The 57,671-nt window shown below is 32.5% G+C and carries 50 protein-coding genes, 1 tRNA gene and 1 other RNA gene (2 of these 52 cut by a window edge); 46 read left to right on the top strand and 6 right to left on the bottom strand.

The features are described 5' to 3' along the window. From BN2746_RS01640 to BN2746_RS01675, 8 genes are all read left to right on the top strand, one after another. A protein-coding gene (locus BN2746_RS01640; RefSeq protein WP_055078129.1) for a hypothetical protein crosses the window boundary here: on the top strand, positions 1–604 show its 3' portion. 173 nt of this gene lie to the left of the window's left edge; 604 of the gene's 777 nt are visible here — the last part of the coding sequence; the start codon falls outside the window, past its left edge; the stop codon is at positions 602–604. A 121-nt stretch (positions 605–725) separates the two neighbouring features. Further along, complete coding sequence (mreB, locus tag BN2746_RS01645; protein WP_055078130.1) at positions 726–1,781, top strand: rod shape-determining protein; 1,056 nt, start codon at positions 726–728, stop codon at positions 1,779–1,781. Positions 1,782–1,968: 187 nt separating this feature from the next. Further along, positions 1,969–2,514: a rubrerythrin family protein gene (locus BN2746_RS01650; RefSeq protein WP_055078131.1), complete on the top strand. Its 546-nt coding sequence runs from the start codon at positions 1,969–1,971 to the stop codon at positions 2,512–2,514. A 52-nt stretch (positions 2,515–2,566) separates the two neighbouring features. Beyond that, a complete protein-coding gene (locus BN2746_RS01655; RefSeq protein ID WP_055078132.1) occupies positions 2,567–2,821 on the top strand; it encodes an HPr family phosphocarrier protein in 255 nt (84 codons plus the stop codon). Positions 2,822–2,944: 123 nt separating this feature from the next. Further along, a complete protein-coding gene (locus tag BN2746_RS01660) occupies positions 2,945–3,568 on the top strand; it encodes a DUF2812 domain-containing protein (protein ID WP_055078133.1) in 624 nt (207 codons plus the stop codon). An 83-nt stretch (positions 3,569–3,651) separates the two neighbouring features. Then, positions 3,652–4,227: an O-acetyl-ADP-ribose deacetylase gene (locus BN2746_RS01665; RefSeq protein WP_082420165.1), complete on the top strand. Its 576-nt coding sequence runs from the start codon at positions 3,652–3,654 to the stop codon at positions 4,225–4,227. 3 nt (positions 4,228–4,230) lie between these two features. Then, positions 4,231–5,709 carry a hypothetical protein gene (locus BN2746_RS08760; RefSeq protein WP_082420166.1) on the top strand — a complete coding sequence of 493 codons (1,479 nt, stop codon included), beginning with the start codon at positions 4,231–4,233 and terminating at the stop codon, positions 5,707–5,709. Between the two features lie 228 nt (positions 5,710–5,937). Continuing rightward, a complete protein-coding gene (locus tag BN2746_RS01675) occupies positions 5,938–7,446 on the top strand; it encodes an LTA synthase family protein (RefSeq protein WP_055078134.1) in 1,509 nt (502 codons plus the stop codon). Positions 7,447–7,492: 46 nt separating this feature from the next. Here BN2746_RS01675 and BN2746_RS01680 read toward each other — a convergent pair whose 3' ends face one another. Further along, positions 7,493–8,881, bottom strand: coding sequence for an aspartate ammonia-lyase (locus BN2746_RS01680; protein ID WP_055078135.1), 1,389 nt, complete (start codon positions 8,879–8,881; stop codon positions 7,493–7,495). Between the two features lie 114 nt (positions 8,882–8,995). Between BN2746_RS01680 and BN2746_RS01685 the strand changes: the two genes are divergently transcribed. The 20 genes from BN2746_RS01685 (at position 8,996) to BN2746_RS01780 (ending at position 33,583) form a co-directional block, all read left to right on the top strand. Continuing rightward, positions 8,996–9,937: a LysR family transcriptional regulator gene (locus BN2746_RS01685; RefSeq protein ID WP_055078136.1), complete on the top strand. Its 942-nt coding sequence runs from the start codon at positions 8,996–8,998 to the stop codon at positions 9,935–9,937. Beyond that, positions 9,934–10,638, top strand: a complete 705-nt coding sequence (gene fdhD, locus BN2746_RS01690; RefSeq protein ID WP_055078137.1) for a formate dehydrogenase accessory sulfurtransferase FdhD — start codon at positions 9,934–9,936, stop codon at positions 10,636–10,638. The genes BN2746_RS01685 and fdhD overlap by 4 nt, the downstream gene beginning before the upstream one ends. Before the next feature lie 58 nt (positions 10,639–10,696). Beyond that, positions 10,697–12,460: an ABC transporter ATP-binding protein gene (locus tag BN2746_RS01695; protein ID WP_055078138.1), complete on the top strand. Its 1,764-nt coding sequence runs from the start codon at positions 10,697–10,699 to the stop codon at positions 12,458–12,460. Then, positions 12,450–14,240 (top strand): ABC transporter ATP-binding protein, encoded by a 1,791-nt coding sequence (locus tag BN2746_RS01700; protein ID WP_055078469.1) that lies wholly within the window; start codon positions 12,450–12,452, stop codon positions 14,238–14,240. The genes BN2746_RS01695 and BN2746_RS01700 overlap by 11 nt, the downstream gene beginning before the upstream one ends. Before the next feature lie 63 nt (positions 14,241–14,303). After that, complete coding sequence (locus tag BN2746_RS01705; RefSeq protein ID WP_055078139.1) at positions 14,304–15,953, top strand: MBL fold metallo-hydrolase RNA specificity domain-containing protein; 1,650 nt, start codon at positions 14,304–14,306, stop codon at positions 15,951–15,953. A 135-nt stretch (positions 15,954–16,088) separates the two neighbouring features. After that, complete coding sequence (glgB, locus tag BN2746_RS01710) at positions 16,089–17,966, top strand: 1,4-alpha-glucan branching protein GlgB (RefSeq protein WP_055078140.1); 1,878 nt, start codon at positions 16,089–16,091, stop codon at positions 17,964–17,966. 10 nt (positions 17,967–17,976) lie between these two features. Further along, entirely contained in the window at positions 17,977–19,116 is a 1,140-nt protein-coding gene (locus BN2746_RS01715; protein WP_055078141.1) for a glucose-1-phosphate adenylyltransferase, read from the top strand. Positions 19,117–19,125: 9 nt separating this feature from the next. Continuing rightward, positions 19,126–20,244, top strand: coding sequence for a glucose-1-phosphate adenylyltransferase subunit GlgD (glgD, locus tag BN2746_RS01720; RefSeq protein ID WP_055078142.1), 1,119 nt, complete (start codon positions 19,126–19,128; stop codon positions 20,242–20,244). Position 20,245: 1 nt separating this feature from the next. Continuing rightward, a complete protein-coding gene (gene glgA / locus BN2746_RS01725) occupies positions 20,246–21,685 on the top strand; it encodes a glycogen synthase GlgA (RefSeq protein ID WP_055078143.1) in 1,440 nt (479 codons plus the stop codon). Next, positions 21,678–23,924, top strand: coding sequence for a glycogen/starch/alpha-glucan phosphorylase (locus tag BN2746_RS01730; RefSeq protein WP_055078144.1), 2,247 nt, complete (start codon positions 21,678–21,680; stop codon positions 23,922–23,924). Before glgA ends, BN2746_RS01730 begins: the two co-directional genes overlap by 8 nt. Then, a complete protein-coding gene (pulA, locus tag BN2746_RS01735) occupies positions 23,914–25,836 on the top strand; it encodes a type I pullulanase (RefSeq protein ID WP_231718302.1) in 1,923 nt (640 codons plus the stop codon). The genes BN2746_RS01730 and pulA overlap by 11 nt, the downstream gene beginning before the upstream one ends. 1 nt (position 25,837) lies before the next feature. Beyond that, complete coding sequence (locus BN2746_RS01740; RefSeq protein WP_055078146.1) at positions 25,838–26,023, top strand: hypothetical protein; 186 nt, start codon at positions 25,838–25,840, stop codon at positions 26,021–26,023. Next, positions 25,993–26,532, top strand: coding sequence for a helix-turn-helix domain containing protein (locus tag BN2746_RS01745; RefSeq protein ID WP_055078147.1), 540 nt, complete (start codon positions 25,993–25,995; stop codon positions 26,530–26,532). The genes BN2746_RS01740 and BN2746_RS01745 overlap by 31 nt, the downstream gene beginning before the upstream one ends. Then, positions 26,466–27,392 (top strand): IS3 family transposase, encoded by a 927-nt coding sequence (locus BN2746_RS01750; protein ID WP_148445315.1) that lies wholly within the window; start codon positions 26,466–26,468, stop codon positions 27,390–27,392. Before BN2746_RS01745 ends, BN2746_RS01750 begins: the two co-directional genes overlap by 67 nt. A 58-nt stretch (positions 27,393–27,450) precedes the next feature. Next, a complete protein-coding gene (locus BN2746_RS01755; protein ID WP_055078149.1) occupies positions 27,451–27,882 on the top strand; it encodes a hypothetical protein in 432 nt (143 codons plus the stop codon). 9 nt (positions 27,883–27,891) lie between these two features. Beyond that, a complete protein-coding gene (locus BN2746_RS01760; protein ID WP_055078150.1) occupies positions 27,892–29,583 on the top strand; it encodes a phospho-sugar mutase in 1,692 nt (563 codons plus the stop codon). Between the two features lie 78 nt (positions 29,584–29,661). Continuing rightward, positions 29,662–30,246, top strand: a complete 585-nt coding sequence (locus BN2746_RS01765; protein WP_055078151.1) for a xanthine phosphoribosyltransferase — start codon at positions 29,662–29,664, stop codon at positions 30,244–30,246. Between the two features lie 82 nt (positions 30,247–30,328). Continuing rightward, a complete protein-coding gene (locus BN2746_RS01770) occupies positions 30,329–30,838 on the top strand; it encodes an FHA domain-containing protein (protein WP_055078152.1) in 510 nt (169 codons plus the stop codon). Further along, complete coding sequence (locus tag BN2746_RS01775) at positions 30,828–32,168, top strand: FtsW/RodA/SpoVE family cell cycle protein (RefSeq protein ID WP_187364065.1); 1,341 nt, start codon at positions 30,828–30,830, stop codon at positions 32,166–32,168. Before BN2746_RS01770 ends, BN2746_RS01775 begins: the two co-directional genes overlap by 11 nt. Next, positions 32,156–33,583, top strand: coding sequence for a peptidoglycan D,D-transpeptidase FtsI family protein (locus BN2746_RS01780; RefSeq protein WP_055078153.1), 1,428 nt, complete (start codon positions 32,156–32,158; stop codon positions 33,581–33,583). Before BN2746_RS01775 ends, BN2746_RS01780 begins: the two co-directional genes overlap by 13 nt. A 46-nt stretch (positions 33,584–33,629) precedes the next feature. Here the strand turns inward: BN2746_RS01780 and BN2746_RS01785 are convergent, their stop codons facing one another. Beyond that, positions 33,630–34,412, bottom strand: coding sequence for an NAD(+)/NADH kinase (locus BN2746_RS01785; protein ID WP_055078471.1), 783 nt, complete (start codon positions 34,410–34,412; stop codon positions 33,630–33,632). A gap of 374 nt (positions 34,413–34,786) precedes the next feature. Here BN2746_RS01785 and BN2746_RS01790 point away from each other — a divergent pair, with 374 nt between their 5' ends. The 9 genes from BN2746_RS01790 to BN2746_RS01830 all read left to right on the top strand — a co-directional run bounded on the left by BN2746_RS01790 (position 34,787) and on the right by BN2746_RS01830 (position 44,376). Next, on the top strand, positions 34,787–35,353 hold the full coding sequence (locus tag BN2746_RS01790; protein ID WP_055078154.1) for a YtxH domain-containing protein: 567 nt from the start codon (positions 34,787–34,789) through the stop codon (positions 35,351–35,353). 27 nt (positions 35,354–35,380) lie between these two features. Further along, the gene (locus BN2746_RS01795) at positions 35,381–35,821 is read left to right on the top strand and encodes a hypothetical protein (RefSeq protein WP_055078155.1); all 441 of its coding nucleotides are present in this window, start codon (positions 35,381–35,383) and stop codon (positions 35,819–35,821) included. Between the two features lie 91 nt (positions 35,822–35,912). Further along, positions 35,913–36,812 (top strand): diacylglycerol/lipid kinase family protein, encoded by a 900-nt coding sequence (locus tag BN2746_RS01800; protein WP_077064917.1) that lies wholly within the window; start codon positions 35,913–35,915, stop codon positions 36,810–36,812. 5 nt (positions 36,813–36,817) lie between these two features. Next, positions 36,818–37,825, top strand: a complete 1,008-nt coding sequence (locus BN2746_RS01805) for a LacI family DNA-binding transcriptional regulator (RefSeq protein ID WP_055078157.1) — start codon at positions 36,818–36,820, stop codon at positions 37,823–37,825. A 65-nt stretch (positions 37,826–37,890) separates the two neighbouring features. Further along, the gene (locus tag BN2746_RS01810; protein ID WP_055078158.1) at positions 37,891–38,151 is read left to right on the top strand and encodes an HPr family phosphocarrier protein; all 261 of its coding nucleotides are present in this window, start codon (positions 37,891–37,893) and stop codon (positions 38,149–38,151) included. Between the two features lie 111 nt (positions 38,152–38,262). Next, entirely contained in the window at positions 38,263–39,969 is a 1,707-nt protein-coding gene (gene ptsP / locus BN2746_RS01815) for a phosphoenolpyruvate--protein phosphotransferase (protein WP_055078159.1), read from the top strand. 274 nt (positions 39,970–40,243) lie between these two features. Then, complete coding sequence (locus tag BN2746_RS01820) at positions 40,244–41,599, top strand: radical SAM protein (protein ID WP_055078160.1); 1,356 nt, start codon at positions 40,244–40,246, stop codon at positions 41,597–41,599. A gap of 106 nt (positions 41,600–41,705) precedes the next feature. Further along, on the top strand, positions 41,706–42,560 hold the full coding sequence (locus BN2746_RS01825) for a hypothetical protein (RefSeq protein WP_055078161.1): 855 nt from the start codon (positions 41,706–41,708) through the stop codon (positions 42,558–42,560). Positions 42,561–42,657: 97 nt separating this feature from the next. Then, complete coding sequence (locus BN2746_RS01830) at positions 42,658–44,376, top strand: catalase (RefSeq protein WP_269431378.1); 1,719 nt, start codon at positions 42,658–42,660, stop codon at positions 44,374–44,376. 119 nt (positions 44,377–44,495) lie between these two features. Here BN2746_RS01830 and ssrA read toward each other — a convergent pair. Beyond that, positions 44,496–44,844, bottom strand: a transfer-messenger RNA (tmRNA) gene (ssrA, locus tag BN2746_RS08765). A gap of 98 nt (positions 44,845–44,942) precedes the next feature. On the opposite strand from ssrA, the gene polA reads away from it, so the two are divergent. From polA to BN2746_RS01855, 5 genes are all read left to right on the top strand, one after another. After that, on the top strand, positions 44,943–47,591 hold the full coding sequence (gene polA / locus BN2746_RS01835) for a DNA polymerase I (RefSeq protein ID WP_055078162.1): 2,649 nt from the start codon (positions 44,943–44,945) through the stop codon (positions 47,589–47,591). Next, positions 47,578–48,186, top strand: a complete 609-nt coding sequence (gene coaE, locus BN2746_RS01840) for a dephospho-CoA kinase (protein ID WP_055078163.1) — start codon at positions 47,578–47,580, stop codon at positions 48,184–48,186. Before polA ends, coaE begins: the two co-directional genes overlap by 14 nt. Then, positions 48,183–48,827, top strand: coding sequence for a lytic transglycosylase domain-containing protein (locus tag BN2746_RS01845; protein ID WP_055078164.1), 645 nt, complete (start codon positions 48,183–48,185; stop codon positions 48,825–48,827). The genes coaE and BN2746_RS01845 overlap by 4 nt, the downstream gene beginning before the upstream one ends. Before the next feature lie 5 nt (positions 48,828–48,832). Continuing rightward, positions 48,833–48,919, top strand: a tRNA-Leu gene (locus tag BN2746_RS01850). Between the two features lie 124 nt (positions 48,920–49,043). Then, positions 49,044–49,634, top strand: coding sequence for an MjaI family restriction endonuclease (locus tag BN2746_RS01855; RefSeq protein WP_055078165.1), 591 nt, complete (start codon positions 49,044–49,046; stop codon positions 49,632–49,634). A 67-nt stretch (positions 49,635–49,701) separates the two neighbouring features. Here BN2746_RS01855 and BN2746_RS01860 read toward each other — a convergent pair whose 3' ends face one another. Beyond that, positions 49,702–50,751 (bottom strand): DNA-methyltransferase, encoded by a 1,050-nt coding sequence (locus BN2746_RS01860; RefSeq protein ID WP_055078166.1) that lies wholly within the window; start codon positions 50,749–50,751, stop codon positions 49,702–49,704. A 213-nt stretch (positions 50,752–50,964) separates the two neighbouring features. Further along, the gene (locus BN2746_RS01865; protein ID WP_055078167.1) at positions 50,965–51,177 is read right to left on the bottom strand and encodes a YozE family protein; all 213 of its coding nucleotides are present in this window, start codon (positions 51,175–51,177) and stop codon (positions 50,965–50,967) included. Between the two features lie 149 nt (positions 51,178–51,326). Between BN2746_RS01865 and BN2746_RS01870 the strand changes: the two genes are divergently transcribed. Continuing rightward, complete coding sequence (locus tag BN2746_RS01870) at positions 51,327–52,790, top strand: C69 family dipeptidase (protein ID WP_055078168.1); 1,464 nt, start codon at positions 51,327–51,329, stop codon at positions 52,788–52,790. A gap of 34 nt (positions 52,791–52,824) precedes the next feature. Here BN2746_RS01870 and BN2746_RS01875 read toward each other — a convergent pair whose 3' ends face one another. Then, a complete protein-coding gene (locus BN2746_RS01875) occupies positions 52,825–53,463 on the bottom strand; it encodes a DUF4352 domain-containing protein (protein ID WP_055078169.1) in 639 nt (212 codons plus the stop codon). A 148-nt stretch (positions 53,464–53,611) separates the two neighbouring features. On the opposite strand from BN2746_RS01875, the gene BN2746_RS01880 reads away from it, so the two are divergent. From BN2746_RS01880 to fusA, 3 genes are all read left to right on the top strand, one after another. Beyond that, positions 53,612–54,787 carry an NAD(P)-dependent malic enzyme gene (locus BN2746_RS01880; protein WP_055078170.1) on the top strand — a complete coding sequence of 392 codons (1,176 nt, stop codon included), beginning with the start codon at positions 53,612–53,614 and terminating at the stop codon, positions 54,785–54,787. Continuing rightward, entirely contained in the window at positions 54,787–55,965 is a 1,179-nt protein-coding gene (locus BN2746_RS01885) for an AI-2E family transporter (protein ID WP_055078171.1), read from the top strand. The genes BN2746_RS01880 and BN2746_RS01885 overlap by 1 nt, the downstream gene beginning before the upstream one ends. Before the next feature lie 156 nt (positions 55,966–56,121). After that, positions 56,122–57,671: the 5' portion of an elongation factor G gene (gene fusA, locus BN2746_RS01890; RefSeq protein ID WP_055078172.1), read on the top strand. Its footprint extends 511 nt past the window's final position; the window shows 1,550 of its 2,061 coding nt (coding positions 1–1,550); the start codon lies at positions 56,122–56,124; its stop codon lies off the right edge, out of view.

Genomic DNA, 57,671 nt, shown 5'->3' on the forward strand with positions numbered 1-57,671 from the left:
AAAGATTAGGATAAAAGATGGTGAATTTTCTATTAATACTTCAAGGGATTCCTCACATGGTGATGGCAAAATATTAGAAAAAGATTATGATTTAACAGGAATTGATCATATAGATCTTGACGGAAACTCAATTGATGTTGAAGTTATAAAGTCAGATAAAAACAGCATGAATTTAGTAGCGAAAAATGAGAATTTTAAAGAAAAAATTAGTAATAATTCGATTTCTGTGAGCACAAATAATAATGACCTTATGGAAGTTGAAATCTACACCAATAACCCTGACCTTTTAAATCTTAACATAAGTGGGACTAATATAGACTTAAGCAACAACATAGATTTAAAATCTTTAGATATAGCTGGCACTGAAATTGATGTTGAAAGCAGTTCTGAAAATTCTTTTAACATAGATATAGACGGAACCAATGTTGATGCGGAAGTCAATGTTATAAACAATGACTTTGATGTAAATATAAATGCAGTTCAATTTAATTTTGAAAGCCCTCAAGGATCAAGCGATGGAATGGGAGAAATGAATAAGAAAATAGGAACTGGGAAACATAAAATTAATATTAACGGTGTAAATGTGGATTTGGAAATGAATTAAAAATAAAACACTTCGTCAAAGTGATGAAGTGTTTTTATTTTCCGTAAATAGAAATATTCCTCTTATATTAATGCCCGATTTGTGATATATTTAAAATAGTATTTAGAAAGGAAAAATAAAGATGGCGGATTTAAGAAGGAATATAGCAATAGACCTGGGCACGGCTTCAGTTTTGGTTTTTATGAGGGGAAAGGGAGTCGTTATAAATGAACCTTCAGTTGTTGCTATGGACAGCTATACTGGAAAAGTTATATCAGTAGGTAGAGAGGCTAAGAAGATGCTTGGAAAAACTCCAGGCAATATCATAGCTACAAGACCTATGAAGGACGGTGTTATTGCAGATTTTAATACAACTGAGAAGATGTTAAAATATTTTATTGAAAAAGCTGTTGGTAAATCTTTCTTTAAGCCAAATGTGGTTATATGTGTTCCTTCACAGATAACTCAAGTTCAAAGGCGTGCAGTTATTCAAGCTTCGAGATTTGCAGGGGCTAACAGTACCTATCTTATAGAAGAACCTCTTGCTGCAGCAATTGGAGCGGGAGTTGATATTTCTGATGCAGGTGGCAATATGATTATAGACATTGGCGGAGGTACTACTGATGTTGCGGTTATTGCCCTTGGTGGAATTATAATAAATAAATCTATACCTGTTGCAGGTGATGAATGTGATAAGGCGATTTCGAATTATATAAAGAAAAAATACAATATGATAATTGGCGAGAGAACTGCTGAAGACATTAAAATAAATGTTGCTAAAGCAAGCTCTCCAAACGACAATGACCTATTTGAGGTAAAGGGGAGAAATCTTATTAATGGGCTACCAATGCATGTGTTTGTAACTTCAAATGACATTGCTGAAGCATTGAACAAACCGCTTACTCAGATTGTAGAGACTGTACATTCTGTTTTAGAGCAAACACCACCTGAACTTGCTGCAGACCTTTTTGAAAGAGGCGCCATAATGACAGGGGGAAGTTCTCTTATAAAGGGACTTGACAAGAGGATTGAAGATAGAATTGGAATAAAAGTTCAGATAGCTGAGAGTCCTATTCTTGCCGTAGTAAGAGGAACAGGAAAATCCCTCAATTGGATTGAAAAGCTTGACTCAAGTGAAATGGGTGAAGAGTCCATGAGAAAGAAGGCCATTGAGGAAAGACTAAAAAGAGATAGTTAATTATCAGGTTTAATAAAAAAATTTTATAAATATAGAAATTTAACTTAGTTAATGGTAAAATAGTTACAAGAAAGTAGAATTAAATTAAAAATATGTAATCATTACAAAATTGAATTACTTACTGGAAGTATAAAAGTTTATGTGATAGTATATAGTTGTAAAAATTTGATAAAGGGGTGTTTTAAAAATGAAAGATATGACACAAGCAAATTTAAGATCAGCATTTGGTGGTGAATCTCAAGCAAGAAACAGATATGATATCTGGGGAGATGTTGCAACAAAAGAAGGATTTCCAAATGTAGGAAGACTTTTCCACTGCACTGCTGATGCAGAAAAAATTCATGCAGGATTACACTTTAAAGCTATGAAGGATGTTAAAGGGGATTTCTTAGTAGCAAGCATGGCAGGGTTTGGTATTGGATCTACTTCTGAAAACCTTGAAGGTGCAAGAGGTGGAGAAGTATTTGAATATACAGAAATGTATCCAGCTTATATTGAAGTAGCAGAAATGCAAGGTGAAGAAGCTGCTGTTAGAGCAATGAGATTTGCTATTGAAGCAGAAAAAGTTCATGCTGAGTTATTTGGAAAAGCTAAAGAAGTTGTTGATTCAGGAAAAGACTTAGATGATGAAAAAATTTATTTATGTCCTGTATGCGGTTTTGTATCTCTTACAGGTGAAGAAGAAAAATGTCCTATCTGTGGGGCAAAGAGAGAAATGTTTGTAGAATACTAAATTCCAGGGAAGCTCTGCTTCCCTCTGAATTTATTTTAAAAGGGGGAAGAAATTGGTTGAGGAAAAGGTTACCTTAAAAAACGAAGAAGGTTTACATGCAAGAACAGCGGCTAAATTTTTACAAAATGCTGTTAAATTTAAATCGGATATTATTTTGACTAAAGATGAAAAAGAATATGATGGGAAGAGCATTTTATCTATTTTGAGCATGGCTGCATTTAAAGATGATGAAATCGTTATTTCTTGTGAAGGAGAAGATGAAAAAGAGGCTCTTGATTGTCTTGTAGATTTTGTAAACAATAAATAGAGTTAGTAATGATACATACAGGTCTATTATATAGGCCTTTTCTGTTTTTCAGTTTTGTTATTTTTACATTTTTTATTATAATGGTAATATCATAAAATATAAATTTGAAAAGTTGGAGGTTATATGAAAAAGTTAAAATTTTTCTTGGATCCAATTAGCCAAGTAGCCCCCTGGTTAAATAAATGGGAGAGTATAGGATATATCCTGGCAAATGTAGATAAGTATTCATATATTTTTAAAGAAGAAGATTCTGATGTTATGTATGAAGTTTTATATGTTGGTGATTATGAAATAAAAGAGCTTGAAGGATATAAAAAGTATTTACGAAGTCAAAATAAGAGATATTTCCATTTGCCTTTAGACCAAGGTGGTTTGATAACTGGAGATTTGGGATTTTTAAGACCTTTCACAAAACAGGCGGAAAAACTTGAAAGTACTTTTTCTACAAAGAATAGAGAACTTTTAATTATCGAATCTCCGAAGTCAAAACCTGAAAATCCAGAAAATAATTATGAACATCTAAGCAAAGAATATGAATCGATTTCAAAAAAATATTTTGCAACTTTATTATTTGTTGTGCTTGGAGTATTTTTAGTTTTAAGATCAATTTATCGAGATGGATTTAGATTAATTGCTGCCATAGCTTTGATTTTGCTCGCAATATTTTTCTTTGATTATCTTGTGCTTGTAATATTTTCAAATAAAAATGCTGAAAAGTATAGAAAGATTTCAAAGCAAAAAGTTTAAATTTCAATAGTTGCGGGTAAATTAGTATATAATACTTAAGTTTATAAGAGCCTAAGGGCTCTTTTTTTAGAATGGAGGTAAATATGGAAGATTCAAAAGACTTTTTACAAAAAGATTTAAAAGATATATTGAAAAGAGAGTATGCAAAGGGAAACCTGGTTTTAAATCTTGGAGATATTACAAAGATTGATGTAGATGCTATTGTAAACGCTGCTAATGAAACTTTACTTGGTGGAGGTGGAGTTGATGGAGCTATTCACAGCGCTGCAGGGCCAGAACTTTTAGAAGAGTGTAAGACTTTGGGAGGTTGCAAAACAGGAGAGGCTAAGATTACAAAGGGATATAATCTCTTGGCTAAAAATATAATTCACACAGTTGGACCGGTTTATAATAGCGGAGAAAATGTGGAAAAACTTCTTTCTGACTGTTACAGAAATAGTCTTAAATTGGCATCTGAAAATAATATAAAGTCAATTGCTTTTCCTGGCATTTCCACAGGAGTTTACGGATATCCAAAGGAAGAAGCTTCAAAAATTGCGATTAAATCGGTACTTTCTTTTTTAAAGGAATCACCACAAGATATAAAAATTATTTTTGTGTCCTTTGATGAAGAGGCTTTTAATATATATAAGGATATATTTGATGAGAATATGAGGTAAATAATGAAAGAATTAAATATAAGAGATTTAAAAAAATATAAAGATTTCAGTAAAAAAGAGCTTGGCATTAGGCTTGCAAGGCTTATGAGAATATCAGAATCTGAAAATATACCTGTTTTAATAATCATTGATGGATTTGAGTCATCTGGCAAGGGATATGTAATTAATGATTTGGTAAAGGAATTAAATCCTAAGTACTATGATGTGGATGTTTTTGATAAGCCATCTGAAGAAGAAAATAGATATCCTTTTGTTACAAGGTTTTGGAAAAAAATTCCAAGAAAAGGTCACACAAAAGTATTTGATAGATCATTTTATTTCGATGTGATGAGTGATCCAAATATGTCTAAGAAAAAGACAAGGCAAAGAGTTGAAAGTATTAGCGGGATTGAAAAAACACTTTATGATGACTATACCGTTATTGTAAAAGTATTTTTAGACATATCTCAAAAGACACAAAAAGAGACCATCGAAAAATATTTAGATTCAGAATATAATGCATTTTATGTTGACAAAATTGACATTGAACAAAATGAAAACTATGACAAATTTAATAATCATATTAAGTATGTGCTTGAGCAGACAAATTTTGACTTTGCTCCTTGGAACATCGTAGATTCCACAGATAGAAAACTTGCATCAAAGGATGTGTTGGGTCTTGTAATAGAAGAACTTGGCAAGGGAATTGAGAGAGTTTCTACAAAAAGAGAAGAAGGAGTAAGACTTAATAGAAGTTACAAAGCAAAGAATAAACCATTGGATAAGATTGATATGAATAAGTCTTTAAGTGAAGAAGAATATGATGAGACTATTAAAGATTTGCAAAAACAAGCGGCTTCTCTTTCTGCAAAGATGTATGTGAAGGGAATACCTACAATGTTGGTTTTTGAGGGAGTCGATGCGGCTGGAAAAGATGGAGCCATAAAAAGATTGGTTAAAAAAATGGATCCAAGACTTTACACAGTGCATGCAATATCTGCCCCAGATGAAACAGAAAATTCCTACAATTATCTTTGGAGATTTTACAATAAGATTCCAGCAAAAGGATACATGGGAATATTTTCAAGGTCATGGTATGGACGTGTCATGGTTGAAAGGGTTGAAGGATTTGCACAGGACAATGAATGGGAAAGGGCATTTGATGAGATGCTTGATATGGAAAAACAATTTTTTGATTCAAATGGTCTAATACTCAAATATTTTGTTGTTATTGATAAGGACACTCAGCTTGAAAGATTTAAAGCAAGAGAGGAAGAACCAGATAAACAATATAAGATTACGGAAGAGGACTGGAGAAATAGAGATAAGTGGGATGATTATATAAACTCAATGAATGAAATGCTTGACAGAACCGATGTGGAATATGCTCCATGGATAGTTGTTCCTGGAAATGATAAAAAATATGCGCGAGTGCAAGTTCTAAAAGAGTTTATAAAATATGCTGAAAAAAGAATTGAAGAGTTAGAGAAGGAAGACAAATAAAATTTTAATTTCTGGTTAAATAAAGAGGAGATAAGTAAAAATTAATCTAAATTTGTAAATCGTAACAAATTTGTAATATTCTATCCCCATTTTATGGTGTATAATGATATTAACAATCAAAAGTTAAATTCTAAAGATAGAGTTGTAAATTTTTTCTTAAAATATTAAACTTTTATTAGATTTGTGTTAAAATGTATTTTCGTTAGAAATGAGAAATGAGGAATGAGGATGAAAGATAAAAAAAATAAAAAAGCCAATTTAACACTTGTTGTTATTGTTATGATGCTATCTACTCTTCTGATACTTACTACGCTTTACTTGACCCTCAACTTTAGAAACAGGGGAATTAAAGATTTGGTATTTCAACTAAAGGGAGGAGTTGAAGGAACTGCTCCAGTAGTGGTGTGGGGTGTAGTTTTTGCAAATATTTTACCTTTTATAGGTATTATGGCTACTCTACTTATACCAATATGGATAATTTGGAAGAAAACAGGATTTAAAACTAAGAGGTCACGAAGGATAAAAGCTCTTTATCCAGCAGGGGTTTTTATACTTTCCTTTGTAGCTTTTTACATTTTATTAGATGGACCTGACTATCTCAAGGCAGTATTTCAAGATTCTTCAATGATTGAAGAAAACTATGTAAGACCAGAAAATGTAAAATTGAAATTTCCAGAAAAGAAGAGAAATTTAATTTTAATATATGCAGAGTCAATTGAAAGTACGGTTATGAACAAGGACTTAGGCGGAGGCTGGAATTATTCTATAATGCCTGAACTTGAAAAGCTTGCCCTTGAGAATACCATATTTTCAAATACTGACAAGATGGGTGGCTTCTACCAGACAGAAGGTACTTCATGGAGTATTGCAGGAATAACTGCATCTCAATCAGGAGTGCCAATAAAGGGTTTTATAAACAATCAATACAAGTCAACAAACTTTTTAAACGGAGCTTACTCCCTTGGGGATATTTTAAGAAAAGAAGGTTATAACAACGAAGTTATAATGGGTTCAAAATCAGAATTTGGCGGTAAGAGACAATTCTTTAAAAATCATGGAAACTACGACATATTCGATCTTTACCATGCAATTGCAAATGGATATATGACCTATGAAGACAGAGTATGGTGGGGATATGAAGACAGTAAGTTATTTAAGTGGTCAAAGGAAGAGATTACTAAGCTTGCAAACAAAGATGAACCGTTTAATTTTGTAATTGAAACTGTAAATACACATTTTACTGATGGATATTTGGAACCTGGGGATGTACAAAAATTCCCGACACAATATGAAAATGTTCATGCTCAGTCATCAAAACAGATAGGTGAATTTATTGAATGGGCAAAGCAACAAGACTTTTTTGAAAACACAACCATAGTAGTTATTGGAGACCATCTTGGAATGCAGGACAATTGGTATCAAGAAAATATGGTTAAAGATTATGATAGATCAGTTTATAATGTGTTTATAAATTCAGCACTACCTGCAGAAAATAATAAAAATAGAATTTCTACAACATTCGATATGTATCCAACTATTTTAGCAAGTCTGGGAGTTGAAATAGAAGGAGAGAGAATGGGGCTTGGAACAAATTTATATTCTGGAAAAGAGACACTTGTAGAAAAGATGGGTTATAAGTACTTTAACGATGAATTAAAGAAGAATTCGGTATTTTATAACGAACAAATTCTACAAGATGATGCACAGGAAGCTATAACCTTGAGAAAAAACAAATAAAATAAGGCGGTACAAGAGTGATTTCTTGTGCCGCCAATTTTTTTATTTATCTTGGTTCAAGCATATGTTTAGGATCTAATATGTCATTGATTTTTTCTTCGTTAAAGACTTTTTGTTCAAGGAGAAGAGATTTAACTGTTTTTTCTGTTCTAAGAGCTTCTTTAGCAATCTTAGCAGATTTTTCGTATCCGATATATGGATTTGCCGCAGTAATTATTCCGATTGAATTATCAACATGTCTTCTGCAGTTTTCTTCGTTTGCCTTCAAGTCTTTTATAGCATTTATTCTGAAAGTGTTAATTCCATTTGTCAAAGTTTGAATAGACTCAAATAGATTGTAGAAAATTATTGGTTCAAAAGCGTTTAGTTCAAGTTGTCCACCTTCACATGCCATTGCTATGGTCATATCATTTCCGATAACGTTGAAGGAAATTTGATTTACAACTTCTGGAATAACTGGATTTACCTTTCCTGGCATGATTGATGATCCATTTTGCTTTGCAGGTAGGAAAACTTCGCTTAGTCCAGTTCTTGGACCAGAGTTCATAAGTCTTAAATCATTTGACATCTTTGATAAACTTATTGCCAAAGTTTTTAAATTGCCTGACACAAATCCGTAGCAGTCTAAATTTTGAGTTCCATCAACAAGGTCTTCACAAGGCTTTAAGTTTAAATCGCAAACTCTATCGAGTTCTGTTACAATCTCATTTAAAAATTCTTTTGAAGCATTAATACCAGTACCAATTGCAGTTGCACCCATATTTACATATTCCAGTTCTTCAATGGACATCTTAGTCCTTCTAATATCTCTCTTTATGGAAGCTGCATAGGCTTGAAATTCTTTTCCAAGTGTTGTAGGCACAGCATCTTCAAGTTGAGTTCTACCCATTTTTATTATATCTTTAAACTCAATTGCTTTAACCATCAAATCCTTATAGAGTTCTTCAAGTTCAAATAGTAATTTATATAGCAGTTTAATTGCTGTTATCTTTCCTGAAGTAGGGAAGACGTCGTTTGTAGATTGGCTCAAATTAACATGGTCATTTGGATGAACAAGGTTATAGTTTCCCTTGATACTACCAAGCTTTTCTAAAGCGATATTTGCTATAACTTCATTCGCATTCATATTTGCAGAAGTTCCAGCACCACCTTGAATAGGATCTACAATAAATTCATCTCTATACTTACCATCTATAATATCGTTACAAGCATCAATGATAGCATTTCCAATTTTTTCGTCTAAAGCCTTTGTTTTTATATTTGTAATGGCACAGGCTTTTTTTACATCCGCTAAAGATTCAACCAAAAGTGGATGCATCTTTGTGTTTGTAATGTGGAAATTGTTTTTAGCTCTTAAAGTTTGCACTCCATAATAAGCTTCTTTAGGAATTTCAAGTTCTCCAATGGAATCTGATTCAATTCTAAAATCTTTCATTTTTTTTGCTCCTTTTTAAAATTCTCAGTCATATCCTCTTGATTATATTATATGATTAGATTAGTATAGAATAAAATACAAATAACAATATAGAAGTATAGGTAGGTACTTATAATGTTTAACTCAAATGAATATGTTTATGAAGTGTATAAGGAAAGAAGTTTTTCAAAAGCGGCAAAGAATCTTTTTATTTCTCAACCATCACTCAGTGGGACTATAAAAAGAGTTGAGGAAGAAATAGGATATGAAATATTTGATAGGTCGACAAAGCCAATTGGTGTAACCGATATTGGGAAAAAGTATATTGAAACCATTGAAGAAATTTTAAAAATGGAAAAACATTTTATTCAATATGTAAATGATGTTGATGATTTAAAGGCGGGAAATGTATCTGTAGGAGGAACTCAACAGTACACTTCCTATATGCTTCCTTCAATCGTATCTAAATTTATTGATAAGTATCCGCATATAAATGTGGATATAGTTGAGGCAAAGACCTCATCCCTAATTAAATATTTAAATGAAGGCACAATTGACATTGCCATAGATAATTATTCCTATGATGAAGAGAGTTACTCAAGGCAGTTTCAAACAAAGGACAGTATGATACTAACAGTTCCTAAGAATTTTATTTCCAATAGATATCTAAAGGAATATGCTATTGATTACGAACAAATAAAATCAGGAAGCTATAAAGACGATAAAATCCCTTTTGTAGCACTTTCAAAGTTTAAAGATGAAAATTTTATCCTTCTTAAGGAGGGAAATGATACGAGAACAAGAGCCCACAAGAAGTTTTTAAATGAAGATATGGTTCCAAAGGTGATACTTGAAGTGGAACAACAGATTACATCCTACAATCTAACCGCATATGGTCTTGGAATCTCATTTATATCTGACTACTTGATTAGAAATGTAGGGGATAATGATTCCCTTTGCTACTATAAGCTTGAAAATTATGAAAATGATAGGGATATCTGCTTTTATTATTTAAAAAATAAGTATATAACCAAGGCACAAAGTGAATTTTTGAAGATGGCAAAGGAGACTTTATGAAGGACAGGATGCTAAATTATGATGTAACAACCTATGAAAAAGGAAATGTCTTTGATAGTGTTGAAGATGTTGTTGAGGAAAAGAGATATGAAGTTATCGTAAATAAAAAACTTTCATACAACTTAACCTGTTCTCCCTTCAACGTTTTAGAACTTGTAGTTGGAAATATGTGGATGAGAAATTTGATAGATTGTAAAGAGGACATCAGGTCAATTGATATTGGAGATGAAATTATTAAAGTTGAACTCAATATAGAAATTAGAACTGAGAAGAGAGACTACAAGATTGTAAATTCAGATGTAACTCTTCCAAAGAAAATGGTTCCACAGCTTATGAAAAAACTTCAAGACAGGGCAAATTTATTTTCAAAGACCGGGGGAGTCCACAACGCAAGTCTATCCGATGGTAGGGAATTGATTTCATTTATGGAAGACATTGGAAGGCATAACACCATCGATAAACTAATGGGCTACTCCATCTTAAATAAAATAGAAATTTGTGATAAGATTATTGTATTTTCTGGAAGGATTCCCTTTGAGATAATAAACAAGTTATCTATGATGGCAGTGCCGATTTTTATTTCAAAGTCTGCACCAACAAGCCTTGGCGTTGACATGGCAAGGAGATATAATATTACAATTTGTGGCTTTACAAGGGGAGAAAGATATCACATATACTCATGCCCTGATAGATTGGTGTAGTGAGTGGGTATATAAAAAATTATGGTAATTTTATTTTTTTAAGAAAAAGGGTGGTTAGTTGAAAAAATTATTAAAGTATTTAAGTCCTAAGGATTGGACTTTTATTATAATCAACATGATTTTAATCTTTGTAAGAGTATTTTTAGAACTTAAAATCCCTGACTATATGGAAGACATTACAGAGACTTTACAAAACCAAGGACAATTTATGGAAATCATAGCAATCGGAAAGAAAATGTTGTTTGCAGCATTTATAGTCCTTTTGCTTGCTTTTGTATGTGGATTTTTAGTTTCAAGAGTTGGAGCTTTGTTTTCTAAAAAATTAAGATTTGCAGTATTCGATAAAGTAAACAATCTTTCTGAAAGAGAAGTTAATTACTTTTCAACAGATAGTTTAATAACAAGATCTACAAATGATATCATTCAAGTTCAAAATCTTCTTATTATGGGTACACAGCTTGCTGTCAGAGCACCAGTTATGGCGGCGATGGCACTTTGGAAGATAATGGGCAAAAATGGACTTTGGACAGGGATAACTTTTTTAGCAGTAGTAATAATAGTAAGTATTGTATTTGTTATTTCTAAACTCTCTATACCAAAGTTTAAAAAAGTTCAAAAATTAATAGATGGAATAAACAGAGTTACAAGAGAGGGTCTTGAAGGAATCAGAGAAGTGAGAGCTTTTAACGGACAGAGCTTTCAAGAAGAAAAATTCTTTAATGCTAACAACAAGCTCATGGAAAACCAAATGTATACTGGACGTGTAATGGCTATTTTAAATCCGGTTATGAGATCTATGGTAAATATTTTGAGTTTGGTTATATACTGGACAGGTTCCTATATCATAGTGAAGGCAGCACAGCCTCAGAAGCTTGAAATATTCAGTGACATGGTGGTGTTTAGTTCCTACGCAGTCCAAGTAATAATGTCATTTATGATGCTTTCGTTTATTTTTGTTATGCTTCCAAGGGTTATGGTCTCTGTTAACAGAGTTAAAGAACTTTTAGAAAAAGACACAACTATAAAAGAAGGAGTTGTAACGGAAGCTAAGAAAGATATAGGACTTGTTGAGTTCGAAGATGTGACTTTCTCATATTATGAAACGAGAGAATCAGTCCTTGATAATATCTCATTTACATTAAAACCAGGCGAGACCATGGGAATCATTGGACCGACAGGATCTGGGAAATCAACTGTGGCAGCACTTTTGCTTAGGTTATACGATCCAACCTCTGGAGTTGTAAAGGTAAACGGAATCGATACAAGGGATTATAAACTTGAAAGTCTATATGAAAATATTGCATATGTTTCTCAGAAAGCATTGCTTCTTTCAGGAACGGTGGAATCTAACTTGAGTTTTGGAGAAGACAATGGCAACTCGGCAGAAGAACTTTTAAAAGCTCTTGAAATTTCTCAAGCACTTGACTTCATAGATGAGAGTAGAGAAGGGTTGAGTTATAAAGTTTCACAGAGGGGAAGTAACTTTTCAGGGGGACAAAAGCAAAGACTTTCTATTGCAAGAGGTCTTGTGAAGAAGGCTCCTATAATGATATTTGATGATTCCTTCTCTGCCCTCGACTTAAAGACAGATAAGGCTTTGAGATCTTCACTTCAGGAACATTCAAAGAACAGCACCAAGATTATCATTAGTCAACGTATTAGTTCAATTATGAATGCAGATAAGATTATGGTTCTTGAAGAAGGAAAGATTAAAGGGTTTGGAAACCACAAAGAGCTTATGAAGTCATGTGAACTCTATCAAGAGATTGCAAGCACACAACTTTCTATAAAAGAGGAAGTGGGTGATGAAGATGGAAAATAGAAAAGACGACAGAAAAAATAAAAATAGACCTCAAAACTTTTTAAAAGCATGGAAGAAACTCTTAGGAGAATTTGAAGATTATAAAATTTCTACAATAATTGCACTTTTGCTTGCCTTTATGGCAAATATATTCTTTTTGATGACTCCAAAAAAACTTGGAGACATGGCAAACGAAGTAAAAAAGGGGATTGAAGGAAATATAGATTTTCAAAATATTAAAAGCATTGTGATTGTAGCGATGATTTTAATGGTGTTTGGCGCTATAATGCTCTACGCACAGGAGTTTTTAATAGTAACTGTAGTTCAAAAAGTATCAAGAAAACTTAGAAACAAGATTGCAAGAAAAATAAATAAAATTCCACTTCAGTATTTTGATAACAACAGTACTGGAGATATATTGAGTAGAATTACAAACGATGTGGATATGATATCTCAAAGTCTCTACATGGGTATGAGTTCATTTATAGGTTCGATAACATCACTTGTAGGGTCACTTTATATGATGCTTACAACAAATTTATTGTTGACAGGTGCGTCAGTTGGATCAACTCTTGTAGGATTTGCATTGATGTTTGTTATTATGAAACTTTCTCAAAAATATTTCTTTAAAAAGCAACAGACCCTTGGAGAACTAAATGGATATATTGCAGAGGTATTTGAATCCCATACATTAATTAAAACCTACAACGCAAAAGATGAAGTGACTAAGGATTTCAATGATATAAATGAAAGACTTTACGATTCTGTGTGGAAGTCTGAATTTTTATCAAGGTTTATGTTCCCGGTGATGAACTTTATAGGAAACTTTGGTTACGTTGCAATTGCAATAATTGGAGCGTATCTTGTTCTCAAGGGGAAGATTTCCTTTGGAATAATAGTTTCCTTTATGATGTATATTAGAATGTTCACCCATCCACTTACAAATATTGCTGAGATTGCAACAACTATGCAAGGTGCAGCAGCTGCAGGAGAGAGGGTATATGAATTCTTAGAGGAAGATGAACTGGAAGACGAAAAAGATAAAAAAGAATATTTAAATCCGGAGGAAGTAAAGGGGAATGTTTTGTTCGACCATGTATCCTTTGGATATGTTCCAGAAAAAACTATAATAAAAAATTTCTCTGCCGATGTAAAGGGAGGACAAAAAGTTGCCATAGTTGGACCTACGGGAGCAGGAAAGACTACCCTTGTAAATCTATTGATGAAATTTTATGAAATAGATGGAGGGAAAGTTTTGATAGATGGCGTAGACACAAAGGACATAACCAGAGAAAACATTGCAGAACTCTTTTGTATGGTTCTTCAAGATACGTGGATATTTGAAGGCACTGTCTATGAAAATATATCTTATAACTCTTCGAAGTCAAAAGAGGAAGTAAAAAAGATTGCAAAAAGTATTGGACTTGATCACTTTATAGAAGCCCTTTCAGATGGATACGATACTATATTAAATTCAAATGTGACTATATCACAGGGACAAAGACAACTTATAACAATTGCAAGAGCCATGGCAAAGGATGCGCCAATGCTAATACTTGATGAAGCTACAAGTAATGTGGACACAAGAACTGAAATTGTTATTCAAAGGGCAATGGATAAACTTATGAAGGGACGAACTTCTTTTGTTATTGCACATAGAATATCAACAATAATAAATTCAGATATTATCCTCGTGCTTGACAAAGGCGACATAATTGAAAGTGGTAACCACGAAGAACTTATGGCTAAAAGAGGATTTTATTACAATTTATACAACAGTCAATTTGACGACAACTTATAGATAAAGGACCTTGGGAGACTGAGGTCTTTTTTAATTGGGTATAAAGATAAAAGGAGGTGCATTATGAAAATCAGTTTCTTAGGTGCAGCAAGAGAAGTAACAGGATCAAACTTTTTAGTTGAAACAAAAAATGAAAAATTTTTAATTGACTGTGGAATGTTTCAAGGGAAAAAAGAACTTGAAGAGTTAAACAAGGAAGATTTTAAATTTAATCCAAATGAAATAGACTTTGTAATATTAAGTCATGCCCATATTGATCATAGTGGAAGATTACCACTTCTTTACAAGAGGGGATATAGCAATCCAATATATGCAACAAAGCCTACAGTGGATTTATGTGAAGTAATGTTACAGGACAGTGCAAGGATTCAACAGGCAGATGTTGAATGGGAGAATAGAAAGAGAACAAGAGCAGGAAAACCTAAGGTAGAACCACTATATAATGAAAATGATGCAAAAAATGTAATGAGACTTTTTCAAGGATGTTACTATGATGACATTATGAAAATAAATGAAAATGTATCTGTAAGATTTAGGGATGCAGGTCATATTCTTGGATCTTCATGCCTTGAGTTATGGATAAAAGAAGGTGACGAGACTACAAAGATAGTGTATTCTGGAGACCTGGGTATGCCTGATAAACCAATACTTAAAAATCCAGAATTTATAAATACAGCTGACTATGTAATTGTAGAGTCAACCTATGGTAATAGAACTCACCCTGAATATGAATATTCAGTACAAAGACTGATAGAGATTATAGACAAGGTTACAAACAGAGGTGGTACAGTAATAATACCTTCCTTTGCCGTTGGTAGAACCCAAGAGATTATTTACGATTTGAACAGTCATTATGACAGTGCTGAAAAAATAGAATATCACAATAGAGTTCCAATATATATCGACTCACCACTTGCAGTTCGTGCAACGGAAGCTTTTACGAAAAATTCCTATTTCTTCAATGATGTGGCAAGAGATTTGATTAAGAGTGGAGATAATATTTTCGAGTTTGAAAATTTAAAATATATTTCTGATGTGGAAGAGTCAATCACATTAAACAAAGTAAAATTTCCAAGGGTTATAATTTCATCCTCAGGAATGGCAACGGCAGGAAGAGTCAGACATCATTTGAAACACAACCTCTGGGATGAAAAAAATGCAGTTGTCTTTGTAGGGTATCAATCAGAAGGCTCTCTTGGAAGAATATTATTAGATGGTGTAAAGGATGTAAAGATACTCGGCGAAGATATAAAAGTAAATGCGGAAATTTATGACCTGGACGGATTTTCTGGTCATGCCGACAAAGATATGTTATATGAATGGATGAAAAATTTTGAAGGAAAGCCAAAAGTATTTGTGGTACATGGAGAAGAAAAAGCTCAAATAGAATTTAAGGACAGATTAGAAGAAGGGCTTGGTCTGGAATGTACAATACCAAAATTAAATGAAGAATTTGTTTTACAGCCAGGAAGAGAAAGCATCGATACCGCATATGAAAATGTTAAAAATTCTTTTGAAATAGAATCTGAAGTGGACGAACTGATTAAGAACTTGGGAAATATTAAAAATAGAGATTTTATAAATGATTTAAAAAATATGTCTGGTGATGAGTACTCTGATGTAAGACGAAAGATATATAACATTAAAAATGAAATAATGAATATCTATAATGATTTTTCAGAGGAAAAGGAAGCTGAAAAAATAAAAAAATAGATTTTGGGGACTTGGGTTTAACTTAAGTCCCTTAATTTTAACAAATATTAACCAATCTATGATAGATTTAATACTTTAATTTGGCAATTAAGGGTATAATAATATAAAGTGTATTTAAAAAACAAGGTGGTTGAAATGAAATTTTTTTATCAGGACAATTTAGTAGAAGACTCCTATCTCTATAACGAAGGAAAAAATTATAAAGCATATGAATTTTTAGGTTCTCATAAAGTAAAAATAGATGATAAAGAATATGTTCGATTTGTAGTTTGGGCTCCAAGGGCAAAGTATGTAAACCTTTGTGGGGACTTTAACTGCTGGGATGAATTAAGTCTTCCTTTAAATAGGATTGGTCAAACGGGACTATGGACAATAACTGTAGAAGGAGTAAATATTTTTGACAGTTATAAATATAGAATTGTAGGTTCAAATGACATCGTGAAATTAAAAGCAGATCCATTTGCTTTTCATGCAGAGAATAGACCGAATACCGCATCAAAATTCTATGACATTTCAAATTACAAATGGAATGATACGAGGTGGATGAATAAAAGAAAAAAGGAAGAGGGGATAGATTCTCCAATATCCATTTATGAACTGAATTTGAGTTCATGGAGGAAAAAAGATAACGGAGACTTCTATTCCTATAGAGAGATGGCAGATGAACTCGTTGACTATGTAAAAGACATGGGCTTTACTCATGTGGAACTTATGCCAGTAATGGAACACCCTTATGACGGTTCATGGGGGTATCAAATATCAGGATATTATGCACCTACGTCACGATTTGGAACACCTCATGACTTTATGTACTTAATAGACAGATTTCACCAAAGAAATATAGGAGTCATATTGGACTGGGTTCCAGGACATTTTTGTCCAGATGACTTTGCACTAAGGGAGTTTGACGGAAGTCCCACATATGAATCTGACTATGAATCCCTTTCTCAAAATGAACAGTGGGGAACATTAAATTTTGATTTAAGCAAAAATGAAGTTAAAAATTTTTTAATATCATCTGTACTATATTGGATGGATTATTATCATATTGACGGCATAAGAGTTGATGCAGTGGCATATATACTTCATTACAAAATTGAAGATGAAGTCGGAAATCCAGATAGCAACAACGTGGACTGGAATGGAGTAAACTTTTTAAAAGAATTGAACGAGACTGTAAAAAGTTTTTATCCCGACAGCATTATGATTGCAGAAGACTCTTCTCCATGGCCTAAAGTTACAGCTCCAGTCAAAGACGGTGGCCTCGGATTTAAATTTAAGTGGAACATGGGTTGGATGAACGATACTTTAAAATATGTAAAGATGGATCCAATATTTAGAAAAGACCACCACAATCTTGTTACATTTAGCTTGATGTATGCCTTTAACGAAAATTTTATACTGCCATTCAGTCATGACGAAGTTGTTCATATGAAGGGTTCAATGATAAATAAAATGCCAGGAAGTTATGAAGATAAGTTTTCGGCTCTTAAATTACTTATGATGTTTATGTTTGGACATCCTGGAAAAAAATTAAACTTCATGGGAAATGAAATTGCCCAATTTGATGAATGGAACGAGTGGCAAAGTCTTACGTGGTCTGTTTTAGACTATGACTCTCATAGAAAATACCAAAAGTTTTTTAAAGATTTGAATACTATTTATAAAAAAGAAAAGGCGTTTTGGGAAGTGGATTATTCCTATGACGGATTTGAGTGGATTGAAGTAAACAACAGTGATGAATCTGTGTTTATATTTGAGAGAATTTCAAAAAACGGAGAATCAATAATCTGCGTTTACAACTTTACGGGAGTTAGAAGAGAAAATTATCCTGTTGGTGTAAGAGAAGATGGAAGTTACAAGGTCATATTTAATAGTGCCATGGAAAAATATGGTGGTAACTTGAAGAGGAACAAGAGTATTAAAACGGTTAAAGAGAGTTTTCAAGGTAGAGAAAATTCTTTCAGAATAGATATAGAACCGTTATCTGCGGTATTTATAAAGAAAAAATAGGAGGAAGAACATGAGGGCGAAAAAAAGAGTCGTAGCAATGCTTTTAGCAGGTGGACAGGGCTCCAGACTCAAGGATTTAACAAAATATATTGCCAAGCCTGCAGTACCTTTTGGAGGAAAATATAGGATTATCGACTTTGCTTTAAGTAATGCAACCAATTCGGATATAAGGGATATAGGTGTGCTTACACAGTACAAACCCTTTTCTTTAAATGCCCATTTGGGGAATGGCGCTCCATGGGATTTGGATAGAAATAATGGCGGTCTTAGAATACTCCAACCATTCTACACTGAAAAGGGAGGTAAATGGTATGAAGGGACTGCAAATGCAATTTATGAAAATATAAACTATTTGGAAAATCTATCACCAGAGTATGTGCTTATACTATCTGCAGATCACATATACAAAATGGATTATAATGAACTATTGAAATATCATAAATCAAAGGGATCTGCACTAACTGTAGCAGTTCGTGAAGTACCTTGGGAAGAAGCGTCTCGTTTTGGGATTTTAAATGCAGATGATGATGGCAGAATTGTGGAATTTGAAGAAAAGCCAGAAAAACCAAAAAGCAATCTTGCATCCATGGGAATATATATGTTTGACTGGCCTGTTTTGAAACATTATTTAGAAAAGGATAACAAAGATGAAGACTCATCCCACGACTTTGGTAAAAATATTATTCCAAGCATCATCGGAGACGACAAACCAGTTTATGCGTATAAATTTGACGGATACTGGAAAGATGTTGGAACAGTTAGGTCATACTGGGAAGCGAATTTAGACTTACTTGAAGATGATGAAAAACTTAATTTATATGATAGCAACTTCAGAATTTTCACTAAGTCAAGAGATCTTCCACCTCATTATATTTCGTCAACTGGAAAGGTTAAGAAATCACTTGTAAATGAAGCCTGTGTTATTTCAGGTAAAATTTCAAACTCTGTACTCTTTTCTAAAGTAACTGTAGAAGAGGGAGCGGTACTTGAGAACTGTGTAGTTTTATCAAATGTTAAGGTAAATAAAGATGCTAAAGTATATAATGCTGTAATCACAGAAGACATTGTTATTGAAGAGGGAATGGAAATAGGAAACCCTGATGAAAATAAAGTATATTTAGTATCTAATGATGGAATTATAGAAGAATAGGAGGAGCATATGCAAGACTGTATTGGTATAATCATCGGAGGAAAATCCACAGACAGATTTAGTTCTCTTTGTAAAACAAGACCTGCATATATGCTTCCATTTGCAGGTAGATATAGACTAATTGACTTTACCCTATCGAACTTGGCGAACAACGACTTGTCAAATGTATTACTCTATGGTGGAGGAAATTTAAGATCCACATTGGATCATATTGGAAATGGAAAGTCTTGGGAGCTTAACAGAAGAAGAAATGGTTTAATAATATTTCCAGAGATAAAGAGTTCAATTGCCAATGAAAATACTGAAATGGGAATGTTTTTTGAAACTCTTAAGTATTTTGAAGATTCAAAAGAAGAATATCTATACATTGTCGATCCAATGGCAATTGACAAAGAAGACTTGACTAAAGCATATGATAGAATGGTAAATGAAAATTTAGATGTACTTCTCTTCTATGTTGAACAAGAAGATAGTTTAGGAAAATACATTGGAGAGAAAAAACTCATCTTTGACGAGGATAAAAAACTTAACAAGATAGGTACCAATCTTGGAACTGAAGAGTCTTTTCCAATGTTAATAAGAGAAGGCTTTATAAAAAAAGAAGTATTTATAAATATGGTTAAAAAATCTGTAGAAAATTCCGATGCAAAAACACTTCTTGAAGCAATCTCAAACAACATGGATAATCTTGATATCGGAATTTATAAACAGGACTCAAGTGTTGAACTGATTAGGGATTTAAAATCATTTTATGATGTAAATATGAAACTATTAAATCAAGACTTTTACAATAAACTCTTTTATGACAATGGAGTTGTACTTACAAAGTCAAAGGACGAACCGTCAACATCATATGGAGAAAATGCAAAGATAAATAATTCTCTTATTGCAAATGGGTGCAAGATTGATGGATATGTTGAAAATTCCATTATCTTTAGAGGAGTTGAAATAAAGTCAGGAGCAGTTATAAAAAACTCCATTCTTTTCCAAAATACAGTTATAGGAAAAGAGGCTGTTGTAGTAAACACTATAACAGACAAGGGGGCATATATTAAAGATGAAGTTTCTATTGCAGGTTCGAGAACAGCTCCTTATGTAGTTGAGAAATATTTTGTAGTGGAGAAATAAAATGAATATACTTTATTGTAGCTCTGAAAGCTATCCATTTATAAAAACGGGAGGGCTTGCCGATGTGGCAGGCTCACTGCCTTTAGAGCTTAAAGCCATGGGTGAGGACATTAGAGTAGTGCTTCCTCTCTATGGACAAATACCAAATGAATATAGAGAAAAAATGGAATATGTGGGCTATTATTATGTGGACATTGGAATGAGACATGACTATGTTGGGATAATGAAGCTTTTGCATGAAGGAGTAACATTTTACTTTTTAGATAATGAATTTTATTTTAAAAGACAAAATGTTTATGGAGAGCTTGACGACGGAGAAAGATTTTTATTTTTCTCAAAGGCAGTTACAATTCTTCCAAAGGTAATAAACTTTAAACCAGATGTTATTCATACAAATGACTGGCATACTGCCATGGTAAATGTCTATGTAAAGGACTTTGCAAGGGGAGACGACTATTATAAATCCATTAAGACAATGTTTACAATTCACAATCTAAAATACCAAGGGGTTTTCAACTCTGACATATTGGGTTTTGCAGGACTGTCTCCAGAATATTTTAATGACGAAGCTCTAAAGTACTATGACTGTATAAACTTTATGAAAGGTGGAATTGTTTTTTCAGACATCCTTACAACTGTTTCCAATACCTATGCCAACGAAATTCAACATGCCTACTTTGGAGAGGGACTTGATGGAATAATAAGAAAGTATTCTTATAAGCTATATGGAATTGTAAATGGACTGGATTATAATACGTGGAACCCACTAACTGACCAACATCTTGTTAAAAATTATGACATAGATAGTATAGATAACAAGGTTTTAAATAAACTTGAAGTTCAGAAGAGATATAATCTTCCACAAAATCCAAATGTGCCTATGTTTGTAATGGTGTCAAGACTTGTGGATATGAAGGGTTTGGATATTTTGCTTTTCATAATGGACGAGTTACTTTATTTTGAAGATATACAAGTGGTGGTGCTTGGAACTGGAAGTAAAACTTACGAAGAATCTCTTAAATATTTTCAAAATAAATATCCAGACAAGTTCGCTGCAAGAATTTATTATTCTAACGATGAGTCACATCTTCTTTATGCTGGAGGAGACTTTTTGTTGATGCCTTCACTGGCAGAGCCATGTGGAATTTCACAACTAATGGCAATGAGATATGGAAATCTTCCAATAGTTAGGGAAACTGGTGGACTTAAAGATACTGTTAAGCCATACAACAAATTTACTGGAGAGGGAACAGGTTTTTCATTTGCAAATATAAATGCACATGAGTTGTTATTCACAATAAAAAATGCAATAAAAACCTACTATGACAAAGAGGCTTTGAAAAAACTTCAAAAATCGGCCATGCTTCAAAAGAATGATTGGGAAAGCTCTGCTAAGGAGTATTTAAAATTATATAAGAGGACTTCAGGAATCTATGATTAAAGTTGACAAGTATGATTTAGTAAATAGGATTGAAGAGGAGCTTTATATAAGAAATTCTTTGGAGACCTATGAAGTAAATAAAACTGAAGTTTATAAGGCTCTGGCAAAATGTATCAGAGATATTATAGCTTATTCTTGGAGCCCTTCTAAGGATAAGCTTTTTTCAAAAAAACAGATATATTTATTTTCTTTTGAATACAATACAAGTAATTTTTTAAGTAAAAATCTTAACTATCTCGGACTAAGTCAAGTTGCAAGGGAAAGTCTTGGTATATTAGGATATAATTTTGATGAAATTTTAAATTGTGAAGTATTTCCTTTGCTTGGTGAAGGTGAACTTGGAGATTTATCCTACTTCATGTTGGAGTCTAACTGTAAAAATAAAGTAAAAGCATATGGGCTTAGATATGAAAATGGAAGGTTTAAACAGGAAATAATAGATCATAGGCAAGTTGAAATGGTTAAGAGTTGGACCATGGAAGAATTTCCCTGGGAGATAAAAAGAAATAGAGAAGATATAAATATATTTGGAAAAAATATCAAATCCACTTCCTATGACATAAAAGTTTTGACAAAGAACTTAGAAAATATAAATGTGCTTAGACTATTTGAATCAAATATAGAACGATTAACTTACCCTATGAAGATAATAGAAGGGGAAGGGCTTAAAGAAATTGAAAGTTATATGCTTATTAATTCACTTTCAAGATTTTTATATATGGAAGATGTAAATCCCATGGGAAAGAAGATAAGACTTGGGCAAGAGTATTTTTTAGCAAGTTCTGGTGTAAAAGATATTGTAAAGGATCTTAAGAGAGAAAAAGAAATAGATTTTAAAAATAAATTTACCATACTTTTAAACGAAAACCACACTCTTATAACTATTCCTGTTTTTATAAAAGAATTTTGTGACAATTTTAGACTTACAAAAGAAGAAGCCCTAAAACTGGTGGAGACTAATTTTCAGTATAGAAGCTTTGAAGGGATAGATATAAATAAAAAGATTTGGTCTGAAAGTTTGATTAGAGAAGTCTGCCCAGACATTTTAGAGTATTTAGATTTTATATATGACTTTTTTGAAATAGAGGTTCAAAATCCAAAGTATTATAATTTTTATGAGATTTTATTTCACACTGTAAAAAATATTTTCCCAATGTCTAAAATGCAAAGGGATAGTTTTTATAAAGGGTATGAAATAAACACAGGAGAAAAACCAGTTAGGGAATATGAAGTTCAAAATAAATTATTAAATATAGCACCATGGTTATGGGAGTCTAATCCAAAACTATATGGTCTTTTGAGTGCTATTTCAGATAAAAATAGTTTACAAAATCCAAATTTATTAAAAGCTCTTCCAGAAAAGTTTACAGATGAACAGCAAAGTTCGGTTATAAAAATAAAAGATGAAAATAAGTTAAAAATCAAGAGCATGGTTTATAGAAAATATAAAGTAATTTTAAATCCAAAATCTATTTACGTTATGCAACTTGAAACATTTCAAGAGAAGAGAAGACAATTTTTAACATGTTTGTATTTAACTGAAAAATATTTTGAGCTAATAGATAATTCAAATTTAGATATGCCTGACGTAACATATTTTATTGGAGGATTGTCATCTCCAAAATATCTTGCATCAAAGTATGTGATAAGATATATAAATGTATTAAAGGATTTAGTTAACAGTGACTTATCAATTAAGGACAAATTGAAAATTGTTTTTATTGAAGATTTAAACCGAGAAAAGATGATGAGTCTTTCCAAGGGCTGTGATGTGGTAGAACAGATTGCAACGCCTGGTCTTGAAGTTGTGGCAAACAATGTTTTAAATTTTATGATAAATGGTTCTCTTGTAATGGGAAGCAGGACTGGAATCAATTTAGAACTTTCTGAGACTAAAAAAGAATTCATATATCTATTTGGAAGTTCTAAAGAGGAAATAGAAGGAAGTTTTAGAGATTGTTCTAAGGTTGAAGAGAATATTTTTAAAAAGAGTAGACTTGGAAATGTAATAAACAAAATAAGAAACTCAAACTTTATAGAACTAAAAGATTCCTTTGAAGAGATTTATAATTTAATATTAAAATATAATGACAGTTTTCAAGTTTTTAGAGATTATGATGATTACTATGGTACATGGAAAGAGATTGAAAAAGATTATAGGGATAAAAGAGTTTGGACAAAAAAATCTCTACAGAGCATAAGAAGTTGTGGAGAATTTTCAAACTCCTTTGAAATATAAGCAGGTGTATATGAATTTTTGGGATATAAAAGATATAAATTTGGGAATTGAGTACAGCAAGAACAAAACTACATTTAGAACCTATTCTCCAGATAGGGAGAAGTTATCTGTTGTTATTTATGACGACCCAGATGCCATGGAGAGAAAAGAATTTGATATGACAAAGGACAAAATGGGATTTTGGGAATGTACTGTGGAAGGTGACTTAAACCTCAAATATTATAATTATTTAGTGGACGAAAAGTACGAAGTTACAGATCCATATTCTATTTCATCTTCTATAAATAGCAAGAGGTCTGTGGTTGTAGATTTAGAAATGACAAATCCAAAAGGCTTTTTAGATCATGAAGTACCAGTAAATAATCCACAGGATGCAATAATTTATGAAACTCATGTAAAGGACTTTACCTATAACAAATCTTCAGGAGTTCGTGAGAAATTTAGAGGAAAGTTTTTAGGAATTTCTGAAGATAATACAAGCTATGAAGGATTTGAAACTGGTCTTAGTCACATAAGAGATCTTGGTATAACTCATTTACATCTAATGCCGATTTATGATTTTTTAACCGTTGATGAAAACAACGAAGCTTTTAACAATCCAAATAATTACAACTGGGGATACGACCCAGAACTCTATAATACTCCTGAAGGTTCCTATTCAGTTGACTCAAAAAATCCTATATCAAGGATAAAGGAATTTAAAGAACTTGTAATGGCTTGTCATAAAAATGGAATATCTGTTGTGATGGACGTGGTTTACAATCATACATTCAGAAGTCTTGATTCGAATTTCAATGTGCTTGCTCCATCCTGTTATTATAGGATTAATCAAGATGGTACTTTTTCCAATGGATCAGGTTGTGGTAATGAATTTGCCTCAGAAAAAGCTATTGCAAGAAAATTTATAATAGACTCCCTCAAGTATTGGGTTAGAGAATATAAAGTAGATGGATTTAGATTTGACCTTATGGCACTAATAGATAGAGAGACAGTTGATATTATAGTAAGTGAACTAAGAAAGTTAAATCAGAATATTTTAATTTATGGTGAACCGTGGATGGCTTGGGATTCAACCCTTCCAATTAATAATAGAACTCTACCTGGGTCTCAAAAGGAAAGAAAATTTTCAATATTTAACTCAAGGTTTAGAGATGCGATTAAAGGCGATAACGATACAGATGTCAAAGGATATATTCAAGGAGAGTTTCATCTGAAAAAAGAAATTCAAATTGGAATTATGGGAAGCATAACTTCTTTAGATGGGTATGAAGGATTAACTAAATATCCATATGAAAGTATAAACTACTTCAACTCACATGATAATTTAATTTTGGCAGATAAACTAAAAAAATCTACTTTAAAAGAAGATATGAAGTACTTTATAAACATCAATAAGATGGCATTTAATATAATTTTATTGTCCTTTGGACTACCTTTCTTTCATGCTGGAAATGAATTTCTACGTTCAAAAAACATGGATCATAATTCCTATAGAAGTCCTATAACTGTAAATCAAATTGATTGGAGTTTAAAAAAAGAAAATTATGAACTATATAGTCATGTGAGAAATTTAATTCATCTTAGAAGAAAGTATTGTAGATATATGTTGAAAAGTTATGATGAAATGGCGGACAGTTTTTATTTTATAAATGAACTTTTAGATTCTGTAATCGGTTATACCATACTTGGAGAAGATGGAATGCTTTCAATTCTTCATAATAGTGGTAGAGAAAAATTTGTTTTAGAGCATAATAACTTAGAGAATCATATTTCCTATTATTACAAGGATATTAAAGTTAAAGATATAGAGCTAATATTTGATGAAGAGGCAAAGTCTAAGGGAAGGATAGACTTAGAAGAAGACATAGTTATACCACCTGTTACAACATATGTATTAAAGCTTAGGTGTTGATATGGAATATAGAGAATTAGACGGATTTGAAGAGATGTTGGAAGATGAAAATTTTCTGATGTTTAAAGAAAAAATTTTTAAAACTAAAAAGTCAAAAGAAACTAATGGAAATGACCTGAACCCCAAAATCCGGAATACGGATGGAGGGGTTTTTCTATGCCAAAATACACAAAAGAATTTAAAATAAAATTAGTATTAGAATACTTATCAGGTAAATCGGGTGGTCAAGAAAGTATTGCTAATAAATATAATATTCCATATTCTACCTTGAGAAATTGGATAAACAAATACAATTCAGGAGGCTTTGATAACTTATCTAAAAAGTCAAAAAATAACAAATTCACTATTGAATTTAAGCTATCTGTAATACAATATAGGCAAATCAATAATATTTCGCTCAGAGAGACTGCAGAGCACTTCAATCTTGTTAATGGATCTATGGTATACAGATGGGAGAAGGCGTATCTTGAACGTGGTCTATCTGGGTTAGAAGATAACAGAGGAAGGCCTAAAAAAGACATGACCAAATCAAATAAAAAGTCTAAACTTAATACTCCAATAAACGAAAGTGAAAGAGAAGAATTAATAAGATTAAGAGAAGAAAATAGACTCCTTAAAATGAAAATAGTATACGAAAAAAAGTTAAAAGCCTTGCTACTGGAAGAGGAAGCAGAAGCAAGGAAAAAACAAAGATAATCCTCAAGTTAATAAAAGAATATCCAAAAAACAAGATAAGCGAATGGTTAGAAATAGCTGAACTACCAAAATCGTCATACTATGAATGGAAGATAAAATTAGCTCAACCAGTAGATAAAGATAAAGAAATCAGAAAAGAAATAATAAGGATAGTAGAAGCATCAAAAGGTAGATATGGATATAGAAGAGTAACTATGGTATTAAAAAATAAAGGATTTAATGTCAACCATAAAAGAGTTTTAAGAATAATGAGAGAAGAATCATTGCTATGTAATAAATTTACATCACCATCAAGAAGAATTAAGTCAGCATACAAAGGAGAAGTAGGAAAAGTAGCAGATAATTTTGTAAATAGAGAATTTAAAGCTGACAAACCGAACCAATTATGGTTAACAGATGTTACAGAATTTAGGGTTAAAGGTGAAGAAAAGAAACTATACCTATCACCAGTATTAGATGTTTACAACAGTGAAATAATAAGCTATACCCTAAGTTATCACCCAACAATAGAATTAACAAATACAATGTTAGATAAAGCTTTAGACAAGTTAAAAAACAAGAATAACTTAACAATACACTCAGACCAAGGCTTACACTATCAACACAGTTCATGGACCAGTAAGTTAGAAAAAATGAACATTAGGCAAAGTATGTCAAGAAAAGGGAATTGTATAGACAATTCTCCAATGGAGAACTTCTTTGGGATATTAAAACAAGAAATGTTTTATGGAGAAGAGTTTAAAAGTTATGACCATTTAATAAGTGAGATTGAAAAATATATTAAATGGTACAATGAAGATAGGATTAAAACAAAATTAAACGGAATGTCCCCTGTTATGTACAGATTACATTCCGCTTAAAAGATTATTAAATTGTTCCGTGTTTACGGGTTCAGGTCAAAACTTGGAAGCTTTTATTATGCTCTATTATTTTTATTATAAAATGGATAAGTATGGGTATCTATTTGATAACGAAGAAGCTATTAAAGATTTCAAAAGAGTCTTTTATAATAGACCTTTTTTAATCTATCAAATGGCACATAGAGTAAGAGCTTTTAGTTTGCGAAGAGGAAAAAAAATGCATTTTATGAAAAATGCATGGATTTGGAGAGAAGAGTCTATCTATGACTATATAAACTCAGGTATCTATTATAACTGTCCAGTTATTATGTTGACATGGAATAATAAAAACGAAAAGGTTAAGAATAAGTGGTGGTTAATAGTTGGTATTAAGAGAGATAAACAGAAAATATTTGTAAAATTGTTCAATGGGGAAAACTTTTTTGAAATTGATTTTTCACGTTGGATAAAGAGTAAATCTCTATACAAGGGATTGGCATATTTTCGTTAGGAGGACATAATGGATTATAAAAAAATATATAGAGATTGGTTAAATGGAAATGAATTTGATGATGAAACTAAAAAAGAACTGGCAGCTATATCTTCAGATGAAGAGGAGATAAAGGACAGGTTCTATCAAAGTTTGCAATTTGGTACTGCTGGACTAAGGGGAAAGCTTGGTGCAGGAACCAATAGAATGAATAAGTACATGGTTGAGAAGGCAACTCAAGGCTTTGCAACAACTATAATTGAAAAAGGAAACGACATAAAGGGAGAAGGTATTGCCATAGCGTATGACGTAAGACATTTTTCAAAAGAATTTGCAAGGGTTACAGCAGAAGTTTTTGCTGGAAATGGCATAAAGGTATATCTTTCAGACGATATTAGACCGACACCACTTTTATCCTATGCGGTCAGAAATTTTAAATGTGCTGGCGGTGTAATGGTAACTGCAAGTCACAATCCAAAGGAGTACAACGGATATAAAGCCTATGGACCAGAGGGGTCACAAATTCTTGAAGATATGGCGAGTGCTATCGAAGAAAATATTGGAAAGATTGAAAGCTTTTCAGAAATAAAGAAAATGCCTCTTGAAGAGGGAGTTGAAAAGGGACTAATCGAGACATTCTCTACAGAACTTGATGAAAAATATTTAAAAGATGTACTATCTCTTACAATAAATGAAGATATAGACAAAGATATAAAAATTGTTTACACTCCATTAAATGGAACTGGAAATAAATATGTTAGAGAAGTTTTAAAGAGAAGAGGCTTTAAGAACATTATTGTAGTTGAAGAACAAGAAAATCCAGATCCAGATTTTACAACTGTGGGGTATCCAAATCCTGAAGATCCAAAGGCATTTAAATATGCCATAGACCTTGGTAAAAAAGTATCTGCTGAAGTGTTAATAGGTACAGACCCAGATTCAGATAGAGCAGCCATAGAAGTGAGAGATAAAAATGGAAACTATGTATTTCTAAATGGAAATAAAATAGGGGCTCTTATGATTAATTACATCTTGAGTCAAAGGGATGAAAAGAAAAATCTTCCTTCAAACTCAGTTATAGTTAAAAGTATTGTAACAGGTGACCTTGGCAAGGCGATTGCAAATAAATATGGCGTTGAAACTATAGAAACTCTTACGGGATTTAAAAATATATGTGCAGTGGCCAATGAATCTGAAATTACAGGAGAAAAAGAATTTATATACGGGTTTGAAGAGAGTATTGGATATAACTATGGCACTTTTGTAAGGGATAAGGACGCAGTTAGTTCAGCGATGATAATTTCTGAAATGGCAGCATTTTACAAAAAAGAAGGCAAGTCGCTATTAGATGTACTTGAAGACCTAAGAGAAGAATATGGTTGTTATGATGAAAGACTTATCTCCATTGTTCTTGAAGGACTTGAAGGTCAAGAGAGAATAGCTCGTATTATGAAGGAATTTAGAGAAAATCCTATTACGGAAATAAAGGGAATGAAACTCGAAAAGACAATTGATTACTTGAATGATGAAACTGGAATTCCTAAGTCAAATGTTTTGAAATATTATTTTGATGACGGTTCATGGTATGCACTTAGACCTTCAGGTACTGAACCAAAAATAAAAATATATATTTACTCCAAGAGCGAAGACGAAAAAGATTCTAAAAAGAAATTGGATTTAATTGAAAAGAGCACTACTGAAAAAATAAATAAAGTTTCATAGACAAAGAGAGAAGCGAGTCTTCTCTTTTTTTATGTCCTTTTGATATAATAGTTATAAATATATTTAAGGAGGACGAACTTGAACATATTAGAAAAGAGAATTCTTGAAGAAGGAAGAGTCCTTCCAGGAAATGTACTTAAAGTTGACAGTTTTGTAAATCATAAAATAGATCCTGCATTTTTTATGAAGATTGCAGAAGAGTTTAAAAGTCGTTTTTCAGATTTAAAAATTGATAAAATACTCACTGTTGAAGTGTCTGGCATTGCAATTGCATTTGCGGTTGGACTTTTAATGGATAAAGAAATTATATTTGCAAAGAAAAGCGTTTCTAAAACTCTTGGAGATGATGTGTACAAGAGCTCCGTATATAGTTACACAAAGGGAGTAACCTATGACATAATGGTTTCTAAAAATTATCTTAAAAAAGGTGACAAAGTTTTAGTAATAGATGATTTTTTAGCAAATGGGAAAGCCTTGGAAGGTATTTACGATATTTTGGAACAAGCTGGTGCACAGGTAGAGGCAACGGGAATACTAATCGAAAAGGGATTTCAAAATGGAGGCAATAGACTTAGAGAAAAGGGATATAAGATAGAGTCTCTTGCTACAATAAAATCTCTTGAAAATGGTAAGGTGGAATTTGAAAATTCTTTAGATTTCTAACAAATGTTACAAAATATCTAAATTATAGGAAAATTTAAGTTTTTCGTGTAAAATATTAGTACTGAGTATATTAGGAGAAGATATGAATTTTATTATTGAATTACTTGAAAAGTTTTTCTCAATTCAATTGACTGCCAATATGAAGTTATATGATCTTTTGGCAATGATATTCAAATACGCTTTTGTGATAATTATTTATTCCTTCATCTTTAACATAATAAAGATGATTTACTTGGACATTAAGGGAATTAATAATTTAAATACACCAGCGGATAGCTATTTGAAACTTATCAATAGAAAAGAGAGATTACCTTTCAAAATACAGGAACATTATTTTATAAAGAACAGTACTACAATAGGTAGAGCAGACAACAACGATATTGTTTTGGGAGATAGATTTATTTCTAAAAATCACGCCAGAATTTTTAAACAAAGAGGACAATTCTACTTAGAAGATTTGGGATCTGCAAACGGATCCTATGTAAACGGACAAAAGGTTTCAAATGTAGTTTTACTTAAGGATAAGGACTTGGTTGACTTTGGTCAAGTTGAGTTCCTATTTGTAGATGGTGATGACAGTGATGAAAAATAAGAAAGCACTTAAGAAAAGAGAAGGTGGTTTTTTTAAAAAGATATTTAGTAGAGATTTTAATTTTTCGAAGACTACTGTGAAGAATCCACTAAATCTTTTGTTATTGTTTCAGCTACTTACCATAGGACTTATATCTGTATCTGCAGGAGAAGATTTTAATGCAAAAAACTCAATTCTCTTCATTTCTTTTATTATTGGAGTGAATGTTGCAAATAGGCTGGTTGTAAAAGTGACTGGTGGAGACAACTATCTTCTGTTGGTGGCTTCAATGCTATTTAGTATTGGAGTTGTAATGATATTTAGATTAAATCCATATGAGGGCACAAGACAGATTTTTTGGTATTTAATAGGAGTTTCAATGTTTTATGTAACCTATTTTATACTTAAATCATTTAAAGGTTGGGAGAACCTAACACTTCTTTACTTAGCTGGATGCTTATTTATGTTTATATTGACCATGGCATTTGGATTTGAAAAATACGGTGCAAAAAACTGGGTTGATATTAAAGGAATAGTTTTTCAACCTTCAGAGCTTACAAAGATAATATTTATTTTCTTTATAGCTTCCTTTGAAACAAATGAAAATCTATTAAGGGATAAGCGTACATCTAAGTATCATTTTTTAATTGAAAAGAAAAAACCTCTAACTCTTATGGTAGTTGCGTATTTATTAATAGGACTATTCTTCTTGCAAAAAGATTTAGGTTCTGCAGTTATATTCTTTATAGTGTACATTATCTTTATGTATATCTTTGATTATAACAAATACTTTTTAGCTATGAATATGGTCCTTGCGATCGTCGGAAGTATCATGGCATATTTTATGTTTTCACATATAAGAGTCAGATTTGACATATGGCTTGACCCATGGAAATCTGTTCAAGACAAGGGATACCAAATAGTACAATCCCTCTTTGCGTTGGCGTCAGGAGGTTTTTTTGGAGCGGGGTTAAGACTTGGACGTCCTGATCTTATACCTGTTGCAAGCTCTGACTTTATATTTCCTGCTATTGTTGAAGAGATGGGTGTTTTTACTGGAATGGGAATAATAATGCTATTTATGATACTCGTATACAGAGGCTTTAAGATAGCTATGGAACAAAGAAATTTATTTTTTAAATATGTAGCTTTGGGAATTTCAATAATTTTTGCATTTCAAGCGGTGTTTATGATAGGTGGAGTTTTAAAACTAATTCCAATGACAGGTATCACAATACCATTTGTAAGTTATGGAGGAAGTTCCATGGTGACTTCTTTTATTTGTCTTGGAATATTACAATATTGTTCTTCAGATATAAAAGATAAGATGGTGGAAGAATGGAAAGAATAAATAAAAAAATAATAGTGGTTTTAACTCTATTTTTAGCAATGTTTTTAGCGCTTGTTTTGTACATGACCTACTTTCAAATTGCAAAGGCAAAGGACATTGCAACAGGAGAGTACGCTCAATATAACAGAAGACATTGGGTTGATGAAAATAAGGTTAAGAGAGGTACCATATATGATTCTGATGGCAATGTACTTGTTGAAACTCAAACTGACAGCAATAACAATAACTTCAGAAAGTTTATGTATGGTTCAATATACTCCCCGATTACAGGATTTAATTCAAAGAACTATGGCACATCAGGTCTTGAAAAATCATATGCAAAAACTTTGTTAAATATAAAGGAGAGCACACCACTATCCGACTTGAAAAAGTTGGTGGAAAACCAAAAAGATGGAAATAATTTGATACTTACAACAAACTCAGATTTGCAAAGCTATACGATGAAATTGTTGAAGGATCATAAGGGGTCTATTGTAGCTATGAATCCAAAAACGGGAGCAATTTATGCGATGGCGTCATTTCCTACCTTTGATCCAAATACGATTACTGCAGACTGGGAAGATATAATTAATAACGAAAAGGATGCCCGTTTACTCAATAGAGCTACTCAGGGGCTATACACTCCTGGTTCAATATTCAAGGTGGTAACAGCTACGGGTATTCTTGAAAATACAGATAAATTTGAAAGTTTAGAGATAGAAGACGAAGGATCCATTAAAATTGGAGGATATAAAGTCAGCAATATAAATGGAATGGTTAATGGAAAAACAGATTTAGAAAAGGCACTCGTAAAATCATCTAATGTATACTTCAGTAAACTTGGTTCAGAACTTGGAGGTAATATACTTCAAGATGTATGTAGCAGATATTATATTGGAGAAAAAATCCAATTTGATTTACCTACAAGTAAATCTGTTAATGGATACTATGATGGAATAGACGATGCAAATATTGCAACCACATCCTTTGGGCAAGGAAACACATTAGTTACACCACTTAACATGGCAATGGTTATGTCTGCCATAGCGAATAACGGCGTTATGATGAAACCTTATATAGTAGATAAAGTTACAAATCCAGAAGGACAAGTTGAGTTTAAGAAAAATCCTGAAATTTTATCAAATGTTACAACTCCAGAAATTGCAAACGAGATTCTTAAAGATATGGTTTCAGTAGTGAGAAACGGTTCTGAAGCAAGCTTAAGATCTGTTACAATTGCAGGTAAGTCTGGTACTGCTGAAATAAAAGATAAGAAGTCCACAAACGCGTGGTTTATAGCAACAGCTCCGGCGAAAAATCCTACAATAGCCGTTGCGGTTGTCCTTGAAGATAGTGGTACAGGCGGAGATGAATCCGCTGGACCTATAGCAAGGGAAACTATAAGAAAGGCACTTAACTTAGGACTTGGAGAATAAAAAAAGCAAGGTTATGTTTTGACCTTGCTTTTAAAATGCATAAATACTATATAAATTTATCTTTGATATTTAACCAATACCAGTTGTTATTAAATTGTAATTTGTTAATCCATTTATCTGAAGTTTTTATTTTTATACTATCAAAGTTATCACATACAATATTTAGCCCATCGTTTATGACCAGTGTGGGAGATTTATCTTCAGAACGCCTTTTTATGGTTAGAGTTGAATCACTTGGTATAACCAGTGGGTTCAAAAGCGATCTATAAGCTTTAGAATTTATTGGAGCAAGTGGAGTGAGTTGATAGCCCTTCAAAGATCTGTATAGCACTGCGCCACCTGCCGAGTAGTTATAGGCTGTTGAGCCAGACGGGGTGGACACTAAAAGTGCATCCCCTGCAAAGGTCTGTAGGTGATTGTCATCAATAAACACATCTAAATGGATTATGGAAGTGTCTTGTGATCGAATTACAAATTCGTTTAGTGAGTGATGAATGTATTGCTTATGTTCCTTTGAAAAGACTCTTCCTTCCAAAAGATCAAGTTTTTCAATATCATAATCACCAGTGTCGAAGTTTTTGATAAACTTATCTATTTCAAGAATGGATATCTCTTGAAAAAAACCAAGAGTCCCAGTGTTCACACCTACAAATGGTGTGCTACTAAAACCAGTTTTATGAACAGCTCTTAAAAAAGTTCCGTCACCACCAATACAAATATTAAGCACTGCGTTTTCATCTAAGCTATAAGTTGGAGCGTATCCAAGTGCTTCGAATTTATGTTTTAACTCTTCTGCAATAGCAAGAGATTGTTCTTTTTCGTTAGTCATGATATTTATTATTTTTTTTTCGCTCAAAGGTAACACCTCCTTTTAATAAAATTATAACAGAAATTTAAAAATTATGTTTAAAATGATTTCAGTGGGTATATATATTAAAGAGTAGGTTAGAAATTTAATAAAAACATAATGGGTATTTGAAATTCTACCTTTAATTTTATATAATAAAGGTAGCCTTAGTGACAAGTCCTGTTATATAAACCTACACTAATTATAAGGGATGATGGAAGTTCTTACTTTGATGGAAAGCCCCTTTGAGGGGACTTCAGAGATTTAAGACAGTCAACCCACCTTCACATACTGAAGGTTGTTAATTTGCAGGAGTCGCTGAGGTTTTTTATACTTAAATTTTTGGGAGGTATAACATGAGTATATTAGATTACATTGATGACAAGAGAAAACAAAAAGAAAGAGAAATCAGAACAGAACTAAGATTAAAACAATTAGAAGATGGTCTTAAATCAGTTTCAACTGTAGCAGCTGGAGCATTAGCTGGACTTGCTGTGGGAGTATTATTTGCTCCAAAATCAGGAAAGGAAACAAGAAAAGATATCGCTGATTATACAAGAGATACAAAAGATGCATTAGCAGAAGAAATTGTAAATGCAAAGGATGCTATCGCTAACAAGACTCAAGAATTAAGTGATGATGTTAAAGATAAATATGATGAAATGAGAAATAAAGGATACACTGAACTTGAAAAAGTAGCAGGAGAAGTATCTGACAAGGCTCAAAACTTTGCTGATAAAACTGCTGATAAAGCTGAAGAAATTGGAAAAGATGTTGCTGATAAGGCAGAAGAAGCTGGTGAAAAAGTTGCAAAGAAGACTGAAGAAGCTTCTAAAGAAATAAAACATGACACTAAAAAAGCGGGAGAAAAAGTATCAGAAGCTGCTGATAAAGTAGAAAAAGACGCTAAAAACAAAAAATAGTCTAAGTAATTAGAAAGGATATAGATAATGGATTTAACACAATATTTTCTAATTTTAGTTTATATTTGCTTAGCGGCGTTTCTTATAGCTTTAACGGTATTTGTATTTAAATTGGTTGGAACAATCAAAGAATTAAATAGTACAATTGAAAGAAACCGTAATGATATTGACGCCTCTTTGCGTAGTGTGAGAGAAACCACAGAAAATGTTTCGCAAATTACAAGGAAATCTGACAGATTGATTGAAGACATTTCTCCAGATGTTAGAAATATTACTAACTCTGTAGCAAATGTATCATCTAATGTAGACGGAGTTGTTTCAGATGTTACCCATACCGTTGAATTTGTTTCAGAATCTGTAGTAGATGGAGTTGATAATATTAGGAATAAATTTACATCACCATCAAGAAGCATTAAGTCAGCATTTTTCGATGCCTTAAATTCTGTAGTTTCAATTTTTAAAAGATAACATAAAGAAGGAGGGCTTTGCTCTCCTTTTATTTTTGATATAGTTATTGATAAAATCTCAATTATTTGATAATATTCTATTGGTGAGAGTAGTGCAAAAAGTAAAAATAATATATAATCCCACTTCAGGACATCAGCTATCAAAAACATCAGCACATAATTTGGCTATGCAATTATTGGATTTAGACTATATGGTTAAGTTGTCATCTACAACATATAATTGCAGTGCATATGAAGAGACTATAAGTGCAGACAAAGATGGTTTTGATGTAATAATTGCCTGTGGTGGAGATGGTACAGTAAACGAAGTTGTGAATGCAATGGCGGAGTCAAAAAGCTCAATGAAGTTAGGAATTTATCCTACAGGTACTGTAAACGATTTCGCTACATATCTTGGTTTAAATGGATTTACAAGAGACTTAGTTAGACTTATAAAAAATGATTTTTATATTCCAGTAGATTTGGGAAAGGCAAATGATAAATATTTCGTAAATGTTGCAGCAGGAGGTAAAATTGCAAGTATTGCCCATGAAACTGATAAGGCATTAAAAACTGTTTTTGGGAAACTTGCGTACTATGCAGAAGGAGCTAAAGCTGTTCCAGATGCTTTATCTTCAGGTTTTAAGATGATATACACGGTAGATGGAGAAAAGTACGAGGACAATGCACTTGTGTTTTTAGTTTCCAACTCTTCATCTATTGGAGGGTTTTCGAAAATAGCACCAAAAGCTTTGGTTACTGACGGATATTTAGATGTGGTTATTATAAAAGATACAGGTAATGTTAGAGACGCTGCATCAATATTTTTTAAAATATTTTCTGGGGAGCATGTAGAGGATGACAGAGTTGTATATTTTCATGCTAAAGATATACATGTAGAGTCTGATCAACCAGTTGAACTGGATATTGATGGAGAAGGCTTTGGGAAAACCCCTGTTGATATTAAAGTTGCAGATTATAAACTAAAAGTTTTTACAAATATAAAGGAGTGAAGAAATTGTCATCACCTACAATAAAAGATGTGGCAAAACTGGCAGGAGTTTCTATCTCTACAGTTTCAAGGGTAATGAATGACTCTAAACCCGTAAGCCCAGAATCAAGAAGAAAAGTCCTTGATGCAATTGAAAAACTGGATTTTAAACCAAATGAATTGGCGAGGTCTCTTGTTATGAGGAGATCGAATCTAATTGGGGTTGTAGTAAAGGACATAGCTATTTCATATATGACTGAAATGGTTAGAGGGATTGAAGAAGTTGGTAGAATGTATAACTATGACATTCTTCTATCCAGTTTTTATGGCGATTTAGATTTGGCAAAGAAGATAATTAATTTCATGTTTACTAAACAAGTGGAAGGTATAATATTGGTTTCCGAAGATGCCAATCCAGAGCTTATATATATGCTCAATAGTCATAGAGCACCATATATGCACTTGGATAAATTTTATGACACTGACGACACATATTCAGTGAATGTAGACTATATTAAGGCTTCTGAAGATATGACTGAATTTTTAGTCGAAGAGGGACATGAAAATATTTTATTCATTAAAGAATTTAGCAATGCTAAGATTGGGCTTGAAAAGTTAAAAGGTTATAATGAAGTTGTAAAGAAAAATAATTTGAAGTCTTTTGAAACTTCTGTAGAAGGAGTAACAGAGAGAGATGGCTATAAATATGGGGAAGAAATTTGGAACGTAATTGAAAAAGATGGAATAACAGCTTGTTTCTTCTCTGAAGATGAACTTGCAATAGGATTTTTAAACTATTGCTATGACAATAATAAAAAAGTTCCAGAAGATATTTCCGTAGTCGGATTTGGCGATATAAAAACAGCTTCTTTATATAGACCAAGACTTACAACTGTAAGAGAACCTTATTATGACTACGGTGCTGTTGCAGTAAGAAAGATTATTAAGAGTATCAAGGACAAGGAAGATATGGATAAGGTTACAATTCTTCCAAGTAGTTTGATTGTAAGGGAAACTGTAAAAAATTTAAAATAGTAATTGTTGATAATTTATAAGTCAAGTGATAGACTAATTGTAAGGATAAATTTTAGGAGGAAAATATGGTAGAAAAAACCTTAGTCGTAAAAAATGAAACAGGTTTACACGCAAGACCTGCAGCATCATTAGTTCAATTTGTTAAAAATTTTGAAGGCACTGTAGAGCTTATAAAAGATGGCAAAACTGCAAATGCTAAGAGTATTTTCAATGTAATGGCTTTAGGTGTTTCAAAGGGATCTGAAATAACAGTAAGAATTTCTGGAGAAAACGAACAAGAAAACTTAGACAAGCTTGTTGAGTTTATAGAAAACTTAGCAGAGTAAGAGTACATTTATAAAAATATATTTAAAGGATGTTTATCATCCTTTATTTTTTTACTCGACATACAAATAAAGTTAACAAAAATCAAATGTCAAGCACAATAGAGGTGGAATATGACTGATATATTAAAGGGAATAGTTGCTGCAGAAGGTATTGCAGTAGGGAGAGCTTATCTATTCATTAAAGAGAAACTTGAAGTAAACAACAAAAAGATAGACAAAGAAAATATACCAGAAGAGAAAAATAAATTTATAGATGCATTAAAGGAATATAGGGACTATCTAACTAATTTGGAAGCCGATACTGACGCTCAAAAAAATGTTGTTGAAGCACATATAGGCATGCTTGACGATCCCTATCTACTGGAAACAGTGAATAATAAGATCGAAGAAGGAGACAACGTTGAAAGTTCTCTTGTAAATTCTATTTCAGAGATGGTTTCAACGATTGAAGGATTAGATGATCCATATTTAAAAGAGAGAGCTATAGATTATAAAGATATCGGAGAAAGGCTTCTATATATAATTAAAGGAGTGAAACCACAAAGACTATTCCCACTACCAGAGAATAGTATCATTGTAGCAGAAGAACTTACCCCAACAGATACATCGGTTATGGACAGAGATAATGTTATAGGATTTTGTATGAACCTCGGTGGAAAGACAGCTCATACTTCCATAATCGCTCAGACACTTGATATACCTGCACTTGTTGGAATGAAAAATGTTACAGAAGTAGTTAAAGATGGTGACTTAATTATAATAGATAACAACAAGGGCAAGCTTATTGTAAATCCTGATGAGGGTACAGTTGAAGAGTATAAAAAAATTGTAAATGAGTTAAAAGAAGAAAAAGAAAGGCTTGAAAAATATAAAAACGAAGACTCCATTACACCAGACGGAAAAAAAGTAGAAGTTGCAGTTAATATTGGAAACCTTGAAGATTTAAAAGATGGAATTGAAAAAGGTGCAAAGTCCGTTGGACTTTTTAGAACAGAATTTCTATACATGGGTAACACTCACTTTCCAAAAGAAGAAGAACAATTCAAAGTATATAAAAGAGCCTGTGAACTATTAGAGGGAAATACTTTAATTATAAGAACACTTGACATAGGTGGAGACAAGTCTCTTTCATACTTTGAATTTCCAAAAGAGGATAATCCTTTCTTAGGTTGGAGGGCACTTCGTATCTGTTTTGATATGTGTGACGTTTTTGAAACTCAGCTTAGAGCAATCCTAAGAGCGTCAAAATTTGGAAATGTAAAAATACTTCTTCCAATGGTAATTTCTGTTGATGAAATCATTAGGTTCAATAATATTCTTGAAAAAGTAAAAAATGATTTAAGAGAAAGAAAAGAAGAGTTCAATGAAGAAATTGAAGTTGGTATTATGGTGGAAACACCTGCTTCAAGCATAATTGCAGATGAATTAATAAAATATGTAGACTTTTTCAGCATTGGAACTAACGATTTAACACAATATGTACTTGCGGTTGACAGAGGAAATGAAAAAATTTCAAATCTCTATTCAACATATAACAAAGCAGTACTACGAATGATAAAAAGAGTTATAGATATATCTCACGAACATGGAAAGTGGACTGGAATGTGCGGAGGCTTTGCAGGAGATGCAAAAGCAACCAAGATGTTACTTGGTATGGGTCTTGACGAATACTCAGTACCTGCACCAAGAGTTGCAAAGATAAAGGATATTATTAGAAACACATCCATAGAAGAAAGTGAAAACTTTGCAAAAGAGATATTGTCTTTGAGCACTACCAAAGAAATTGAAGAAAGAATTAAAAAAGAATTTAATATATGATGAGTCGGCTTGCATGTGCAGGCCGATTTTAATTATAAGAATATAATAAATAAACTTTAATAACATACTAATTTGTGTTATAATGGGATAAAATAACATTATAAATGAAAACCTGATTTACATTAAATAAAAGAGCTTACAAAAATTAATATAAAATGATTAATATAAGAAAATAGTGGTATATAATACCTAAACAGGTATTAAAATTAGTATACATACTAATATAGATTAAGGTAAATAGGGTTTTCAAATACAAATTAGAAAAGAAGGGATAATGATGTTAAAAAAATTTGCGGCTAAACAATTAATTTCTTATGTCAACTCAGATCCAGAGGAAAGCATACCTAAAATAATACAAAATGCAGAACGTTTCCTTCCAAATGTTGAGAAAGATGCAAAATATCAAAAGATTAAAGAGTTTGCATTAGATAAAGATTCGAACTGGTATAAACTAATTGAATCTCTTTGGACCGATATTGATGAAGAGGTTAGAAAAACACTTATTGAAAACTTTTTCATAAATGGTTATTTGGAGTGGGCTGACAGAAGACCTAAGCTAATGAAAAAATATGGATGTAGTATTCCATGGACCATATTGATGGACCCAACAAGCGGTTGTAACTTAAAATGTATTGGATGTTGGGCAAGTGAATATGGAAATAGACTAAATTTGGAATATGAAACTTTAAATTCAATAGTTGAACAGGGGAAGGACCTGGGAATTTATGTATATCTGTTCTCAGGCGGAGAACCAATGGTGGCAAAGGAAAAAATTTTAAGACTTTGTGAAGAACATCCTGATTGTATTTTTATCTCCTTTACAAATGGAACTTTGATTGACGAAGATTTTGCAAAGGAAATATTAAGGGTTAAAAACTTTATTCCTACAATTTCGGTTGAGGGTTTTGAAGAGGCAACTGACTCAAGAAGAGGTAAAGGTGTTTTTGAAAAAATAGAAAATGCAATGGATATTCTAAAGAAATATAAATTACCTTTTGGGGCATCATGTTGTTACACAAAGACAAATGTTGACTCTTTAAGCAGTGAAGAATATTTTGACTGGCTTGTTGAAAAGGGAGCTAAGTTTGCATGGTTCTTTACATTTATGCCTATAGGTGTAAATTCAACACCTGAACTTATGGTAACTCCTGAACAAAGAGAAAAGATGTATCATAAGATAAGGGAATATAGAAAGACAAAACCTATCTTCACAATAGACTTTTGGAATGATGGAGAGTTTGTAAATGGATGTATTGCAGGTGGAAAATATTATCTTCATATAAATGCAAATGGAGATGTTGAACCTTGTGCATTTGTTCACTACTCAAATATGAATATAAAAGAACACAGTTTAATAGAATGTCTTCAATCAGACTTGTTTATGCAGTACCAAAAAGGTCAACCTTTCAACGACAATCTTTTAAGACCTTGTCCATTACTTGATAACCCAGGTAAACTTTCTGGTATGGTGCATGAATCAAATGCAAAATCAACAGATATGGAAGCACCAGAAGATGTTGATGAATTGAGTAAAAAAACTTTGGAAGCTGCAAAAGCATGGGCACCTACAGCTGATAGGTTGTGGAATGAAAGTCATGGAAAATGTGTGGAAGAAGTTAAAACAAAATAATATTAAGAAAATTTTTAAAGGTCGGTATTCCGGCCTTTTTATTTTAAATACCTCTATAATATGTTAATATTAAGTTGTATTTCCTTATTATGTAGGGGGTTAGGAAATGAAAGAAGAGAATTTAATAAAAATTTTAAAAGAATATAGTATAGACGACATAAAAAGTATTAAAGACTTGGGATTTAATCAATACGAAATTGAGTTGCAATCTAAAAATCCTATCATAATAAAATTTTTTCCACCTGAAGAAAAAGAGTTTATTGATGAAAGAGTTAAAAAGATAAAAAAATTATATGACAGTGAAGAGCTTACTCCAAATTATATATTTGGAGAGCTTTCAGATGAAGAAATCTTTTTACTATGGGAAAAGGGAAAGGCTTTGGAAAATAAAAATTTTGAATTTGGAGAAAAGTTAGGTAAGTTTTTAAAAAAATATCATAGTGAATTTCAATCAAACTCAGATGACTGGAAGAGAGATTTTAATCATAAGATAGTTTTATTTTTACACAATTATTATATGTCTAAGCATAATGGCTCTAAGGACTACATCATCTTAGATTATTTAACTGAGAATAAATATCTGATTTCAGATAGAACTCCAAGTTTGCTCTTGGGTATAGAAAATATATTAAATATCAACGTTGATGAAGAAGGTAGACTTTCAAATATAGATTTAAGCAATGGAATGTTGGCTGATCCATATTTTGAGTTCAAAAATTTAAATTTCTTAAAAGATGATGACTTAGATTTCGTAAAAGGTATTGTGAATGGATATTTTGAAAATAGTTCAACAATTTTATTTTTTAAAACAATTGCCTTATACACTATAATGGAATATCTTTATGAAGAGTTTGAAGATTATAAGAATGTAAATCATCAAGCTATAAATGAAAAGATAGATAAGATTTTAGAAATATATAGTGATTTTACAGATATCTATCCAAATTGGTTTAAAAATTAAATACTCTAAAGGCAAGGGAATCCTTGCTTTTTTTATTTTTAATTGGGTATATATAGTTTGTTAGATTAATACTATGATTATTTTACAAGGAGGAAATATGGATAAAAAAGAAAAAGATATGAAAAAAGATCCTATGGAAAAGAACGAGCTTGGAAAACATTTACCAAGTAGGAATGATAACAAGGGAAAAAATCCTAAACTTACAAGAGTTTCAGGAGCTCCAGTTGAAAATAATCAAGATTCTATGACAGCGGGAAGAAGAGGACCTGTTGTATTTGAAGACACTTGGCTATTTGAAAAAAATGCACACTTTAACAGAGAAGTTATTCCAGAAAGAAGAATGCACGCTAAAGGATCTGGAGCTTTTGGAACATTTACTGTAACAAATGATATTACAAAATATACAAAAGCCAAGATTTTTTCAGAAGTTGGCAAGAAAACAGAGATGTTTGCAAGATTTTCTCTTGTAGCAGGTGAAAGAGGATTTGCCGATGCAGACAGAGACATTAGAGGGTTTGCGTTAAAGTTCTATACTGAAGAAGGTAACTGGGACTTAGTTGGAAATAACACTCCCGTATTTTTCTTTAGAGATCCAATGAAATTTATAGATTTAAATCACGTTGTAAAGAGAGATCCTAAGAACAATATGAGAAGTGCAAATAGCAATTGGGACTTCTGGTCATCACTTCCTGAATCACTTCTTCAAGTAACAATTACAATGAGTGACAGGGGAATTCCATCATCATATAGATATATGCATGGATTTGGGTCACATACCTATTCTTTGATAAATGAAAATAATGAAAGAACTTGGGTAAAATTCCACTTTAGATCAGAACAGGGAATACAAAATCTTACAGATCAAGAGGCTGAAAAGGTAAAGGGTATGGATCCAGATTCTCATCAAAGAGATCTTTTTGAATCAATTGAAAAGAAAGAATATCCTAAGTGGAAGATGTATATTCAAGTTATGAGTGAAGAGGAAGCGGACAAGAGCGAAGTAAATCCATTTGATCTTACAAAGATGTGGCTAAAGAAAGATCATCCATTTATAGAAGTTGGAGAGTTTGAATTAAATAAAAATCCAGAAAACTACTTCCAAGACGTTGAACAATCTGCGTTCAATCCTGGTAATAATGTACCTGGAATCGCATTTTCACCAGATAGGATGTTACAATCAAGAATCATGATGTATGGAGACGCTCAAAGGTATAGACTTGGAATAAATCATCATCAAATTCCTGTAAATTCACCAAGGGGAATGAAGAAGGGTGATTATCATCCATATCATAGAGATGGACAAATGAGAGTTGATGGAAACCTTGGAGCAGAAAATCATTATGAACCAAACTCTTATGGTAACTGGGAAGAAGACGAAAGAGGTTTTGAACCTTCTCAAAGTGGTGGCGATGTTTATAGATATGACTTTAGAGAAGAAGATCAAGACTACTACACTCAACCGGGACTACTTTATAGAGCAATGACAGAAGATCAAAAACAAGTTCTTTGTGAAAACACTGCAAGACATATGAAGGATACAACATTACAAATCAAACACAGATGGATTGGACATTGCTACAAGGCTGATGAAGACTATGGAAAAAGACTTGCAAAGGCATTAGATATAAATATAGATGATGTGGATTTAGATTTACCTGAAAGAAACTCAAGAGAGGCAAATTACAAGGCGAACAATGCACATCCAGAGCTTAACAAACCAACAGAAGATCTATCAATGAAGGATTGGGATGAAATAAAAACAGACTATGATCCAAAGAAATTTATAGATCCAATGGATGATCCATTTGTATTATAAAAAAATTAAGGGGTGGCTAAGGCTGTCCCTTTTAAATTTGAAAAATATATCAAGAAAAGTATTTTAAAAATTTGGAAATAAAAAACAGGAATAGATTATCTATTCCTGTAAATTTTTCATGGTGGAGATGAGGAGAGTCGAACTCCTGTCCGAAAATACATCCAAGGGAACTTCTCCGAGTGCAGCTTATTGTGATTTGTTCCCTAATACAATAAACAACAAGCAAATACATGTATTAGGTAGTTTCTAATACTAAATTCAAGGCGAAACGAACTTGAATCAGTGTCTCGCTAAATTTGAAGTCAGGCCTTGGACTGCGAGAAAGCCAAGGCGGACTACTGCCAAATTAGGCAGCTAATGCTAAATTATCTTCAGCGTTTATATTTAGTTGTCCTTTTTTTACGTTTGTAGACGAAAACGACTCGCTATTCCGAATTCAGTATCCCCGTCGAAACCAAGGTCATCCCCATATATAATATATTATAGCTTTAAAGTCAGTAAAAGTCAATGTTTTGATTTTCTTTAATCGTCAACATATTATATAATAGAAATAATTGGAGGATTATATGAAGAAAAAATTTATGATAATTGATGGCTCAAGTTTAATCTTTAGAGCCTTTTATGCAATAAGAAATTTAACTACAAAAGATGGGATTTTTACAAATGGTGTTTACGGCTTTCTTTCTATGTACTACAAGGCAATAGACATGTATAAACCGGATTACATTGCTGTTGTGTTAGATAAGTCGGGACCAACCTTTAGGGTGGAAGAGTTTAAAGATTACAAGGCAAATCGTGACAAGGCTCCCTCTGAACTATCTTCACAATTTGGTATATTAAAAGATATTTTACAGGCCATGAATATATGTTATGAAGAGGAGTCTGGGTATGAAGCGGATGATATTGCGGGAACCCTTTCTAAGAAAGCATCTAAAGAGGGATATGAGGTTTTATTAGTTACGGGAGACAGAGACTACTTGCAGCTAATAGATGAAAATGTAAATGTAATTTTAACCGTAAAAGGAATAACTCAAACAAAGAGATTTAGAACAGAAGAAGTAAAAGAAAAATATGGTGTAACGCCAATTGAATTGATTGATGTAAAAGGACTAATGGGTGATAACTCTGATAACATACCTGGGGTTCCTGGTGTTGGAGAAAAAACTGCCCTAAAGCTTATTAAGGAATATAAAAACATCGAAGAAGTCTATGAAAACATTGAAAATATTTCTGGAAAGGCCCTTAAGAAAAATCTAACGGAAAATAAGGACTTGGCATTTTTAAGTAAGAAGCTTGGAACCATCTTTACAGAAGTTCCGCTTGATAGAAAACTTGAAGATTACATTGTAAAAGATCCAAATGTTGAAAAGACAAGAGAGATTTTTGAAAGGCTTGAGTTTAATTCCTTTCTAAAGGAGCTTCCAGGTGCTGAAAAGGAAGTAAAATTTGAAAAAGATTTTATTTCAAAGAGAGTTTCTTCACTGGACGAAATAATAAAAGAGCTTTCTGACGAAAAAAATATAACTTTCCATATGTTTTACAATGGGGATAACTATATTCATAGCAAACCAGAATACATTGCCTTTAAAGGTGAAGGCAAAGATGAAGTTTTGATTTATGAATTAAATGAGGAAAAAGAGTTAGGTGAACTTAAAGGGCTTTTCTCATCAAAGGATAAAAAGTTTTTATCCTATCACATAAAGTCGGATCTATATTACCTTTTAAGAAATGGTTTAAGTGTTGACTTTGAATATGAAGATATATCCATAATGGAGTATTTAATTGACCCTTCAAACACAAATTATGAAATTAATAAGACTTGTAATGAGTACCTTAATAGAAATATTAAATCTGAAGAGGAAGTGTTTGGCAAGGGGGCAAAGAAAAAGGATTTAGATGAAGTTGAAGAGAAGACTTTAGAAGAATTTATTTCAAGCTTTATCTCAGTTTGTGAAGATTTAAGAACTCCTCTTTTAGAAATTATTAAAGAGAGGGACATGGAAAAACTCTTTTATGATATAGAAAACCCACTGGTAAAAGTTCTTGCGGACATGGAAAATGTCGGATTTAAAGTGGACAAAGAATATCTTGAAGAGCTTGGAGAGAAATTTAATACCGAAATAGAAGAACTTGAAAAATCTATTCACGATGATGCAGGAGAAGAGTTTAATGTAAACAGTCCTAAACAACTGGGAGAAATACTATTTGAAAAGATGGGTCTTCCCGTGATAAAAAAAACTAAGACAGGTTATTCTACAAATGTGGAAGTGTTGGAGAAATTAAAAGGCGAACACGAAATCATTGAAAAAGTGCTTCGTTATAGAACCATAAAGAAACTTCAATCAACCTATGTTGAGGGGCTTTCAAAACTGATATCAGAAGACGGAAGAATTCATTCTACTTTCACTCAGACTATTGCAGTTACAGGAAGAATAAGTTCTATCGACCCAAACCTACAAAATATACCTATTAGAACGGAAGAGGGCCGTCTAATTAGAAAGGCATTTATTTCTGGTGATGACAATATTTTAGTTGACGCGGACTATTCACAAATTGAACTTAGAGTTCTGGCACATCTTGCGAAGGACGAAGTTATGCTTGAGTCCTTTAAAGAGGGAGTGGACATTCACGCAAAGACCGCATCGGAAGTGTTCCATGTGGACCTGGATGAGGTAACGGCGCTGGACAGATCAAACGCAAAGGCTGTAAACTTTGGAATCGTCTATGGTATTGGAGATTTTAGTTTATCACAGGATTTAAATATCACACGAAAAGAAGCAAGGAAGTATATCGACAACTATTTAAACACCTATCAGGGAATTAAAAAATATATGGATGATATAGTGGAGCAGGGAAAAGAAGTGGGATATGTTCACACAATCATGAATCGTAGAAGATATATTCCGGAGCTTAAGTCAAAAAATTTCAACATCAGGGCCTTTGGAGAAAGAATTGCTCTAAACACTCCTATACAGGGCTCTGCTGCGGACATTATAAAACTTGCCATGATTTCAGTTCACAGCGAACTTAAAAAGAGAAGACTAAAGAGCAAACTCGTTCTTCAAGTTCATGATGAGCTCATTATTGACACTTACAAGGATGAAATTGACGAAGTTAAAGAACTTTTAAGAGACTTAATGGAAAATGCAGTCAAACTTGATGTGGAATTAAAAGTTGACATCAGTACAGGAAATAGTTGGTATGAATCAAAATAAAAAAAATTATATCATCATAGGAGGAATTTGCTCTGGCAAGTCCACTGTGATGAACTTCTTAAGAGAAAATGGATTTAAAACCTTCAGTGCAGACGAAATTGTTCATGAACTCTATGAAAGAAAAGATATAGTAGCTGAAGTTGCAAAGATATTTGATGGAAGAGATATTTTAGATAGAAGAGGGCACATTGACAGAAAAAAACTTTCAAAATATCTATATGACGAAAAAGATAAAAGACATGAACTTGAAAATCTAATACACCCTATGGTAATAAGAGAGATTATCTCCTTGGGAAATGAAAATAGAGATGAGGCATATTTTTTTGAGATACCACTTTATTCTCTAATAGAGGAGAGGTTACAAAATAGCCTTCTTTATGATATAATTTCTGTTGATTGTAAGAAAGATACACAAATAGAAAGATTAATGAAAAGACAAAATATTTCCCTTGAGGAAGCAGAAAATATTATTTCAGTGAACGATATTTGGAAGAACTTTAAACAAAAACCACTGAAAATAATCTATAATGATAAAAACTTACAAGATACTCAAAGGGAACTTAAACTCTTTTTAATTGAGGAGAATTTATTATGAAAAAATTTTTCAAAGGACTGCTAAAATTTATAATTGCCCTACTAATAGTTGGGATACTTGCATCCTTTGCAGTTGTTGCATATGGAAGTAGCACAAGACCTGTGGAACATGTGGAAGAGATAAAAAAATATAGCGAAGAGTATGCAGTGGATCCACTACTTGTACTTTCAGTGATAAAAGTGGAAAGTAATTTTAATCAAACTGCACAGTCGCATATGAATGCAGTTGGACTAATGCAACTTATTCCAAAAACTTCACAATGGATTTGTGAAAAGATGGGCATCGAATATACCGAAGAGATGTTACAAGACCCAGACACCAATATAAAACTTGGGACATATTATCTGTCTTACTTACTAAATCACTTTGGAGATACAGACCTTGCCATTATTGCATATAATGGTGGTATGGGAAATGTTCAAGAGTGGCTTGACCAGGGAATAGTTGGAAAAGGTGGAGAAGGGTTTGAAAATATTCCAATAGACGAAGCCAGATACTACGATGTAAAAGTTAAGAAGAATTATGACATCTATAAGACATTCTACGAAGACAAAGAACTTAAAGATGGAATGCATAAGGATTTTAAAACTTGGCTTGATAACTATGGAAGACAATTAAAAGAGTTTAAGAGAAACTTTTAAACTAAGCAGAGGTGGTGGAATTGGTATACACGCTATCTTGAGGGGGTAGTGGGAAAATTCTCGTGAGGGTTCGAATCCCTTCCTCTGCACCATTAGCCTATGAATAGAACTGTTGGAAGTGTAATTATATCCAACAGTTTTTAATTACTCAAAATTGTATTTATTACTCAAATGTCCTAAAATATAGTCACTGAAACTAAAAAGGAGGATTGCAAGGTGAATTATACGATAAAGAAAGAGGATATTGAAAACTATAATAACAGCGATTCTTTTTCTTTTCCAAAATACACATCACAGCTAATTAATTTAGCAAATCAAAATGCACAAGGTACTCGACCTGTAGTTGTTGGAAAAATGTCTGACCTATTTCAGGAATTTTTAGAATCTGACGAAGAAAGAAATATAGACGGTTGGCGCCGTTGGTATTTGGAACGCTATCCAGATTCCTTTGAAAAAGCAACGAATAAAATCTGGGAACAAGTTAATAATCTTCGTAATGCAATAGAACTTATTGATAAAGAAATGGTAGAAAATTGGGTAGAAAATCTTATTATTTATAAAACTTTTAACGGTCTTTATGTGCAAAAGGCAATACTTGCATTTCTTGCAAATAAAAAAGGTACAACTTATCGCTTAGCTAATGCTATAGAAGAGAGTCATGGAATCGACGGATACGTTGGTGATGTTCCATATTCTATAAAGCCGGATACTTATAAATATATGGAACGTTTATCCGAAGTGATTGATGTAAAAATGATTTATTATACAAAGACGAAAACTGGTTTAAAGATTGAAGTTGAGGAATAAAAAGCGGGCAGAGTATATGATTTCTCTGCCTGTCAATTACATTTTATAGATTTAATAATTGCTGTTCTTATTTTTTAGAAGAGTCATATTTTTCATACTCACAGGTATATACATTTTCTTTTTTCTTGATATTTGATAGCCTTTCTATTTCTATTGAAACTTCTTGTTTTGTTTTTACGAGAAATCCGTGAGAAGTGTTGGTGTAGCACTTTGATTTTTTTTCTTCTGGTAGAAGGTCTATAAATTCGAGATGAGATTCAATTCTTTTTTTTATGACGTCATTTAACGCATTTATATTTTGATTCATATTGTTTAATGCTATATCTGTAATATTGTTATCAATATCTATACCTATACTATTGCGATTTGAAATCATACATGCAATATTAGTTGTACCAAGACCCGTAAAAGGATCTAAAACTGTATCGCCTTTTATGGAATACATATTTACAAGTCTATATGGTATTTCAAGTGGGAATGATGCATTCCTGTCTCGCCCAGCTTTGGAGGATAATATATTTTGTGATGTGCCTTTAATCTCCCAAAGATCAGAAAACCATATATTTCTTTCTTCCCAGAAAAAAGCACTCTTTTGTCGTAAAGATTTTTCTTCTCCCTTAAAAATTCTTTTTCCACCTTTTCTAAACACAAGAATATATTCGTGTTCGTAAGTAACATAAGCACCAGCAGGATACATTCCAGAGCCCATAAATTTATTTGGTGCATTTGACTGTTTTCTCCAAAGAATATCTGGAAGGACACTATAACCCATGTCGATAAATTGATTTATAATTTGTGTGTGATTTGAATAAAGCTGAAATTTATCTCCAATTGTTCTGGTAGCATCTCCGATATTTATGCACACGAAGCCATTTTCAGATAAAACTCTATCGCACTCTCTCCAAATTGAGTTAAGAATTTCGTGCATCTTAAAAAATGCAGAATTTCCATTTCCTTCATCAAGATCTTTTTTTATTTCTGGGTTTTGTGAACTAAACATTTCATCCCACATTTTAATCATTGGATAGGGAGGGGATGTGACAATTAAATTAACTGAGCCATCTTCTATATTGCTCATATCGTTGCTATTTCCAATTATAATTTCATGACTTGTCATTTATATAGTCCCTCTCTTTTATCGTTTTTCGGTAATTGTGATTTATTCATCTTAGTAATTGCAATAGATTTTTCTTATTCAATTGAATGTTATAAAGAATTGCTTTTATAAGTCTAATTTCAACCTATTATATCATTAATGTAGAGATGGTATCAATTTAATAAAGACCAAAGGGAAGCTACACTTCTATTTGGTCTTTGACTTTCGATTTTATTATTTTGATTTTGTATATTCTTCCCAAGCTTCTTCAAAGGCTGCCATGATTTCAGGACCTGCATTTTTAACTCTTAAATAGATTAGGATAGAATCTTTACCGTCATCTTCTGGAAAGTTTGAATCTGTTTCCATTAGTTTTAAAAGCTTAATAAATTTGTCGTTGTCTTTTGAAGCTTCTATAAGCCAAGTTTTAAAATTGATATTACTCAAATTAAACACCTCCTATTAATAAGATTATATCACGGTAACTTAAAAAATTAAAAAAGAATCTTAATAATTGTATTTTAAAAATTTACATCTCATACCTTTAGGAGTAAACTGTATATGTACAGATAAATAAAATAGCAAGGAGGACGATTATGGCTTGTACAACTTTACTTGTAGGAAAAAAAGCTTCTTATGATAACTCAACTATAGTTACAAGAAGTGAAGATTCACCTTCAGGTGAATACACTGCAAAAAGATTTATCGTAGTAGAACCAAAGGATCAACCAAAAAGATATAAATCAGTAATTTCAGAATGTGAGTTTGATCTTCCAGACAACCCACTTAGATATACCGCTCATCCTAACTCAGATCCTGTAGAGGGGATATGGGGTTGCAATGGAACTAACTCAAAGAATATTTCAATGACTGCAACGGAAACTATCACTACAAATCCAAGAGTTTTAGGAGCTGATCCACTTTTAATTAATAATAAGGACAAAAAGGAAGGTGGACTTGGTGAAGAGGATTATGTTACTGTTGTCCTTCCATATATCTCTTCTGCAAGAGAAGGAGTTGAAAGACTTGGAAAGCTTTTAGAAGAGCATGGAACTTATGAATCAAATGGTATAGCTTTTCAAGATGAAGATGAAATTTGGTGGCTTGAAACAATTGGTGGACATCACTGGATGGCAAGTCGTGTTCCAGATGACTGCTATGTAGTTATGCCTAATCAACTTGGTATAGATTACTTTGACTTTGAAGATGCATATGGCAAGAAGGAAAACTTTATGTGTTGTGAAGACTTAAAGGAATGGACTGAAGAACATCATCTTAATTTAAATAAAGACGATGACTTTAATCCAAGATTTGCATATGGATCTGGGGAAGACTCTGACAGAGTTTACAACACACCAAGGGCTTGGGGTATGTTAAGACATTTCAATCCAAGATCCTTTGTTTGGGATGGAGTTGATGCAGATTTTACACCTGAAGATTTAGATTTACCATGGGCGATGGCTCCTGAAAGAAAAATTACTATTGAAGACATGAAGTATGTGCTTTCATACTACTACCAAGGAACAGAATTTAGTTCATATGGCAAGGGAGAAAAAAGAGGAAAGTACAGACCAATAGGAATCAATAGAAATAATGTAACTGTGTTCACTCAAATCAGACCATATATCGGCGAAGGAAATAAAGTTGTGGAATGGCACGCCCTTGGCTCAAATGCATTTAACTCAGCAGTAGCTCTTTATGCAAATGTAAGAACAACTCCAAAGTACTTTGCAGATGATTCAAATACAGTAACTACAAATAATTTCTACTGGACAAATAGACTAATAGGCGCACTTGTGGATGCACATTATAGTGAAGCAATTGTTGAAGTGGAAAGATATAACCAAAAGATTATGGCAAAGTCTCACGAAATGCTTATAAAGACTGATAGGGAAGTAAAGGAAAAAGATTTAAAGGGCGACGCTCTACATGAAGCTTTAGAAAAGGCAAACCAAGATATTTCTGACTTCACAGAAGCTGAGACAAATAAACTTTTAGACAGAGTTTTATATATCGCATCAAATAATATGAAAAATGCTTTTTCAAGAAGTGATAACTAAAAAGGGCCCATATGGGCTCTTTTAGTTCTACTTTCTATTCAACAAATTCTATATTGAACTCTATATCATCTCCAGTTTTATTTCCATTTTCATCTAATGCCTGAGGGACTACAATTTTTAAATTTTCGTCTTTTGTTGCAGATTCATCCACGAAAAAGGTTAAGTTTCCCTCATCCATAGAGTTTCCATTGAAGTCACCATCAAAATTATCTGACTTTGTCATGTCAGGAAGACACTCTTTGTTATTTGAATCTATGACTTTCGCATTTTTCATATCAAGGCTATGGACTTCACTTGACTTGTGTTCTACAAAAAGATTTACAGTTAAAAAATATATTATTTTTTTACCACCAAATTCTTCAATATGTTCATTTTTAAGTTCGAGGCTACTCAACTGAACTGCATTTAATTTGAAATCGAAGGGTCCGTTTGAGATGGTTTCATCAATTTCATCTAAATTTATTAGTATTGTTCTCTTTCCTATTTCAGTTTCAATCTCTTTTCCTTTTACATCATGGTTATGCTCATGATTATCTTCGTGGTCATGTTCTTCCTCATGAACAGGTTCTTCGGTATTCGATATATTTGAAGTCAATTTGTTTTGATTATTTTTACATGATGTTACATTTAGACTTAAAAGCAACAACATAATAATTTTTATGAATTTTTTCATCTATCCCTCCAAGTATAATTCTAATACTATTTTATCATAGTAAATCAAAATATTAATTAGGCTTTAATGCTAAACTGTTGTGTTATAATAAAAACATTGAAAGAATTTATTTTAATAATTTTTGAGAGTCATTTGATGGAGGAAAAAAATGAAAGATGTTTATGAAAGAGCTTTGGAAGCTCATAGAAATTGGAAGGGAAAACTAAGTGTAGAATCAAAGGCAAAGATTGATTCCAAAGAAGAACTTGGTCTTGCATATACTCCAGGAGTTGCACAACCTTGTAGAGAAATAGCGAAAGACAGGGACTTGGCATATGAATACACATGGAAGGGCAATTCAATTGCGGTTATTTCTGACGGCTCTGCTGTGCTTGGACTTGGCGATATTGGACCTGAAGCGGCGCTACCTGTAATGGAGGGAAAGTCCATTCTTTTCAAAAAATTTGGTGGAGTAAATGCAGTACCAATAGTTTTAAATACAAAGAATACTGAAGAGATAATCCAAACTATTAAAAATATTGCTCCAACATATGGAGGAATAAACTTGGAGGATATTTCAGCTCCAAGATGTGTTGAAATAGAGAGAAGGCTTATTGAAGAACTTGACATTCCAGTTTTTCATGACGACCAACATGGAACTGCAATCGTAGTTACAGCTGCACTAATAAATTCTTTGAAACTTGCAGGTAAAGATGCTAAAGATGTTACGGTTGTAGTTTCAGGAACTGGTGCTGCAGGTTCTTCAATAATAAATATGATGAAAAGACTTGGAGTTTATAATATATATGCCTTTAATAGAAAAGGTGTTTTAAGAAGATCTGAAATTGCCTTTTATAACTTTGTTGAAAAGGAAATCGCAGAGATTACAAATATTGAAGATGAAGACATTACAATTTCAGAAGCAATGACTAAGGCAGATGTATTTATCGGAGTGTCAGGACCGAATGTAATAAACGCTGAAATGGTAAGGAGCATGAAGAGTAAACCTATAGTATTTGCTATGGCAAATCCTGAACCGGAAATTCCATATGAAGAGGCTATTAAAGGTGGTGCGTTCGTTGCAGGAACAGGTAGATCAGATTTTCCAAATCAAGTTAACAACGTACTTGCATTCCCGGGACTTTTCAAAGGTGCACTACAGGCGAGGGCAAAGAAGATTACAGAAGAGATGAAGATGGCAGCGGCAGTTGGCATTGCAAATTTAATTTCAGAAGATGAATTGAATCCAGAATATGTTATACCTTCAGTCTTTGATGAAAGAGTTGCAGACTTTGTGGCAAAAGAAGTTATAAGAGTTTCTGAATTAGAAAATGGGAGAAACTAATGAAGATAAATTTTAATAGAGAAGATAATACAAAACTATTCTACAGACTTTTAACTGTCTTTATTTCAATATTATTCTTTTTTATAATCTACCGCTTTGATGGATTTAAAAAGGGAGTTGGAAGTGTAATTAATATACTTTCTCCTATCATATATGGTGGAATCATTGCCTATATAATAAATATGCCAATGGATTTCATTGAAAGAAATTTAAATAAGATAAGTGGATTTAGAAAGCTTTCATTCAAAAAGAAGAGAATTATTTCACTTGTACTAACCTACTTGATTGTAATTATTTTGGTTGTTGTGTTTTTTGCACTATTAATTCCACAAATAGCTGACTCAGTAACAAAGCTTACAGACATGACTTCTGATTATCTAAAGGACAACAAGTTTGAATCATGGGGAGAATTCTTCAACAAATATGGAGTTAATAAGAAAGTATCTGACTTTTTAACAGAGCGAATAGCTCAGTTGACAGAGTACTTAAAGGGAGTTTTATCAAAGGTTGGGCCAAAGATTACGGGATTTGCGTCAGGTTTTGTTTCAGTAATATTCAAAATAGGAGTAGGTTTTATAGTTTCACTATATGTATTAAATGACAAGGAGCACTTTGCCGCAATTTCAAAGAAAGCAACCTTTGCAATTTTTCCAAAAAAAGTTGCTGCAAAGTTAATAAGCATAGCAAGAGATATTGGAAAGACTGTAAAGCAAACTTTAACAGGGGACCTATTGGCGTCAATCATCTTGGGGATAGAAATTTCCGTTGTTTTACTTGTGCTTAAAATTGAAGGCGTAATAATAATGGGAATACTCATTGCTTTAACTAATATGATTCCATATATAGGACCAATTATTGGAGCAATTCCAGTTTTTATAATGATTGGGGTTCAAGATATCAAAGCTGCATTTATTTTCCTAATAGCAGTTGTGATTGGACAACAGATTGATGGAAATGTTGTTAAGCCGAGAATTCACTCTGGATCAATAGGAATAAATTCTTTCTGGATTCTCTTTGCAATTATTATAGGTGGAGCGATGTTTGGAATACCAGGAATGATTATTGGAGTTCCAATCTTTGCGGTTTTATTTGGATTAGTCAAAGAGCTTATAGAATACATTCTAAACAGAAAGGGCTTACCAGTAAATACATCTGAATATGAAGTTGATAAAGAGTAGTTTAGAGCCGGTACAAAGTATCGGCTTTTTTTACTTTGTAAAAATATGTTTGTATAACAAAGTTCTATTAATTAATCACAAAAGAATTAAATTTTAATACAAAAGAAATTGTTTTCATGGTATAATCAGAGTAAGGTAAATTAACGGGAGGTAAAGATGAAAGCATATACAACAGATAAGATTAGAAATTTATGTTTAGTTGGGCACAGCGGAGTTGGGAAAACCAGCTTAATTGAATCTATGTTAAATATTACCGGCGTGACTAAGCGTATAGGAAAAGTTGAAGAGGGAAACACAGTTTCTGACTTTTCAAAGGAAGAGATAAAGAGAGGTTCTTCAATTAATACAACCGTTATCCCAATAGAATATGACGGTTTCAAAGTAAATCTAATAGACACTCCGGGATATTTCGACTTTAAGAACGAAGTTTATTCAGCATTAAGAGCTTCTGAAGCAGCCCTTGTACTAATTGACTCTTCAAGTGGAATAGAAGTTGGAACTGAAAAAGTTCTTAATTATACAAAGGAAATTCAATTACCAAGAATAATATTCGTAAATAAGATGGAGAAAGAAAATGCAAATCTTAACAAGATAGTCTCCGATCTTCATATAAATTTTGATAAAAAAGTTATTCCTTTTACACTTACAATGGGCGAAGGAGAAAACTTTACAGGACTTATTGACGTATTAAACAAAAAAGCATATGAATATGATGGATTTACAAGAAAAGAAGTTCCTATTCCTGAAAATAGAGTTGAGGAAGTTGAAGTTGTCTATGGGGAAATAGTTGAAATCGTTGCAGAAAGTGACGAAGAACTTATGAATAAGTACTTCGACGGGGAAGAATTCAATCACGAAGAACTTATGGAAGGTATAACAACTGCACTTTTAGAGGGTTCAGCAGTGCCTCTTGTAGCAGGTTCAACGGATACAGGAGCAGGTATAGATATACTTCTTGAAACTATAACTGAATTTATGCCAGCGCCTTCAGACCAAAGAGCTAAGTATGGCTTTAGACTTGAAGATGGAAACTACAGAGGAGTTCACCCAGACGAACCACTTTCAGCAGTTGTATTTAAAACAATAACTGACCCATTTGTAGGAAAGATTTCAATATTTAAAGTTGTTTCAGGAAAGCTTACAAAAGATACTGAAATATACAATGCAAATAAGGACAAGACAGAAAAAATCGGTAACCTATTCTTCATTAGAGGTAAAGAGCAAATAGAGACAAACGAGGTTGTTGCAGGGGACATCGGTGCTATTTCAAAACTTGGCGTTACAGAAACTGGGGACACACTTTGCACTAAAGCTCATCCAATACAGTACAAGGCATTAAAAGTTCCAAAGGCATCTTACTATATTGCTATTGAACCGGTTTCAAAGGGAGATGAAGATAAAATTTCATCTGCACTTTCAAAATTGCAAGAGGAAGATCCAAGCCTTAATGTTGAAAGAAACCCTGAAACAAAACAACTTGTAATTGGTGGTCAAGGAAATGTTCAACTTCAATCAATACTAAATAGACTTAAAGATGAATTTAGCGTTGATACAAAAATAATTCCACTTAAGATTGCATATAGAGAAACCATCAAAGGCAAATCAGATGTTCAAGGTAAACATAAGAAACAATCTGGTGGTGCAGGACAATATGGTGATGTATTTATAAGATTTGAACCAACTGAAGAAGACTTTGTATTCGAAGA

It is taken from the genome of Lagierella massiliensis (assembly GCF_001407835.1).
In the GTDB taxonomy this organism is placed as follows: Bacteria; Bacillota; Clostridia; order Tissierellales; family Peptoniphilaceae; genus Mediannikoviicoccus; species Mediannikoviicoccus massiliensis.

Bases quoted from the DNA above. Each gene is read 5' to 3' on its own strand.
- BN2746_RS01730 (WP_055078144.1), top strand. From the start codon at position 21,678: ATGATTAAAGTTGACAAGTATGATTTAGTAAATAGGATTGAAGAGGAG.
- fdhD (WP_055078137.1), top strand. From the start codon at position 9,934: ATGAAGGACAGGATGCTAAATTATGATGTAACAACCTATGAAAAAGGA.
- BN2746_RS01760 (WP_055078150.1), top strand. From the start codon at position 27,892: ATGGATTATAAAAAAATATATAGAGATTGGTTAAATGGAAATGAATTT.
- BN2746_RS01770 (WP_055078152.1), top strand. From the start codon at position 30,329: ATGAATTTTATTATTGAATTACTTGAAAAGTTTTTCTCAATTCAATTG.
- BN2746_RS01650 (WP_055078131.1), top strand. From the start codon at position 1,969: ATGAAAGATATGACACAAGCAAATTTAAGATCAGCATTTGGTGGTGAA.
- BN2746_RS01780 (WP_055078153.1), top strand. From the start codon at position 32,156: ATGGAAAGAATAAATAAAAAAATAATAGTGGTTTTAACTCTATTTTTA.
- BN2746_RS01740 (WP_055078146.1), top strand. From the start codon at position 25,838: ATGGAATATAGAGAATTAGACGGATTTGAAGAGATGTTGGAAGATGAA.
- BN2746_RS01820 (WP_055078160.1), top strand. From the start codon at position 40,244: ATGATGTTAAAAAAATTTGCGGCTAAACAATTAATTTCTTATGTCAAC.
- BN2746_RS01775 (WP_187364065.1), top strand. From the start codon at position 30,828: ATGAAAAATAAGAAAGCACTTAAGAAAAGAGAAGGTGGTTTTTTTAAA.
- glgD (WP_055078142.1), top strand. From the start codon at position 19,126: ATGCAAGACTGTATTGGTATAATCATCGGAGGAAAATCCACAGACAGA.
- BN2746_RS01825 (WP_055078161.1), top strand. From the start codon at position 41,706: ATGAAAGAAGAGAATTTAATAAAAATTTTAAAAGAATATAGTATAGAC.
- BN2746_RS01680 (WP_055078135.1), bottom strand. From the start codon at position 8,881: ATGAAAGATTTTAGAATTGAATCAGATTCCATTGGAGAACTTGAAATT.
- mreB (WP_055078130.1), top strand. From the start codon at position 726: ATGGCGGATTTAAGAAGGAATATAGCAATAGACCTGGGCACGGCTTCA.
- BN2746_RS01665 (WP_082420165.1), top strand. From the start codon at position 3,652: ATGGAAGATTCAAAAGACTTTTTACAAAAAGATTTAAAAGATATATTG.
- BN2746_RS01785 (WP_055078471.1), bottom strand. From the start codon at position 34,412: ATGACTAACGAAAAAGAACAATCTCTTGCTATTGCAGAAGAGTTAAAA.
- ptsP (WP_055078159.1), top strand. From the start codon at position 38,263: ATGACTGATATATTAAAGGGAATAGTTGCTGCAGAAGGTATTGCAGTA.
- BN2746_RS01875 (WP_055078169.1), bottom strand. From the start codon at position 53,463: ATGAAAAAATTCATAAAAATTATTATGTTGTTGCTTTTAAGTCTAAAT.
- BN2746_RS01755 (WP_055078149.1), top strand. From the start codon at position 27,451: ATGCTCTATTATTTTTATTATAAAATGGATAAGTATGGGTATCTATTT.
- BN2746_RS01705 (WP_055078139.1), top strand. From the start codon at position 14,304: ATGAAAATCAGTTTCTTAGGTGCAGCAAGAGAAGTAACAGGATCAAAC.
- BN2746_RS01870 (WP_055078168.1), top strand. From the start codon at position 51,327: ATGGCTTGTACAACTTTACTTGTAGGAAAAAAAGCTTCTTATGATAAC.
- BN2746_RS01685 (WP_055078136.1), top strand. From the start codon at position 8,996: ATGTTTAACTCAAATGAATATGTTTATGAAGTGTATAAGGAAAGAAGT.
- BN2746_RS01745 (WP_055078147.1), top strand. From the start codon at position 25,993: ATGCCAAAATACACAAAAGAATTTAAAATAAAATTAGTATTAGAATAC.
- BN2746_RS01700 (WP_055078469.1), top strand. From the start codon at position 12,450: ATGGAAAATAGAAAAGACGACAGAAAAAATAAAAATAGACCTCAAAAC.
- BN2746_RS01830 (WP_269431378.1), top strand. From the start codon at position 42,658: ATGGATAAAAAAGAAAAAGATATGAAAAAAGATCCTATGGAAAAGAAC.
- BN2746_RS01880 (WP_055078170.1), top strand. From the start codon at position 53,612: ATGAAAGATGTTTATGAAAGAGCTTTGGAAGCTCATAGAAATTGGAAG.
- coaE (WP_055078163.1), top strand. From the start codon at position 47,578: ATGAATCAAAATAAAAAAAATTATATCATCATAGGAGGAATTTGCTCT.
- BN2746_RS01660 (WP_055078133.1), top strand. From the start codon at position 2,945: ATGAAAAAGTTAAAATTTTTCTTGGATCCAATTAGCCAAGTAGCCCCC.
- BN2746_RS01845 (WP_055078164.1), top strand. From the start codon at position 48,183: ATGAAAAAATTTTTCAAAGGACTGCTAAAATTTATAATTGCCCTACTA.
- BN2746_RS01860 (WP_055078166.1), bottom strand. From the start codon at position 50,751: ATGACAAGTCATGAAATTATAATTGGAAATAGCAACGATATGAGCAAT.
- glgB (WP_055078140.1), top strand. From the start codon at position 16,089: ATGAAATTTTTTTATCAGGACAATTTAGTAGAAGACTCCTATCTCTAT.
- BN2746_RS01795 (WP_055078155.1), top strand. From the start codon at position 35,381: ATGGATTTAACACAATATTTTCTAATTTTAGTTTATATTTGCTTAGCG.
- BN2746_RS01885 (WP_055078171.1), top strand. From the start codon at position 54,787: ATGAAGATAAATTTTAATAGAGAAGATAATACAAAACTATTCTACAGA.
- BN2746_RS08760 (WP_082420166.1), top strand. From the start codon at position 4,231: ATGAAAGAATTAAATATAAGAGATTTAAAAAAATATAAAGATTTCAGT.
- BN2746_RS01675 (WP_055078134.1), top strand. From the start codon at position 5,938: ATGAAAGATAAAAAAAATAAAAAAGCCAATTTAACACTTGTTGTTATT.
- glgA (WP_055078143.1), top strand. From the start codon at position 20,246: ATGAATATACTTTATTGTAGCTCTGAAAGCTATCCATTTATAAAAACG.
- BN2746_RS01810 (WP_055078158.1), top strand. From the start codon at position 37,891: ATGGTAGAAAAAACCTTAGTCGTAAAAAATGAAACAGGTTTACACGCA.
- polA (WP_055078162.1), top strand. From the start codon at position 44,943: ATGAAGAAAAAATTTATGATAATTGATGGCTCAAGTTTAATCTTTAGA.
- BN2746_RS01790 (WP_055078154.1), top strand. From the start codon at position 34,787: ATGAGTATATTAGATTACATTGATGACAAGAGAAAACAAAAAGAAAGA.
- BN2746_RS01715 (WP_055078141.1), top strand. From the start codon at position 17,977: ATGAGGGCGAAAAAAAGAGTCGTAGCAATGCTTTTAGCAGGTGGACAG.